At 38.0% G+C, this 57,671-nt stretch carries 45 protein-coding genes (1 of these 45 running past the window's edge); 28 read left to right on the top strand and 17 right to left on the bottom strand.

All coding sequences use genetic code 11. The features are described from left to right. From LPB89_RS19550 to LPB89_RS19500, 11 genes are all read left to right on the top strand, one after another. Positions 1-515: the 3' end of a hypothetical protein gene (locus LPB89_RS19550; RefSeq protein ID WP_230703332.1), read on the top strand. 2,188 nt of this gene lie to the left of the window's left edge; 515 of the gene's 2,703 nt are visible here — the last part of the coding sequence; the start codon falls outside the window, past its left edge; the stop codon is at positions 513-515. A gap of 12 nt (positions 516-527) precedes the next feature. Further along, on the top strand, positions 528-3,977 hold the full coding sequence (locus LPB89_RS19545) for a hypothetical protein (RefSeq protein WP_230703331.1): 3,450 nt from the start codon (positions 528-530) through the stop codon (positions 3,975-3,977). Next, positions 3,978-5,546, top strand: a complete 1,569-nt coding sequence (locus tag LPB89_RS19540) for a contractile injection system tape measure protein (protein ID WP_230703330.1) — start codon at positions 3,978-3,980, stop codon at positions 5,544-5,546. A gap of 11 nt (positions 5,547-5,557) precedes the next feature. After that, the gene (locus tag LPB89_RS19535) at positions 5,558-6,127 is read left to right on the top strand and encodes a hypothetical protein (protein ID WP_230703329.1); all 570 of its coding nucleotides are present in this window, start codon (positions 5,558-5,560) and stop codon (positions 6,125-6,127) included. A 4-nt stretch (positions 6,128-6,131) separates the two neighbouring features. Further along, positions 6,132-7,007, top strand: coding sequence for a DUF6734 family protein (locus LPB89_RS19530; protein WP_230703328.1), 876 nt, complete (start codon positions 6,132-6,134; stop codon positions 7,005-7,007). A gap of 71 nt (positions 7,008-7,078) precedes the next feature. Next, positions 7,079-9,328 carry a DUF4157 domain-containing protein gene (locus LPB89_RS19525; RefSeq protein WP_230703327.1) on the top strand — a complete coding sequence of 750 codons (2,250 nt, stop codon included), beginning with the start codon at positions 7,079-7,081 and terminating at the stop codon, positions 9,326-9,328. Positions 9,329-9,338: 10 nt separating this feature from the next. After that, positions 9,339-9,983 carry a hypothetical protein gene (locus LPB89_RS19520; protein ID WP_230703326.1) on the top strand — a complete coding sequence of 215 codons (645 nt, stop codon included), beginning with the start codon at positions 9,339-9,341 and terminating at the stop codon, positions 9,981-9,983. A gap of 12 nt (positions 9,984-9,995) precedes the next feature. Further along, positions 9,996-14,213 (top strand): DUF4157 domain-containing protein, encoded by a 4,218-nt coding sequence (locus LPB89_RS19515; protein WP_230703325.1) that lies wholly within the window; start codon positions 9,996-9,998, stop codon positions 14,211-14,213. Continuing rightward, a complete protein-coding gene (locus tag LPB89_RS19510) occupies positions 14,213-14,911 on the top strand; it encodes a hypothetical protein (protein ID WP_230703324.1) in 699 nt (232 codons plus the stop codon). Before LPB89_RS19515 ends, LPB89_RS19510 begins: the two co-directional genes overlap by 1 nt. A gap of 56 nt (positions 14,912-14,967) precedes the next feature. Then, on the top strand, positions 14,968-15,789 hold the full coding sequence (locus LPB89_RS19505) for a peptidoglycan-binding protein (protein WP_230703323.1): 822 nt from the start codon (positions 14,968-14,970) through the stop codon (positions 15,787-15,789). A 1-nt stretch (position 15,790) separates the two neighbouring features. Next, positions 15,791-17,095 carry an ATP-binding protein gene (locus LPB89_RS19500; RefSeq protein WP_230703322.1) on the top strand — a complete coding sequence of 435 codons (1,305 nt, stop codon included), beginning with the start codon at positions 15,791-15,793 and terminating at the stop codon, positions 17,093-17,095. 195 nt (positions 17,096-17,290) lie between these two features. On the opposite strand, the gene LPB89_RS19495 is transcribed toward LPB89_RS19500, so the two are convergent. Both LPB89_RS19495 and LPB89_RS19490 read right to left on the bottom strand, forming a co-directional pair. Then, entirely contained in the window at positions 17,291-18,619 is a 1,329-nt protein-coding gene (locus tag LPB89_RS19495; protein ID WP_230703321.1) for a PAS domain-containing sensor histidine kinase, read from the bottom strand. A 1-nt stretch (position 18,620) separates the two neighbouring features. Further along, the gene (locus tag LPB89_RS19490; protein ID WP_230703320.1) at positions 18,621-19,970 is read right to left on the bottom strand and encodes a sigma-54 dependent transcriptional regulator; all 1,350 of its coding nucleotides are present in this window, start codon (positions 19,968-19,970) and stop codon (positions 18,621-18,623) included. Positions 19,971-20,247: 277 nt separating this feature from the next. On the opposite strand from LPB89_RS19490, the gene LPB89_RS19485 reads away from it, so the two are divergent. Both LPB89_RS19485 and LPB89_RS19480 read left to right on the top strand, forming a co-directional pair. Then, complete coding sequence (locus tag LPB89_RS19485) at positions 20,248-20,961, top strand: ABC transporter ATP-binding protein (protein WP_230703319.1); 714 nt, start codon at positions 20,248-20,250, stop codon at positions 20,959-20,961. Positions 20,962-20,965: 4 nt separating this feature from the next. Next, positions 20,966-23,398, top strand: coding sequence for an ABC transporter permease (locus tag LPB89_RS19480; RefSeq protein WP_230703318.1), 2,433 nt, complete (start codon positions 20,966-20,968; stop codon positions 23,396-23,398). Positions 23,399-23,643: 245 nt separating this feature from the next. Here the strand turns inward: LPB89_RS19480 and LPB89_RS19475 are convergent, their stop codons facing one another. Next, positions 23,644-23,949: a hypothetical protein gene (locus tag LPB89_RS19475; RefSeq protein WP_230703317.1), complete on the bottom strand. Its 306-nt coding sequence runs from the start codon at positions 23,947-23,949 to the stop codon at positions 23,644-23,646. 304 nt (positions 23,950-24,253) lie between these two features. After that, positions 24,254-25,111: a Two component regulator three Y domain protein gene (locus LPB89_RS19470; RefSeq protein WP_230703316.1), complete on the bottom strand. Its 858-nt coding sequence runs from the start codon at positions 25,109-25,111 to the stop codon at positions 24,254-24,256. Positions 25,112-25,291: 180 nt separating this feature from the next. Between LPB89_RS19470 and LPB89_RS19465 the strand changes: the two genes are divergently transcribed. Together LPB89_RS19465 and LPB89_RS19460 are read left to right on the top strand one after the other, a co-directional pair. Beyond that, complete coding sequence (locus LPB89_RS19465) at positions 25,292-25,780, top strand: DUF1761 domain-containing protein (protein WP_230703315.1); 489 nt, start codon at positions 25,292-25,294, stop codon at positions 25,778-25,780. Positions 25,781-25,900: 120 nt separating this feature from the next. Next, positions 25,901-27,049, top strand: a complete 1,149-nt coding sequence (locus LPB89_RS19460; protein ID WP_230703314.1) for a GNAT family N-acetyltransferase — start codon at positions 25,901-25,903, stop codon at positions 27,047-27,049. A gap of 85 nt (positions 27,050-27,134) precedes the next feature. Here the strand turns inward: LPB89_RS19460 and LPB89_RS19455 are convergent, their stop codons facing one another. Next, positions 27,135-28,004 carry a diacylglycerol kinase family protein gene (locus LPB89_RS19455; protein ID WP_230703313.1) on the bottom strand — a complete coding sequence of 290 codons (870 nt, stop codon included), beginning with the start codon at positions 28,002-28,004 and terminating at the stop codon, positions 27,135-27,137. A 62-nt stretch (positions 28,005-28,066) separates the two neighbouring features. Here LPB89_RS19455 and LPB89_RS19450 point away from each other — a divergent pair, with 62 nt between their 5' ends. Then, the gene (locus tag LPB89_RS19450; protein ID WP_230703312.1) at positions 28,067-29,029 is read left to right on the top strand and encodes an App1 family protein; all 963 of its coding nucleotides are present in this window, start codon (positions 28,067-28,069) and stop codon (positions 29,027-29,029) included. Positions 29,030-29,165: 136 nt separating this feature from the next. Here LPB89_RS19450 and LPB89_RS19445 read toward each other — a convergent pair whose 3' ends face one another. Continuing rightward, entirely contained in the window at positions 29,166-31,079 is a 1,914-nt protein-coding gene (locus tag LPB89_RS19445) for an ABC-F family ATP-binding cassette domain-containing protein (RefSeq protein ID WP_230703311.1), read from the bottom strand. Positions 31,080-31,153: 74 nt separating this feature from the next. On the opposite strand from LPB89_RS19445, the gene LPB89_RS19440 reads away from it, so the two are divergent. Continuing rightward, positions 31,154-31,537: a DUF983 domain-containing protein gene (locus LPB89_RS19440; protein ID WP_230703310.1), complete on the top strand. Its 384-nt coding sequence runs from the start codon at positions 31,154-31,156 to the stop codon at positions 31,535-31,537. On the opposite strand, the gene LPB89_RS19435 is transcribed toward LPB89_RS19440, so the two are convergent. The 7 genes from LPB89_RS19435 to topA form a co-directional block, all read right to left on the bottom strand. After that, a complete protein-coding gene (locus LPB89_RS19435) occupies positions 31,518-32,591 on the bottom strand; it encodes an FAD-binding oxidoreductase (protein WP_230703309.1) in 1,074 nt (357 codons plus the stop codon). The two genes, LPB89_RS19440 and LPB89_RS19435, sit on opposite strands and share 20 nt — an antisense overlap. 77 nt (positions 32,592-32,668) lie before the next feature. After that, complete coding sequence (gene gldN, locus LPB89_RS19430) at positions 32,669-33,658, bottom strand: gliding motility protein GldN (protein ID WP_230703384.1); 990 nt, start codon at positions 33,656-33,658, stop codon at positions 32,669-32,671. A gap of 44 nt (positions 33,659-33,702) precedes the next feature. Next, positions 33,703-35,244: a gliding motility protein GldM gene (gene gldM / locus LPB89_RS19425; RefSeq protein WP_230703308.1), complete on the bottom strand. Its 1,542-nt coding sequence runs from the start codon at positions 35,242-35,244 to the stop codon at positions 33,703-33,705. A 52-nt stretch (positions 35,245-35,296) separates the two neighbouring features. Then, a complete protein-coding gene (gene gldL, locus LPB89_RS19420; protein WP_132037660.1) occupies positions 35,297-35,944 on the bottom strand; it encodes a gliding motility protein GldL in 648 nt (215 codons plus the stop codon). Positions 35,945-36,007: 63 nt separating this feature from the next. Continuing rightward, positions 36,008-37,405 (bottom strand): gliding motility lipoprotein GldK, encoded by a 1,398-nt coding sequence (gldK, locus tag LPB89_RS19415; protein ID WP_127339416.1) that lies wholly within the window; start codon positions 37,403-37,405, stop codon positions 36,008-36,010. 263 nt (positions 37,406-37,668) lie between these two features. After that, complete coding sequence (locus LPB89_RS19410; RefSeq protein ID WP_230703307.1) at positions 37,669-38,820, bottom strand: formimidoylglutamase; 1,152 nt, start codon at positions 38,818-38,820, stop codon at positions 37,669-37,671. A 3-nt stretch (positions 38,821-38,823) separates the two neighbouring features. Beyond that, a complete protein-coding gene (gene topA, locus LPB89_RS19405) occupies positions 38,824-41,340 on the bottom strand; it encodes a type I DNA topoisomerase (protein ID WP_230703306.1) in 2,517 nt (838 codons plus the stop codon). 401 nt (positions 41,341-41,741) lie between these two features. Here topA and miaB point away from each other — a divergent pair, with 401 nt between their 5' ends. From miaB to LPB89_RS19360, 9 genes are all read left to right on the top strand, one after another. Further along, on the top strand, positions 41,742-43,187 hold the full coding sequence (gene miaB / locus LPB89_RS19400) for a tRNA (N6-isopentenyl adenosine(37)-C2)-methylthiotransferase MiaB (protein WP_230703305.1): 1,446 nt from the start codon (positions 41,742-41,744) through the stop codon (positions 43,185-43,187). A gap of 87 nt (positions 43,188-43,274) precedes the next feature. After that, entirely contained in the window at positions 43,275-43,646 is a 372-nt protein-coding gene (locus tag LPB89_RS19395; protein ID WP_230703304.1) for a GxxExxY protein, read from the top strand. Between the two features lie 58 nt (positions 43,647-43,704). Beyond that, positions 43,705-44,967: a sigma-54-dependent Fis family transcriptional regulator gene (locus LPB89_RS19390; protein ID WP_230703303.1), complete on the top strand. Its 1,263-nt coding sequence runs from the start codon at positions 43,705-43,707 to the stop codon at positions 44,965-44,967. A gap of 212 nt (positions 44,968-45,179) precedes the next feature. Continuing rightward, positions 45,180-45,683, top strand: a complete 504-nt coding sequence (locus LPB89_RS19385) for an LptE family protein (protein WP_230703302.1) — start codon at positions 45,180-45,182, stop codon at positions 45,681-45,683. A gap of 86 nt (positions 45,684-45,769) precedes the next feature. Beyond that, the gene (locus LPB89_RS19380) at positions 45,770-47,392 is read left to right on the top strand and encodes a tetratricopeptide repeat protein (RefSeq protein ID WP_230703301.1); all 1,623 of its coding nucleotides are present in this window, start codon (positions 45,770-45,772) and stop codon (positions 47,390-47,392) included. Positions 47,393-47,395: 3 nt separating this feature from the next. Beyond that, positions 47,396-47,734: a preprotein translocase subunit SecG gene (gene secG, locus LPB89_RS19375; RefSeq protein WP_230703300.1), complete on the top strand. Its 339-nt coding sequence runs from the start codon at positions 47,396-47,398 to the stop codon at positions 47,732-47,734. 141 nt (positions 47,735-47,875) lie between these two features. Continuing rightward, the gene (gene groES / locus LPB89_RS19370; RefSeq protein WP_012023920.1) at positions 47,876-48,151 is read left to right on the top strand and encodes a co-chaperone GroES; all 276 of its coding nucleotides are present in this window, start codon (positions 47,876-47,878) and stop codon (positions 48,149-48,151) included. 84 nt (positions 48,152-48,235) lie between these two features. After that, a complete protein-coding gene (gene groL / locus LPB89_RS19365; RefSeq protein WP_230703299.1) occupies positions 48,236-49,864 on the top strand; it encodes a chaperonin GroEL in 1,629 nt (542 codons plus the stop codon). Between the two features lie 231 nt (positions 49,865-50,095). Then, a complete protein-coding gene (locus tag LPB89_RS19360) occupies positions 50,096-51,295 on the top strand; it encodes an ectonucleotide pyrophosphatase/phosphodiesterase (RefSeq protein ID WP_230703298.1) in 1,200 nt (399 codons plus the stop codon). A gap of 61 nt (positions 51,296-51,356) precedes the next feature. Here the strand turns inward: LPB89_RS19360 and LPB89_RS19355 are convergent, their stop codons facing one another. From LPB89_RS19355 to LPB89_RS19345, 3 genes are all read right to left on the bottom strand, one after another. Continuing rightward, a complete protein-coding gene (locus tag LPB89_RS19355) occupies positions 51,357-52,886 on the bottom strand; it encodes a SulP family inorganic anion transporter (protein WP_230703297.1) in 1,530 nt (509 codons plus the stop codon). Between the two features lie 299 nt (positions 52,887-53,185). Continuing rightward, the gene (locus tag LPB89_RS19350) at positions 53,186-53,398 is read right to left on the bottom strand and encodes a hypothetical protein (protein ID WP_230703296.1); all 213 of its coding nucleotides are present in this window, start codon (positions 53,396-53,398) and stop codon (positions 53,186-53,188) included. A gap of 43 nt (positions 53,399-53,441) precedes the next feature. Beyond that, a complete protein-coding gene (locus tag LPB89_RS19345) occupies positions 53,442-54,422 on the bottom strand; it encodes a DUF6268 family outer membrane beta-barrel protein (RefSeq protein ID WP_230703295.1) in 981 nt (326 codons plus the stop codon). Positions 54,423-54,605: 183 nt separating this feature from the next. On the opposite strand from LPB89_RS19345, the gene LPB89_RS19340 reads away from it, so the two are divergent. Together LPB89_RS19340 and LPB89_RS19335 are read left to right on the top strand one after the other, a co-directional pair. Continuing rightward, positions 54,606-55,604: a sensor histidine kinase gene (locus tag LPB89_RS19340; RefSeq protein WP_230703294.1), complete on the top strand. Its 999-nt coding sequence runs from the start codon at positions 54,606-54,608 to the stop codon at positions 55,602-55,604. Continuing rightward, positions 55,577-56,287: a LytTR family DNA-binding domain-containing protein gene (locus LPB89_RS19335; protein WP_230703293.1), complete on the top strand. Its 711-nt coding sequence runs from the start codon at positions 55,577-55,579 to the stop codon at positions 56,285-56,287. Before LPB89_RS19340 ends, LPB89_RS19335 begins: the two co-directional genes overlap by 28 nt. A 239-nt stretch (positions 56,288-56,526) precedes the next feature. Here the strand turns inward: LPB89_RS19335 and LPB89_RS19330 are convergent, their stop codons facing one another. After that, positions 56,527-56,808, bottom strand: a complete 282-nt coding sequence (locus LPB89_RS19330; RefSeq protein WP_230703292.1) for a hypothetical protein — start codon at positions 56,806-56,808, stop codon at positions 56,527-56,529. Positions 56,809-57,671 lie beyond the last annotated feature (863 nt).

Genomic DNA, 57,671 nt, shown 5'->3' with positions numbered 1-57,671 from the left:
CAGAGGAAGGAATGTTTATAGTCGAACACATGATGCTTCGCCCCGATGTGAATCTGACTGCGGTAAATCCGGAAACGTTTCTGCCGATTTGTACCGATGAGTGCAAAAACTGCGAACCTCTCGATCCCTACTCCTATCGTGTGAGCATTGTATTGCCCGGATATACCCTGCGTTTTGCCAATACCGATTTCAGGAATTATATGGAAAAAGTAATCAAGGAAGAATTACCGGCACACGTACTGGCAAAAATCTGCTGGATCGGACATCGGAAAAATGAAATCGAAAACCCGGCAGAAAATGAACTTTTGCAGCTTGAAAACACTTACAAAGCCTATTTGTTTGCTAAAACGGGACTGAACCAGGAACAACCGGAAACAGAACTTATACCTTTTATTAAGTCCCTATCCAACCTCAGCAATTTATATCCTACGGGAAGACTATTTGATTGCAGCGACGAAAATGAAAATCAATTCGAAAAAATAATACTAGGAAAAACAAATTTAGGATCACTATAAATACCATTCAACATGTTAGCAAAACTTTCAACCATAACAACGCTGTACCGAAAATTTACAAAAAACCAGGTACTTACAGAAGGACATCTTAACGAGATTGTAGATTATTTTGATGATCAGGACCGTATTTCCAGAATTGGTCTTAGTGGCGTGGGAATCATTTGCGGTTTCCAGGTTTCTTACGATCCGGCTGCAAAACTCATCTCCATAACACAAGGCAGCGGAATAACTACTGATGGTGATCTTTTTCACCTCTATAATACGATTCCGAATGGTGGAAAAATTATTGATTTTGAAAGCAAACAATACACGCATTATAAAATACACGACAATAAAAAGGCAGCCTACAAACCGTATTTTTACAATGGCAGTGAGCAGCTTGAAATCTTCGAACTCCTGACTTATGAACAGCAGGTGCTTGATAATGCCAATACTTTCCCGATACAATACCTGAAAGACAATACAGGGCTGGACGTCAATGATGCTGTAGTACTATTGTATCTGGAATCGTATGAAAAAGACCTGGATCTCTGCGTCAGTCTTTCGTGTGATAACCAGGGATTGGAAATTATTGGAAATCATAAAGCACTATTGGTGAGTAAAGCTGTGGCCGCACAAATAAACAGCAATGATACAATTATTACGGCCACCAATTTTGCTAACCTGTACCATAAACTACCCGACATTCTTTCCAACCGCATCGTACTGCAGCCGGAAAACTTTATCAATTATTATGAAGTAAAAAAGAAATTCACCAATGGTATCTTTAAAAACAATGTGGTGAATAAACTGCGTGATGGTTTTGAAATCCTGCTGAACGGTTTACAGATGCCGGTTATGCTGGCCTCCATTAAAAAAAACCTGAACGAATTATACAGTTTCAACGAAAATAATGTCCCTCCGGATTTTCAGTACCGATATGATCTGCTCAACGATTTAATGGATACGTACCAGGAGATAAAGCTCCTGCTAGCCAATATGGATGGTGAATTTTGCTGTCCGGACATAAAGTCTTTTCCCAAACACTTAATGCTTGGAGAAGTACTAAAAACCGGGCCTTGCTTTGAATACCGACACGCTTTTTACAAATCGCCTTTGCTTACGGGTCAAAACCTGAGTACGTGCAAAGATTGCCTGCCACTGGATCCGCTTACCGACTCTGGTACAGAAGAAACGATAGCCGAATTTGTCATCGATCTGGAAGGCAAGGAAATCAAAATCTGCTACGGAAAAAATACAGACGTACAGCAACTGTACAGCCTTATCAAACGCTGTGTGCAACTATTGGCTAATTATAATGTTAATTACAATGCCATAAAAATTACACCAAGTTTCGAATTAGGCGTTTTGGGTAAAAAAGCGATTCCGTTTTATAATAATGTGGGGAATCACCTTATTGAACTTTGGGACTACGAAAAAACAGCCTTAGGAAAACAACGCAGCAACAGGAGTTATCACGACAACCTTTTAAATACAAAACGTCCGCTGGAAATCAGGGCAGACCATGATTTTTATAGAATTGAAGGGCATCACGGCAAGAATTACAAAGAGGCCCTAAAAACCATTCAGGACATCAGACGCCAGAATGGTCTGGGATTTAATGTGGCTGTACTGGCCATAAATGCCTACGAAGCACAGGAAGTAATGGAAAATTTCACTTCTTACTACCTCAACAAAAACCATGGATACGAGCATAAAGCCGGTGTAGCACCCGGAGGCACCTTTGTCATGATCTATATCGAAGGAGAATACAGCCAGTATCCGTACTATTATGGGTATGGATATCCGTATGAATTTCCACGCGGAAACTCCCTGGCCGGTGATTTTGAAAAAGAGGGTGATAATGGCGAATCGATTGTACTGAATCCAATAGTAGCCGACTTTACGTTGCCTTATTTATGCTGCGACGATAACTTCATCACGCTGTCTTTACCCGTCAACAAACTCTGTTTTGATGAAACAAGCCCGTATTATTTATTTCATGTCACCCCAACCGGTGGTTTTGTAAAAGCGGATATTGACGAAGATTTAAATGGAGGCGTTACCACCAATGAATACGGCGAATTTGTCTTTGATCCAAAACTGGTCAGCGAAGAACTGATAGGGAAACCCATCTCTTTTACGGTTAATAATTTTGAAACAAAATGTGAAGTAACCATCTTCAGAAAACCAAAATTTGATTTTACAATTGAAATCACAAAATCAGATAAAACAAATGAAGTCACGGCTGATTTTACCATTACCGGAGAAAATCAGGAAGGTATGAAGTACAGCTGGGATTTTGGCGACGGAAGTGAAAGAGTCATTACCAACGAAACAAAAATGCAGCGTATTTATAAATATGAATTGCCGGCTAAAGAGAGTTTCACTTTCCCTGTAACTGTTGTGGGCGAAAATGGAAATTGCAGTTATACTGTAAAACATTCCGTAGTTTTTGAAATCACGGGCATAAAGGTGAGCACCGACAGCACCTCTATCTGCAGAAACGATAAAAATCCGCACATTTTGGTCGTTGAATCCAAAACCAAAAAAATAATCCTGGCTGGAGATGGTGTTTCTCAGGATGCTGCAGGACAATATATTTTCATCGGCAACAACGTGCCTAAAGGAGTAGACAAAGTCGTGATACTGGCAAATGGCAAACCTACAGATCTTGTCATTACCCTTCAGAATCCGCCGTTTGCGCTCTTCAATTATGCGATAAAAGGAGATGATCTTATACTTACCAATAATTCTACCGATGCAGAAAGTTACAGATGGGACATTTCGGGAGAAGTAATAGAAACAGAATCCAAAGACCCAATCATACGCTCTGTCTCCAAATACGACAGCGGATCTATCACAGTATCACTTACGGCAATGAATAAAAGATGTGGTGAAGGGACAGATGCCAAAGAAATTATTCTTAAGGAACAAGTTGAAACAAATCCGTGTCTTGAAAGCGTAAAAGAGTTTACTCAAAAAACAATAGAAGAAATAGCAAGAATAAAACTGCTTCGTGAATTTAAAAATTTTAGTCCTGAAACTATTGATCTGACAGACCAGATTGAAAAACAGCTGATGACCGTTGACAAAAGAGCGGATGGTTTTGTAGAAGGCAAATTCAATAATCAATTAGCAGAAATGTTTACGGCCCTTATTTACGATAGTTTATTATTAGCGGTAAGAAATGCTAAAACTGCCAGCGAGAAAAATGTGCTGAGTTTCCTTGTTGAAAACCATATTTCACTGTTTTATTATATTCTAAAATGTCAGAAACCAGACAGCCTAAATGAATTTGAAAAACAGATAACGACAATTTCAACCCGTTTTGAAGCACTGCTAAAAGGCTTTGTAGAAATAAAATACAATACGGATCCTAAAGGAACACTAAAAAAATTCCTTGAAGATATGGCCCTGTCTTTTAAAGGATTGAAATTTATTTTAAATGGAATCAAATTACAATTAGAAAATTTAGCCTAAATGCAGGTTTCCGAAAGACATAGTATCAATAAGCTATTTGTTGAGGTGAATACGCCTTCCAAAGAAAATGCGTATTTCCTCAAAGACCATCTGGACACGTTTCTGAAAGAAGAATTATTTCCGCTTTTAGAAACGTATTTTGATACGCTCGATAAAAAAATGCCCTTGCATAGTATCCAGATCGAAAAATTAAACATGGATCTTGCGGTAGCGCATGATCTTGATTTTAATAGCCTGAAGATTGAAATTATGGATCAGTTCCGGAAACAAATCGGGAAACAAATGGAACAGGGTTTTCCTGATACGGAACAGTATAAACTCGTTAAGAATAAGGAAAAAGACCTGAATGCGTTCTTCAGTTTTTTAGAAACCGGAACCCATTCATGGTCTGATTCAGGAAGCAGACCTTACGCAACCGCAGAAGATTCATTTGAAAAAATGATCGAAGACAAAGCTTTTGGCTTTAAATTACGAAATGCATTAGAGAGCCGTGCCATCAGAATCCGCTTTATCAAACAATTATCAGATGATCAGATTTACACTATTCTAAAAAATACTTTCCTTTCAGAATTAGCTGCTGAAGAAACGACATCGAAAAATATCGAAAGGATTAAAGCCAATATGACGGCTGTTCTTTCACAATCTACGACAGGATTGCATCAGCGAAATCTAATTTGGGATATTGTCCTGTCAATACTATTAAAGCACCACGAAAGTATCGTAAAAGAGAAATTCGTTTTCCTGATGGCTTCTTTTGATGCGGTTCGAAAATTCGACGCAAAATTAGTTGTAGAACAGCTCAATAAGCAAATCACAGACAGATCCGTTTTGGAGGTACTGAGTAATCTTGCTCCTGAAGTCCTGACACTTATCACGATGCTGGAACAAAAAAATCTGGAGCTACTGCAAAAAAACAGCAATACCACAGCGGTACCGTCCGGCTCTAAAACGGTTGACACACCGGCCTCCGAAAATAAGGTTGCAGTAGTGAACCCTGTTTTAAATCGTGACGAAACCAAAGAGGCTGAAATTCTCGAATCGTCTTTATTTCTAAAGGAAGAAATTGCTGAGGTTCCGGCCAATCATTACGCAAACAATGCCGGACTGATACTGATACATCCTTTCCTGAAACAGCTTTTCCTGAATTGCGGATTACTGAATAAAGACAATACGATAAAAGATCCGGAAGTTGCGGCACACCTTTTACACTATACCGCCACAGCAAAAGAGCAGGATTATGAAAATGAAATGCTGTTCGAAAAATTACTGTGCAACATTCCGCTTAACCAAACCATTAACCGAAACATCATACTGTCAGAAGAATTCAAAAAACACAGCACTGAAATGCTTCGGGCAGCTTTGGACCACTGGCCGGTTATGAAGAACTCTTCTGTCGCCTTGCTGCAAAATGAATATTTACAAAGACCCGGAAAAATAATCCTGACCGGAGATCATCCGAAAGTCCTTGTAGAACGCAAAACACAGGACATCTTGCTGGATAAGATTACCTGGAATATAGGAATCGTAAAACTGGCCTGGAAAAACAAAGTAATTTTTGTCGACTGGTAATTTAAAAAAATATGGAAACTGAAGAAAAAACATTCCTGAAGGAAGATGAAAAAAACATTTTCTATGAGCAGCAGCAAGCGCTTCAAAATATTTTTGACAAACTCGATTTGTCAAAAATTGCGTTTGTAGGCGGAATTGCAGATTATATCAATCTCCGCAGTTATTATGATATGCCCGTAAATGATATTGATATTATTTATGAAAATGAAGAAGACCTGTTGCCGATTGAAGAACAGGATGGAATAACGCGGTATTTCAGCCGGTTTTACAATATAAATGTCGGGGAAGTTTTGGTCTCGGAATTCTTTGTCAATAATAAAAATGTGCACACGGATTATTACAAAAGAATTTTCTCCAAAATACAACTCACCCAGTCCCCCTTGCTTGGCAGAATGGTCTGGCATGCCACTTTTAATGAGATGAAAGAATTTCATAACACCCAGTTACCGGAAGTAACCTCAGCGGCAATGGGTCATAAGTATGAGTGGAAAAGACTTTACAAACACAGTAAAAAGGCATCATTATACAACAATGTATGCTACTTAGAAGAAAGACAACTGCTTCAAACACTTAAAAAATAATGGTATGACTGAAGAACCAAGAATTATATACAGCCTGGATGCTTTTCCGCTAATCAATAACCGTTGGCAGATGGGCAATAAACTCAAGGAAACGATCTATATGACTGCCCTGAGTATTTTATACAGTCACCTTTGGTACAAAGACATTGAACTTTATGCAGATGAAACGGCTTATAAATTTTTATACATGCTGCCCTGCAGGGTTACAAAAGTGACTAATGAAAAAAACAAGGAACTCTGGATGAAGTCCAAAATTCATGCGATTGAAAAACAAACAAAACCATTTGTTCATCTGGATACTGATGTGTTTATAAAAAGAAAAATCAATTTTAGCTTCGACAGCATTATTCTCGAACGAAAAGAATGCGGCTATGAAATGCATTATAAGAAACAAATTGATTTTTTCAACCAGTATACTGCCCATTTGCCGTATTGGCATTCCAATCTCGGGCATTCGTACAGTTGTGGGATACTGGGGTTTAATGATCTTACGCTTTGCAGGAAATTTGTAAGCGCCTACTACGATATGGAGAAAATTTATACGGCACACCGGGAAGAATTTGCCCCGTTAAAACAACAGGGATTCGAACCCTGCATTGTCATCGAACAATACAACCTGGCCTCAATATTAGATTATAATAACATTACACCAACACTGCTGCTGAAAGGAAAAAATATAGCAGAACAAAGCATCTATGCCACTGAAATGGGCTACAGTCATCTCTTCGGTATTAAAAAATACAAAAAAGACATTACCGACGAAATCGAACACAGACTGTTTAAAATATTTCCGTACTGGTATGCGCAAATAAAGATCGAATTAGAAAAACATCAGATCATACCGAAAGAAGAGGCTAACGCTAAAACCCTGGTAGCTTAGTGTTTCACGAAAATAAATCCAGTTGGGATTTAAAAATAAGTATTTGTTTCAAATAGTAAAACCATAAAGTGATGAGAACTTTAGAAAATAAAAAACCGGACAATCACTCCTCTTCTCCTTTTTTTGGACCAAAAATCCAAAAAAAAATAACGACCGGTACCGTGGGGGACAAATACGAAGTAGAAGCAGATACTGTTGCCGATAAAGTAGTGAACAAACAAAAAGGCGGCGGATTACTGCAGTCCAAAGCAGAAGAAAACGTGCAGAGAAAACCAATTTCCGAAACCATATCCACCGTTCAGAAACAGGATTTAGAACAAGAGAAACCAGTACAGAAAAAAGGCAAGGAAAAAGAAGAAGACAAAAAGAAAATCCAAAAAAAGACAGCTAAAGAAAAGGACAAAAAAATTCAAAAAAAGGGCAAGGAAAAAGAGGACGATAAAAAGAAAATTCAAAAAAAGGCCGATAAGGACGAAGATAAAAAAGTACAAAAAAAAGGGAAGGAAAAAGAAGACGATAAAAAGAAAATACAAAAAAAAGCAGACAAAGACGAAGATAAAAAGATACAGAAAAAAGGCAAAGAAAAAGAAGACGATAAAAAGAAGCCCGTTCAGAAAAAATCAAACAATAACGAGTCGACTGCAAACGATGCTAAATTAGAAAGCAATCTAAAAAGCAGTAAAGGCGGTGGATCACCTCTTTCTAAAGGAGTGAAAAGCGAAATGGAATCCGGTTTCGGAACCGACTTCAGTCAGGTTCGCATTCATACCGACAGCAATGCCATGCAAATGAGTCAGGATCTCGGCGCTCAGGCCTTTACGAACGGGAATGATATTTATTTTAATTCCGGAAAATATGATGCCGACAGCAAGCAAGGCAAACATTTACTCGCCCATGAGCTTACCCATACCGTACAACAGGGTTCTAATGTTCAAAAGAAAGAAAACACTCCGGTACAAAGAAGCTGGCTTGGCGATGCCTGGGACAGTGCAACAGATACGGTAAGTGACGGATGGGATGCGGCAACGGGGGCAGTCTCTGATGTGGCTTCCGGTTTTGCCGATACCGTAAGTGAGGGCTGGAATTCCGCAACCGGAGCCGTTACCGAGGCGGTCTCTGGTTTTGCCAGTGACGTAAGCGCGGCCTGGGATACAGCTACTACTTACCTCGGAGATCAGGCGACTGCTGTCTGGGATGGCATGAAATCATTAGGAAGCGATGCTCTCAATTGGTTATCCGGTGCCGCCTCATATGTCTGGGACGGTATTAAGTGGTTTGGAAATAAAGCCTGGGACATCATTAAAGTGATTGGTACCGTTTTATGGGAAAAACTATGTCTTTTGGGCAACAATATATGGTCCTTCATTTCTAATATTCCATCCCGATTATGGAGATTAATTGTACACGGCTGGGACGCAATTACCGGCATCTTGGGCTGGGCCTGGGACGGACTGAGTGCCGCCGCAGGGCATTTATGGGAAGGCGTAAAAGGGGTCTTTAGCTGGTTGGGAAGCGGGATCTCCGGAGCCGCAAACTGGATCTTGGAAGGCGTCGTTGCCGGCTACGACTGGGCAGTGGATTTTGTTACGGCACCAAGCCTTTCGAAACTTTGGAATGCCCTGACTGGAACGCTGAGCTGGCTCGGGAAAGGTATTTCCGGCTTTGCACAATGGGGATGGAACGGTATCGTTGGTGCAGCAGTCTGGGCATGGCAGGGCATAAAAGGTTTTGCCTCCTGGATATGGGACGGCATTTTAGGCGGACTTACCTGGGCAGGAAAACTGTTATTATACCTTATCGATTTACTTGGAATCTTTGAAATATTACAGCTGATATGGGGCCTTATTTTTAGAATGCGAAAACTAACCGATGTCGAAAGAAACGCCTCGCTGCAGGTACACCCCGCAGGAATGATTCCGTATGATCAGGTATATGTTGATGAAGGTTCCTTAGTCGCTTTCATTTCCGGTTATTTTTCTCCCGGAGGAGGTTACAGAGCCGTAACCACAGCACACATCATTCATGCCGCACCCGGAGAAGACACCGCAACCATGGTTCACGAATTGTCACATGTGGCACAATACGAGCACGCAGGATCGGTATACATGGCGCAGGCGATACATGCACAGGCTTTCGGTGAAGGATACAATTACATCAATAGCGACGGAACTTTTAAACATGCCCATTTTAATGAATTCAACAGAGAACAACAGGCTTCAATCTGCGAAGATTATTACAAAGCACTAAATGGCGGAGGCGGACATGCTTCTGCGGCTGCACTGCTGCCTTTTGTTAATGAAATGAGGGCAGGTAAATTTTAAAATACAACATATGAAATTAGTAATTCGAAATTCCAATAAGAATAAATTCCAAGTTCCAATTTTAAAACAAGCCGATCAGTTGGAATCTGAAAATTTGGAGTTTCTGTTTTTCAACCAGCTCATTCATTGGAATTTGAAATTTAAAATTTTGGAATTTGCAATAGTTTTTTGCTTGCTGTGTTGCTGCTTTGCAGGATGTGACACTATTTATACAAACAAGTCCAACCCGTTAGCATTAACAGCAGATTCGTCCGTATCAAAATGTTTGAGAGTGGAAGGTGTACTGGCAGTTTTTCCGAGTTTAAGAAAAGTCTCTATCAATCGTAAAAGTAACAAACTTTTAAAAGAGAAAATTCTGGTCCTTATTTTTCATGATAAAAAAGAGGTACTGGACTTTAAACGTAAAACAGACCGGGATAGTAACAAATCGATTTCAAATATCAAACAAAAGATTGACACACAAAAAGACGATTATGCCGTAGTTCAGGTCAATAACACCGTTCCGTATGTTTTGTCTTTAAGTAATACAACCGTTTTTAAAGAAGGTTTATGGATTGTTTTCTATTCGGAGACCAGTCAGGACATCCAAACTTTTTTAGAATTTAAAAGGATGGGGATTAATGAAATTCCAAAAACAAGTATAATTCCAATTTAAAATTGATATCGAATGCCAGCCTTTACATCAAAAACAAAAGCAAGTCCTTCGCACTCCTCGTCCCATCAGGACAAGGGGCAGGAATCTTTTTTTGGGGTACAGGCAAAATTGAATATCGGAAAATCCAATGATAAACATGAGGCCGAGGCCGACAGGGTAGCTGACCATGTAGTCGCTGCCAAAAAAACCACAAATACGGAAACCTTCTTCTCGCCTTCATCCGTAGTGCAGAAGAAACTGGCTGAAGACGTACAAAAGCAAGAAGACCAGAATCAGGAAATCCAGCAAAAAACAGTTGCCGAAACCATCACTCCGGTTACGCAGTTAAAAGAGAATCCAATCCAGAACAAACTGGATGCTAAAAAACCGGAAAAGCGTGAAATCAATAAAGACTTTTCCAAGCCAAAAACAGTAATTCAGAATAAAACTGAAAATAAGGTTCAGCAAAAAGAAGCACCGCTGCCAAACAAAAAAGAAGTAAAAAAAACAGAAACGGTTCCGGTAAAAAAAGTGGAACTGAAACCTGAAATCCAAAATAAAACCGAAGAAGAGGTTCAGAAAAAAGACGAAAAGCCCAAAGAGGAAAAAAAGGCAGAAATACAAAAAAAACCTTTAGTCGAGCCTGTAACTCCGCCGGCAGCACAGCCAAAAGCAGAAAACAGCCCTGCTACTGTAGCGGCTAAAACAGTTATTCAGCCAAAAACGGAGAAAGAAATCCAGGCCAAAGAAGAAGAGGAAATCCAGGCCAAAGACGACGAAAAAGAACTGCAGATGAGTGCCGGTGCAGATGCGAACCCTTCTGACAGCTCTACTCTTGAAAGCACTTTAAACAGTAGTAAAGGCGGCGGTTCTCCCCTGTCCGGAAAAGTAAAAACCGAAATGGAATCCGGTATTGGGGCGGATTTCAGCAATGTCCGCATACACAATGATTCAGCCGCTGTCCAGATGAATAAACAATTGGGCGCTCAGGCTTTTGCCACCGGAAACAATATTTATTTTAACGAAGGAAAATACAATCCAAACTCGCAGTCGGGCAAACACCTGCTCGCACACGAATTAACCCATACGGTTCAGCAAGGGGCAGCCATCAGAAAAAAACCGGAGCCAATCTCCCCTGCTCCCGAAATGATTCAGGGTTCGTTCCTGGATTTAGTTCCCGACTGGATCATCAATGAAGCGCGCCACATTCCCGGCTATACGCTTTTTACCGTTATTATCGGTTATGATCCTTTAAGGGAGGTGGATGTAGAGCGAACCCCTATTAACCTGGTAGAAGGATTAATGGGACTTGTGCCTTTTGGAACAGCCATATTCGATAAACTTCAGGAATACGGAATACTGCAAAAAGTTTTCGACTGGGTAGAAGGAAAACTGGGCGAACTCGGATTAACAATCGACAGTATTATGGATATGGTGGAAGATGTTTGGGATAAAGTATCCTTCCCATATACCGATATCATTGATCTGGTTACTGAAAAATTCAACGAATTAGTACACAGAATAACTTCTTTTGTAAGTGCTACGGTAGATCAGGTCATCACCTGGATCAAAGAAGCCCTGATTGATGTGGCAGAACCAATACTGGCGGAAAACAAGGCCTGGTCCTTAATCAAAAAAATAATCAAATACGATCCGTTAAGAGACGAGGCAGTAAATGCGACCACTGTCGAAATATTAGAAGATTTCTTAATTCTGATCGACAAGCAAACCGAGCTGGAACAAATGCGTGAAAAAGGCACGCTACAAAAAACGGCCGACTGGCTGGACACTCAGGTAGGAACTTTCACTTCGTTGTTAGGCGAACTCCGCGGACTCATTACTTCAGCGTGGGATGCCATTCAGCCTTCGAATCTGGCCAACATTGCCGATAATCTTTCGGCACTGGCAGATCAGGCCGGAGGATTTCTGCAGAGAGTCTGGGATTTTGCCTCAGGCGTAGCACTCAAAGTATTGGAACTGGTTAAGGAGTCACTATTAGGCTGGCTTTCTTCACAGGCGGCTACCGTACGGGGTTATTCTCTAATCAAAGTAATTATAGGACGGGATCCTTTCACCAACGAAACTGTTGAACGCTCCGTTCCAAATCTAATCAGAGGTTTTATGAGCCTGATGGACGGCGGTGAAGAACAGTACGCTCAAATGGTGGAAACGGGTGCCATAGCCCGAATTACAGGAGAAATTGAAGCGGCTGTTGCTACTTTAAACATGACACCAGCGGCTATTATCCAGCTCTTTACCGATCTGTGGAACTCGTTTACAATCGATGATCTAATTCATCCTCTTGATGCCTTTGTCCGTATTATTGAAAAATTCGGAGAACCTATCGGACGACTTATCGCGTTTGTGGCAGAAATCGTCCGAATTGTCATTGTGGCCATACTCGAGATCATGAATTTCCCATTCGATCTCATCGGAAACATTATAACCCGAGCCATGCAGGCCATCGACGACATCAAAAAAGATCCGATCGGTTTCCTTAAAAATATATTGCGTGCCATCAAACAGGGATTTGTTCAGTTCTTTGATAACATTGTGACCCATTTAATTAACGGTGTAACCGGCTGGCTGATGAGTGAACTGAAAGATGCCAATATTCCTGTGCTTACCGATTTTACTTTAAAAGGAGTAATCTCATGGGTACTTGAAGTCCTTGACATATCAATGGAAAAAATATGGGAGAAACTGGCTGCCCATCCTAGAATTGGCCCGGCAAGAGTCGCTAAAATCCGCAGCATGATCAACACACTCGAAGGCATCTGGACTTTTATCAAAGATGTTCAGGAGCGCGGTATGGCAGCGATTTGGGATAAAATTCAGGAACAGCTGAGTAATTTATGGAATACCGTTCTTGATGCCGTCAAAAACTTTATCATGGAACGCATCGTAAACCGTATCACCGCCCGACTGCTAAGTATGCTGGATCCAACCGGAATTATGGCGGTGATCAATGGGGCAATAGCTTTATACAGTGCGATTCAAAGTTTTATAAAATACCTGCGCGAAATGCTCGAAGTGGTCAATTCGTTTGTCAACGGTGTGGCCGATATCGCCCAAGGAAATGTAACTACCGCTGCCAATTATCTCGAAAGAACCATGGGTCAGGCCATGCCAATTGTCATTGGGTTCCTGGCCAATCAGGTCGGACTTTCCGGAATTGGTGCCAGGGTTGGCGAAATGATTGTTTCGGTTCGCCTAATGGTAGATGAGGCCCTTACGTGGCTGGTGAATAAAGCGGTAGATACCGGAATGGCCATGTTAGACCGCCTTATGGGAAGAAGTGAACCGCAAGCCGCTACACCGGCAGGTCCTGTTGCCGGAGCTTTAGCGGAGATTGATACCGAAACTGAAAAAGAAAATGATGAGGGAGTCGTTACCCCTGATGAAGCACAGGCTATTAAAAATAAGGTTAACAGTGATCAGGCATCCGTTATAAACATTTCCTCAGTAACAGATGGCGGAAGTACCTGGGATTATCATTATGTACAATTAACAGCAGGCACACATAGTACCCCTAAAGCCAAGATACCCCGAACAGTTATTAAGTATAACGCCGGAAATGTCTTAGCCGACCCGCTTACCAGTGACAGAGATGCGGGAAGCGGCCCGGGTGCATTACCGGGATGGGGCCATGCTCAGGCTTTAAACCTCGTTCATGATTCCTGGGTAAGAGGTCATATGTTAAGTGAAGAACTGGGCGGAACAGGAGCTGCACAGAATTTATCCATAATCTCTAAATCCATTAATGGGCTAATGGAAACCGGGCCCGAAAGATTCGCAAAGACAGCCACTGCCGCAGGTAAAAAATTATATTATGAAACCACCTGGGAAAATCACCCTGCAAATGGTGCCGCAGAAAATTTTGCTAAAACCATAACAGTAAGTGTAGCCGAATATACCGGAGACACCAAAGGCCCTGTTACGAACTATCCTTTTACGCAGTCTGCCCCTCCGCTCACGGCAGCCGGGGCTACTTTCAACTTAAATGAGTTAGGGCGACCAACTATCGTAGAACAATTTAAGGTCTCTTCAGATTTTGCTGAAGATATTATAGCAGCGAGAAGACTACATGGCCGATTTGGCAGTGTCGCGGATCTGGTTAGTAAAATCGAATTGTTATATTCCTCAAAAGGATTTGTTCAGGGATCAAGAAAATGGAATTCGATTCGAAACAATGTAAGCTTAATAAACAGTAATATGAGTACTAATTCAACCCTTCAAATACAACCATAATGGAAAAACTAATGCAAAATATCAAAAAATTTCGTGACGGTTTAAAGACAAATCCCAATATCGAAATTAACGAAGCAGACTGGAAAGATTTTCTGGAACTATCCAGCTCAAGTATGCAATGGGCTATTGAAGATTTAGCCACAATTGGCAAAATCACTCTGGAATCGAAAGATGCTGCTGTTATTAAATTTTCAAGTCTCTCCGTTAAATGGAAAAGTAAAAGCCAAAACTATTTTTTATACGGAGGGTTTCTTTTCAATGGAATTTTTGAAGCGCTTTCAAATCCATCCACTTTCTGGAAAATTGATTTTTCGCTGGCCCCCGATGCTGTCGTTCCTGATGATCTTAAACATTTTGAAAAACTGAACTGGTTTGAAAAACAAGCATGGGGAGACGACTGGAGATATGGATGCTTTGTAAGAGGCGCTAAAAAGTTTCCGCCACAAATTGCATTTTTTGACCGGAACTGGTACACTTTACTTGATATGTCCTTTGAGGAGTATGGCAACGCTATGATCGAATCTTGTGCGGTAAAAGGCTGGCAATATTTTTATATCAACTGGAACCAGGAAATACCACATAAAAAAATTGCTCTGGAAGATATGGAACTGGCCGTAAGAGCACTTCCTGAATTATTTCCGGAACAAGACTTTACCTATCATATCAACAAACTGAATGAAGTGAAGGGAATAAAATAAAACTGTTAAAGAAAGTAACTAAAAACCAATTTTTAAAACCTTAAAAAACTTTTGTCATGCAAAAAACATTCTACCAAAAAGAGCTCCTTATTAAAGCAGCACAACAAAGAAAAGGACTAAATAATAATAAAAAAGACATTGAAAAAATTCAGTCCTGGCTTAACTTATTTGCTATGCAAAATCCAAACGCGGGAACGGCAACGGGCATCGATGGTGATTTTGGACCGGCAACAGAAAAAGCAGTGCTGAATTTTCAAAAATTCAACGGCTTATCCCAAACAGGAACTGTAGATCAAAAGGTGTTCGATGCGCTGACAGCTCCTCTTAAGAAAGCTTTCGAAGATCCTGTACCCGGTAATAATCTGAGAGAATTAATTTTGAGTACAGCGAAAAACCATCTTAAAAATCATCCTTTCGAACTCGTCATCAACAACCAAAGCAATACCGGACCCTGGGTGCGAAGCTATATGGACGGTCATGAAGGAACCGACTGGTTTTGGTGTATGGGCTTTGTTCAGGCGATAATTGACCAGGCAGCCGCTGTTCAGGGGAAAAACTTCAAAACACTCATGCCTTTAACATATAGCTGTGATACGGTTGGCGTAACCGGTATCCAGAAAAAAATCCTGACGCGTTATCAGGCGGCTAGAGCGAATCCGGCTCTCATAAAACCCGGAGATATATTTCTGATTCAGAAAACAACAAACGACTGGTTTCATACCGGAATTGTAACTGCAGTTCACGGAGATCTGATTGAGACCATTGAAGGCAATACCAATTCTGATGGTTCTCATAACGGAAACGCCGTCATGAACAGAATCAGGAATTATAAACAATCCAAAATAGATTTTTTTTCAATTGAATCCTTAGTAGCATAAAATGGAAAATGTATTCACTTATTTAAAAAACCAATTCGTATTTCAGCTTGACACCCTTTTTCAGGTCGAAAACGCTATGGAAAAACCAGTTCTCAATCAAATGGATTCCACGGGGTTTATCCACGAATTTATTATCGAAAATGAGTTGTCGGAAATCGATATTCTTTTAGTGGCACTGGCTTTGGCTCCGCATGTCAAACCTGATTTCCTGAGTTCGATTATTGCCGAATATTTACCCAATGGCGGCGAATTACCCGAGTTTGGCGGCATTAAAACGAAGAACCACCGCGGCATTTTGCCAACCGGTGAAACAGCTCAGTTTCTAGTGGGCGGAAATGATCTCGACAACCGGATTTTGTTCTATAATTACCTGCACAATCAGTCTTTTCTTTACCGAAAAGGGATCATCAAAATAGATTCCGTTCCCAATGGAGAACCGAAACTGAGTGGTTTACTGATTTTGGAAGACGAATACATCGAGAAATTCATTACGGGAAAAATTCTAAAACCGCAGCTCAGCAGTGTTTTTCCGGCACAACTCATAGAAACCTCACTCGAATGGGACGATTTGGTGCTCAATACGACCACGTTAAATTACATCAAAGAAATAGAAACCTGGCTGAAATTCAACGAGATTCTGCTTCACGAATGGGACATGAAAGCCAAGATCAAACCGGGCTTCAGGGTCATGTTTTACGGCGCACCCGGAACCGGAAAAACACTTACGGCTTCCCTGCTGGGGAAATATACCAAAAGAGATGTATACCGAATTGATTTGTCTATGGTGATTTCGAAATACATTGGGGAAACCGAAAAAAACCTTTCTTCCCTTTTTGACAAAGCGGCCGACAAAGACTGGATTCTCTTTTTTGATGAAGCCGATGCCGTTTTCGGAAAAAGAACCAATGTCAGGGATGCACACGATAAATACGCCAATCAGGAAGTTTCGTATTTGCTGCAGCGTATCGAAAACCATCCGGGACTGGTTATTCTGGCCTCGAATTTTAAAACGAATATTGATACAGCTTTCACCAGAAGATTTCAGTCTATCATTGAGTTTGAAGTGCCTTCGTATGGTGAACGTTTACAGCTTTGGGAAAATAACCTGCCCAAAGGAATCAAAATTGCCGAAGATGTCAATCTTAATGAGCTCTCCAAAAAATACGACATAACCGGCGCCAATATCGTCAACATCATTCAGTATGCCTGCCTGAGAACACTGGAAGACGAAAACAAAAGTATTCACCTGCACCACCTTGTTCAGGGCATTAAAAAAGAATATGCGAAAGAAGGGAAGATGATGTAAATGAAGACTATTGTGTTTTGGTTTGGCGAGATTGTCATTTTGACGTAAGGAGACCCGGGCGCTAGCGAACAGACGAAGTAAATTGCATTCGTAATTCGACAAAGACTGGCGAATTTAGGTGCGGAGTTTCTAGTGTGATTTCTCCTTCGCCGAGATGAAAGACGGTATTGTTAGATTTTGGGTTACCCGACAAAATCAGCCCTCAATCAGACAAATCACAAAAGTGGTTTTATCCTCCTGATTCCTAAAATCCAGATAACCGCCATGCGCTTCAATAATACTTTTAGACAGTGTTAAGCCAATCCCTGCTCCTTCTTTTCGCGTCGTAAAAAACGGAAGGAATATTTTGTTTTCGATCTCACGGTCAATCCCGTTTCCGTTGTCGGTAATTTTTATGAATAACCTGTTTTCTTTGACTTCACCAGCAATTACAATCTGTTTGTTTTCCCGGTCTTCCAAAGCATGCATGGAATTGGTTAAAAGATTAATCAGCACCTGCTCGATTTGCTGATGGTCCACCAGAAGTATATAATCAAATGAAATGGTAGTAAGGACCTCTATCTGTTTATTTTTAAATAAGGGATTCATTACCTGAAAACAGTTTTCAATGAGTTTCCTGAGCTGTATTTCTTCTTTTTTTGGAGAAGGCAGCATGGCTAATTTTCGGTACCCTTCTACAAATTTCTGCAAGAGATCACTTCGTCTCAGCATTGTTCCGACACCTTCTTTGATGTCTTCGAGATCATCAGATGAAATGGAATCCTGCTCTACAAGTTCCTGCAGGTTTTGGGAAATAGAACGGATCGGTGTGATGGAATTTAAAAGCTCATGTGAGATTACCTTCATCAGATTGACCCAGGCTCCTTTTTCTTTTTTCTCTACCACATTCTGAATGGAATCGAGCAAAACAATAAAATAATCCAATTCGCAGATTTCTGTTCTTGAAGTCTGCATGACAAATGTCTGCGCATTGCCCTCATTGACACGGATTTCTAGTGATGTTTTAATTTCCTGAAATTCCTGTTCTTCGATAACTTTACACAAGGACGGAAGCTGGCTTTTAAGCAACTTCCACTTCGAAACTTTTGGGACATCAAAATGCTTCGAGAAATAATCGTTCATTAAAAAAACATTCCATTCATCATCTTCCTTTTTCAGGATAACAATTCCGGTTTCGATATTGTTTAAAATCGAAGTATAAATAATATCTCTCGAAACCTGTTCGTTCTGTTTGCTCTTTAAGATGTCATAGAGCTTAAACAGATCATTCTGATTGGATTGGTATTTAGAAAAATCTGAAGAAAAATCATTTTGTATGATCGAAGAAATAGTTTTGTCATAAACCAAAATGACACTTTTGATGTAAAAATACAATTCAACAACCAGAAAGAATACAATCAGAAAACCGAAAACTGGTGCAAAAACAAACTTGATTTTGTGCAGGTAAATAGAAAATTCAATCCCGGCCAGAATCAGAAGCAGTCTCAGAAAAATAAGGTTGTATGTTTTTAATGATTTAAGCATATTAGTTTGTGCTGATGTTATATTTCTCTAAACGACGGTACAAAGCCCCCCTTGACAGCCCCAGCTCTTCGGCCGTTTTGCTGATATTATTGTTGTTTTTTAATAGCGCTCTTTCGACGGTTGCTTTTTCGACAGTCGAAAGCTGAATGTCATCGGGATTTTCTTCATATTCCGTTATCAGATCCAAATCCAGGTCAGAAACGGTAATGATATTGTTTTCACAAAGAATAACCGCCCGTTCTATTTTGTTTTCCATTTCACGGATGTTTCCGTTCCAGGCGTGCTTTTCAATTTGTTCGCGTACTTTATTCGCAAAAGTAATTTCGTGCCTTCCGTATTTTTCGATCATTTTTTCAAGAAGATATTCCGCTAATGGGATTTTATCTTCGTGTCGCTCGCGCAACGGAGGCAGGACAATTTCCATCGTATTGATGCGGTAATACAAATCTTCCCTGAAATTTTTATCCGCCACTTCCAGTTTCAGGTTTAAATTTGTTGCGGTAATGATTCGGACATTCAAAGACCTTGGTTTTGATTCGCCCAGTCTGGTCACTGTTTTACTTTGAATTACCTGCAGCAGTTTGGATTGCAGATGTAGCGGAACATTCCCGATTTCATCCAAAAAAATAGTGCCGTTCTGCGCCATTTCAAAACGTCCCGGCGTATCGGTTTTGGCATCTGTAAAAGCACCTTTCGCATAACCGAACAATTCGCTTTCGAAAATATTGGCATTTAAAGATCCCAAATCAACGGCAATAAAGGGCTGGCCTTTTCGCTCTGACTGACTGTAAATATGGTGCGCCAGTACAAATTTTCCGGTTCCGTTTTCGCCCAGTATTAAAACGTTGGCATCTGTTTTGGCTACTTTGTCCGCCAGGGAATAAGCTTTTTTTATAACGGGAGAATTACCAATAAAAAACTCGTCCTTAATTTCTACATTCCTGTTTTTCTTCTGCTCCCTCCAGCTCTTATCAACAGCTTGTTTTACCGATTCCAGTAATTTTATATTCTCCCAGGGTTTTAAAATATAATCAAAGGCACCATTTTTCAGGCCTTCAACGGCAGTTTCGACTTTGCCGAAAGCAGTCATTAAAATAACAACTGTTTTTGGCGAGAGTGTTTTTATTTCCTTCAGCAAATACAAACCTTCTTTTCCGTCTTCAAAACCGATCCTGTAATTCATATCGAGCAATATCACATCAATTGTATTTTTAGCCAGTAATTCGACTATATTTTTGGGATTATTAAGGGTATAAATGGTGTCAAAATACTTTTTCAGATACAATTTCGATGCAAAAAGGATGTCTTCCTGATCGTCTATGATTAATATTGATGCGCTGGTCTTTTTCATTATTGTTCGGTTTTGGACGAAAGGTGTTCAATTATGGACAGTGGCTCTTTTTTTTAAATGATAAAATATTAAAAATAAAGCAGTTACGATATTTAAATTTGTGGCACGAAAATCACATCAGAGCTGGTAAATCATTACTTATTAACCGCTTTCGAAAGTAAAAATAACAAAATAAATAGCTTAAAAACAGGGTTAATTATCTTAATTTTCAGCTATGGTTCTTTTACTTCGAAAACTAAAATTATTATGAAATCAATCCAGTCAAAAAACAGCAATTATGATCACTATTAAAAAACTTTCAAAAATTTTCAGAACGGAAGAAATCGAAACCAACGCATTAGCAGAAATTTCATTAACGATTAATCAGGGCGATTTTGTCTCGATTATGGGTCCGTCCGGAAGTGGAAAATCTACTTTACTAAATATTATCGGATTACTTGACAGTGCCTCGGGCGGCAGTTATCTCTTGCTTGGAGAGGAAATGATCGGACTAAAAGAAAAATTGAAATCAAAAGCCAGAAAAGAGAACATTGGGTTTATTTTTCAGAATTTCAATCTGATTGATGAATTATCGGTGTATGACAATATCGAATTGCCGCTGATTTACAATAATGTTCCTTCTTCTGCGAGAAAAACAAAAGTGCACGAAATTGCCGCCAAACTAAATATTGCACACCGTCTGAAACACTATCCGCAGCAACTTTCGGGAGGACAGCAACAGCGTGTCGCAGTGGCAAGAGCCCTGATCAACGACCCAAAAATAATTCTTGCCGATGAGCCTACCGGAAACCTGGACAGTAAAAACGGAAACGAGGTAATGGAATTGCTAACGAACCTGCATGCCAACGGGGCTACAATCCTCATGGTGACTCATTCTGATTATGATGCTTCGTTTTCGCAAAAAACAATTTTGATGAAAGACGGAATTATCCTTTCTGAAAAACTGAACCATAGAAATGTAGATGTTTTAGTAACCAATTCTAACCACTAGAGCCATGTTGAAAAATTGGATAAACATCTTTATTTACCAGATAAAGAACAACAAGCTGTTTACAGCTTTGAATGTTTTGGGCCTGAGTATTGGTATTGCCGGGCTTATTTTCGCCACACTTTACTGGAATGACGAGCAGAGTTATGATCAATGGAACCCCAATAAAAACAATGTTTTTATGGTGGTGAACCAAATGGATGCAACCACTTTCTGGTCTTCCAGTTCCTCTCCATTGGGAGGTGCAGTAACAGCCATGACACCGGAAATAGAGTCGTATTGTTATTTCAGCTCGGATTATGAGAATGATATCATTCGTTTTAGCAACAAAAAAGTTTCGTCCGGTAAAATTCTGATTGCCCAAAAAAAGTTCTTTGAGTTTTTTCCTTACGAATTTACAGAAGGCAGCCCAAAAACAGCATTGCCGGATCAAAATAGTATTTGCCTGTCGCAGGACCTGGCTTTTCAGCTTTTCGGAAACGAAAGTGCCTTAGGGAAAAAATTGGTTTTGCAGGATCAGAATGTATTGGTTACCGGTGTTTATAAGCTGAACGGAAAATCCGCCTACAGTCCTTCCTGTGTGGTCAATTTTATGGATTCGAGATTAAAAGGGTCTATTGAAAACTGGGGTAACTTTCAATTTGTTTTAATGCTTAAATTAAAAGACCCGAATGATACCCAAAAAGTGACTGCGAATCTCCGAAAACTATATTTTGATAATTTATTCACGCGTTTAGCAAAGCTTAAAGGAATTACGCCCCAACAATATGTGGCTAAGTATGGTGGGGTGAAACCGCTTTTAGAATCACTTTCTTCCAATCGTCTGCACACCAGGGCCGGCGGGCTGGCCGAGGGAAAAGGCAATTTCCAGTTTTTAATGATTATGGTCGGGTTATCGATCTTAATTCTGATCCTTTCTATCGTGAATTATATAAATTCCGCTACCGCAAATGCTATAAAAAGAGCCAAAGAAGTGGGCGTACGAAAAATTATCGGAGCTTCAAAATCAGCAATTATTCAGCAATTTATTTTTGAAACAGCCATCATCTCTTTGTTGTCCATTCTGATAGCACTGGTTATTACGGAGCTTTCTTTACCGTATTACAATGATTTTCTGGAAAAAACGATTGTGCTGCAAGGCAGTCAGTTTTACCTCCAGCTTGTCGTAATCTTTATTGCAACCGTTACAACAGCAGGAATATTTCCGGCAATTTATGTTTCGAATTTTGAGGCGCTGAAAGTATTAAAAGGAAATTTTGGACGAAGCAAAAGCGGTGTCTGGCTGCGCAACGGCATGCTGATCTTTCAATTTTCCGTTGCAGCTTTCTTTATTATCGGATCTTATATTGTCTACCAGCAGATCGAGTATATGAATGAAAAAGAGCTGGGTTTTAACGGGAAACAAATCCTGAATATCTCCTACAGAAATGTCTATGGTGACGAAAAAGGAATCGACAATCAATACCGATTAAACCGATATGCCGGTATTAAAAACGAATTGCTGCACATAAAAGGAATCAAACAGGTGGCAGGTGGTGCTTTTGTGTTCGGGCAGGGTGCGAAATTGGTAACCGCCTATTCTTATAAAGACGTAACAATTGACGGAAATAATGTTCCGGTAGATTTTGGCTTGTTGGAAATGATGAAAATAAAAATCGTAAAAGGGCGCTCTTTTAGCCCTGCCTATTCACAGGATACCATCAACACGATGTTGATAAACGAAACCGCTGCAAAATTACTAAACGAAAAAAATCCGATCGGCAAAAAAGTACTTTGGGCACTTGATAAAGAAGTCATTATTGTTGGGGTTGTCAAAGATTTTAGCTTAGGAAATCCTGGTGAACCGATACCGCCGATGTCTTTTCTCCATTTTAAAACCATTCCGTGGTTTACTACAGCCCTGAATAATATTTATATCTCCGCAGATTCAAAAACCATGAACGAGACCCTTGCCGGCATCGAAAAAATGTGGACCACAAAAGTTGATCCGGAATATCCTTTTGTATATGATTTTGTCGATAAGGAATACAAAAGATCGTACAGCAGTTATGTAAAGCAAAAAAACCTTTTCTCTTTGTTGAATGTGATTGTCATTATCATTGCCCTTTTTGGATTATTCGCTTTGGCTTCCTACTCCATAGAAAGGCGTATGAAGGAAATTGCTATTCGAAAAACACTCGGTGCAGAAACTAATGTGTTACTAAAAGAACTTTGTAAGCAATATATTCTCTTCAGTGTAATCGGTTTCCTGATCGCATTATTCCCTGTGTATTACCTGCTTAATCAATGGTTAGGAAATTTTGCTTACCGAATTACTATTTCGATCTACCCGTTTTTAATTGGTTTTACCGCTCTTTTATGCTTAACGCTTTTAGTGGTGCTGTCAAGAGCGTACCAGGCAACCAAAGTCGATGTTTTACACTATTTAAAATACGAATAAGACCAACATAGAACCAACAATTATTTTTAAAACCTTGCTTGAGGTAGTTCACAGATTGTACTTTCAGTATTAGTAATTAAAGCTTCAGAGCAATCTGGGGCTTTTTTTAATGTTTATTCCGTTCTGTAATCAGGGGCTGTTCCTGCCGGCCGTTTCAGCAGAGAATGGATCCCGTTCCTAAAAATCAGGCATAAAAAAAGACCGTTTTTACAAACAGTCTTTTTTTTATGATTGATTTATAAGCTTTAAGCCATAAATAAAGCGTATTTATTATAGTTGTATAAAACCTTATCGTATGGCACCAGTTTAGGAGCTATTTTTTCTGAAGAAGCGTCAAATTTGATTCCGTTGTACTTTCTGAACAAATAGATTTCTTTCAGGCAATTGGATAGACTTTGGTGAATTGCTGTTGTAAAAGTAGGGATTTGCTTCTCCCCGATTAATAAATCTATCTGGTAATTAGAACTGCTCTTTGAAAGATTATTTCCAATAATTCGTATCGTAAATGTTGTAGACTTTCCGTATTGTTCTCCTTTATACTGTACTACCATAATTTTAGGATTAAAAAGTTAAAATTAATTATTTCGTCATATCAACACTCTACTGCTGAATTCGATATTAAAGTTATGAAAAAAAATCAAATCGCTGTTAAACTGCCGTATAATTATTAAATCGGCACAAATTTACTTCAAATAGTATTTAAAAAGGGAATTTCAAGGAACAACTTTCTGTATAATAGAAATCTTTTCAAAAAAGAGCATAAAAAAACCGTAATGGGGATTACGGTTTTCAACAATTAACTAAATATATTTAATGAACTTTGTTAACGAGAGTAATTTTCAATCCTAAGCGCGATTAATTTTGGCTAACATCCGTCGTTTCTTTTTCGGTAGTAATTGGTAATAAAACCGGATTTCCGTTTTCATCAAACATAGTCATATTCAGCGCATCTAACAATGCCAGATTTTTAGAAACGGCTCCTTTAAATTTATTATAAGAAATATTCATTTCAGCTAAATGATGTAACTTCTCCAGCCCAGCAGGGATTGCACCTTCAAAACCGTTATCAAATAAACTTAGATTTTCAAGGTCAGAAAAATTCAATACCTCACTGCTTAGCGTTCCTGACATCTTATTATTATTCAGAAGCAATACCTTCAAAGTACGGATTTTATATAAAGACCCTGGTAATGGGCCTTGTAGTTCATTATCAAACAGCGATAATGTTTCTAAGCTGCCTAGTTTTCCAATCTCCAACGGTAATTCTCCTGAAATTTTATTTTCAAAAAGCGCTAAATTCTTAAGCTTTTTCAATTCACAGATAGAAGCCGGTATTGTTCCTGATAATTCATTAATAGAAACATCAAAAACTTCCAGTTCTTTCAGGTTATGAATGGTGGCGGAAAGCTGACCTTTCAGATTATTTTTGTGCAAATCGACTGCCACTAAATTTACCAGATCATAAAATTCACCGGGTAATTCTCCCTGCAAATTATTGTTGGCTAAATGAAGCCCGACTACTTTTCCGTTTTCAGCTGTTACTCCATACCATGTTGATACTGACAGTGATAAATCCCACTTTACTTTCCATTGTGATCCATTTGTAGCATGGTACAATTTAATAAGGGCATCTTTTTCTTTATCAGAAACAGTATCTGCAAAAATAGTATGAGAGAAAACAAGTGCTAAAAAAAGAGTGATATAACTTTTCATAACAGATTTGGGGATTTGTTTTCATAGCAAAATTATACATTTTTACAGTTATAATACATAGAATGTCGATAAACTGTTGATAAATAAATGTTTAGTCGTATTTATACTACTTAAATTGAAAAGCAGAAATTTGTATTTTTTTGATTAAATTTGAACAACTAATCCTAAAAACCTCATATTATGGAATTTAACCCTGTTGCATTGTTTTTATCCGCTTTGATTACACTTGTTGTCGGTTTTGTCTGGTACCATCCCAAAGTCTTCGGAACGATCTGGATGAGAGAAAATAACCTTACTGAGGACCAGCTCCGTACGGGTAATATGCTTAAAATTTTCGGTCTGACGTATGTTTTTTCTTTAATGATCACGATGACCCTCATGTCGTTAACGATTCATCAGTCCGGCGCAGTCGGAATGGTTGGCGGGCCGCCTTTAGTCGAAAGTGCAAAACCTTCCTTTGCCGCTTTTATGGCAGATTACGGAACAGCGTATCGTACTTTTAAACATGGTGCCCTGCATGGCTTTATATCGGGCTTATTTTTTGCTTTACCTGTAATCGGCGTTAATGCCTTGTTTGAAAGAAAGTCCTGGAAATACATTTTAATTCATGCCGGATTCTGGACGGTGTCACTCACTTTAATGGGCGGCATTATTTGCGGATTCGCCTAACATGATCCCTATGGAACCCGTTTGCGTTTTTTATTCGCAAACGAGTTTTTCTTAATAATAACTTAAACCCCATTAGTTATTACAAATATTATCTAATTTTGAAGAAACTAGCTTTCACACTTGAGTACAACCTATTCCTTCCAAATTTACAATAGCGTTTCCTTACTTCCTTTAGAATGGAATTCGTTTGCCGCAAAAAATATTTTCCTGACCAGGGAATATCTCGAAGTACTCGAAAACTCTTCTCCGGTCAATATGATTTGTCATTTTATCGGTATTTTTAAGGAAGAGAAACTGGCAGGTATTGTCGTGACTCAATTTTTATTTGCAGAAAAACTCGATTCCTTTGGAGAGCGCGATCAGTGTTTAAAAACTTCCGTCCGTAATTTTGCTTTTAAAAATTTTGCTTCACATGTATTATTCGTTGGCAACAATATGCTTACGGGCCAAAATGCCTTTGCTTTTGATCCGGCTGTAAAGCAGTCTAAGGCAATTCAGACCCTTCATAAAGCAATTAACCAGCTTAAGAGAGACCTGAAAGAAAGCGGAAAAAAAGTACACATTACCAGTATTAAAGATTTTACGGAATCGGAAATTGAGCCTTTACAAGCTGAATTTAAAAATAATTACACCTTTTCGACTCAGCCCAATATGATTTTCGAAATCAATAAAAACTGGAAGTCGGAACAGGATTACATTGATGCCTTGTCAAAAAAATACCGCGATCAGTACAAGCGTGCCCGAAAAAAAGCCGAAGCAATTGAAAAGCAAAAAATGTCTCTGAATGATATCCGAAAGTACGAAGATGTTATTTACGATTTGTATTTTCATGTGGCCAGAAACGCTCCTTTTAATACTTTTTTCCTGGCCCGGAATCACTTTAGCTTTTTTAAAGAAATAATGAAAGAAAACTTCCTGTTCTACGGTTATTTTCTGGATGGAAAACTTATTGGTTTCAATACGCTGATCAAAAACGGAACCGTAATGGATACTTACTTTTTAGGTTATGATGAAACGATCCAGCGCGAAAAAATGTTATACCTCAATATGCTGTACGACATGATTGCCTATTCGATCAATCAGGGATTTTCTGAAATCGTCTTTGCGCGAACTGCCCTGGAAATTAAAAGTTCAGTAGGTGCAAAACCTCAAAAAATGTACGGGTTGATTACGCACAGCAATGCCCTGATCAATCATAATATCGCCAAACTCTTCAATTATCTCGAACCGAAAACAGAATGGAAAGAGAGAAATCCGTTTAAAGAATAAAGAATAAAGAGCAAAGAATAAAGACTGAGACCGAAAACTGAGACTGAGACTGAGACTGAAAACTAAAAACTGCGACTCCCTTCAATTAAGGAACCGCAATCTTCATTTGCTTGTGCAGAATATGAATTTCCAAAAGGCGTTGCGCCCCGCAATACTCGCCGTCAATCTGAAAGTTAACCGCATAATCGGTTTCAATAGTAGCTTTATCTGTGGAAATAATCACAATATCATCGGAATCAATTGGCATATTACCGGTAATGATTTTTCCCAGCAATAATAAATCCAGACTTTTTAAGATAACCAGTTCAAATTTCCCGTCGTTCATCGCACCATTCGGATTGATCGTAACACCGGTTCCATATTTCTGAGAGTTTGCAATTACAATCATTCTCGCCGTATGCCTGATGGTTTCTTTATTGGCCGTAATTGTTGCTACAAAAGGTTCGTTAGAATCTACCAGCGTTGTATACGCCTGAAGTGCGTAGCCCCAAAATCCTCTCAGGCTACTTTCTTCATAATTTTTAACAAGATCAGCATTGATACCGATATCACTCAGGTGGATACTTTTTTTGCCGTTAATGCAAATCATATCCATTTCTATATAAGAATTTAAAAAGGCGATTTTCAGGTTTTCTTCTAGGGTGCCGGGCAAGTTTAAATCTACAGACAGGCCATTAGCAGACCCGGCTGGCAGAATACCAATAACAATATCATGCTCTTCCATTGCTTCGGCTACCATTTTTATAGTTCCGTCACCACCTGCCACAATGATTCTCTCCGGCTTAAATTCATTGTAAAGTGAATGTATGGCTTTAATGTCCTGATTGCCGGTTGTCTCATGAACAATCAGATTAAAATTATGGGTAATCGAAAACTCATGCACAGCATCTATTAAATCCGATTTATCTAAGTCTCCGGAAATAGGATTTACAACAAAAATGATATTCTTTTTCAAAATTTAATTTTTAAAACCGATTAAAATAATTAATTTACAACATATATAAAAATACACAATTAATGAAACCAATCCTACAATTATATCGCGGTTATGCTAATGAACAAGAATTAATTGTAATGGGCCATGTTTTTAAAAGAATGTATGATTATGATTTTCAGAAGAAAAACTTTAAAAACGCTACTTCCATTATTAATCAGTTCCGAATAAAAACCATTCAGAATTTTGATATTTATCTTACAAACGGCGATCAGGAAATCCACACCAAGACATTGGACGATGGTTATTTTAAGTTTTGTATTCCGCTTGAAAAAGAATTTAATTTTGGATGGATGGAATATGAGGTCAGTTTGAAATATGAAGCTGAAATTATCACTTCCAAAGGAAGCTTTATCAGACCCCACAAGGGAAATCTCGGAATTATCTCCGATATTGATGACACTTTTCTGATTTCTCACACGCATAATTTCTTTAAAAAAATATACATTCTTTTGTTTAAAAATGTCAACGACAGAAAGGTTTTTAAAGATGTTGTCCCACATTATCAGGCCCTGAGTTCTGCCGGAAGAAATAATAAGGAAGAGGAAAACGCCTTTTTTTATATCTCAAGCAGTGAATGGAATTTGTACAATTTTATTATAAAATTCACTAAAATCCATCAACTGCCAAGAGCAGTAATCTTATTGAAAGACATTAAGAGAGGAATTACGGACTTCTTTATGAGCGGAAGAGGAAATCACGATCATAAGTTTGATAAGATAAAGCATGTTTTAGAGTTTTATCCTAACCTAAAGTATGTGTTATTGGGAGATGACTCACAGCACGATCCTATTTTGTACGAACGAATCTGCAAAATATTTCCGGTCACCGTAACAGCCGTTTATATTAGACAAACCGGCAAAAGTCAGAAGGAAACCACTAAAACTATCCTGAAAAATCTGGAGTCGCTGGATGTTGCTGTTTGTTATTTTAAAGACAGCAGCGAAGCAATCATGCACTCCAAATCGATTGGAATTATCAAGTAGTTAGTTACTTTGTGAGAGACAGACGCAGCAACTAAGAGCTAAAAAAACCTTTGTCGAAGTTTTACACTTTGACAAAGGTCTGTATAATGAATCTTATTTTCAAAAAGTGAAACTGAGACTGCGACTGAAAACTACATTAAGCACTAAAATTATCGATCTCTTCCTGAACAATTTCCCAATCCAGTAACAATTGCTCCAGATCTGCTTTTTTCTTGTTGTAAGCGGTAAAGAAAGAAGCGTCTTCGATATGTTTGTCATAATTGGAAGCCAGCATTTTATCATCGTGCTGAATGTCTCTTTCTAATTGTTTGATCTGGCTTTCCACTTTGCTTAATTTGTTTTGCAGTGCTTTACCTTTCTTCTGATCCTCGTACGAAGCTTTGTTCGTTTCTTTTGGAGCAGCTGCTTTGGCAACATCTTTTTTCTCGACTTCACGCATGTTTTCAAGATTGCGCTGTTCCAGGAAATAATTGATGTCCCCTAAATATTCTTTTATTTTCTGATCCTTAAATTCGTAAACGATATTAGACATCCCCTGAAGAAAATCCCTGTCGTGTGATACCAATAGTAATGTTCCGCCGAATTTTTGAAGTGCGGCCTTTAAAACGTTCTTAGATTTAATGTCAAGGTGGTTGGTAGGCTCATCCATCAGCAAAACGTTAATCGGCTGCAGCAATAGTTTACAAAGTGCCAGACGGTTGCGTTCCCCTCCGGAGAGTACTTTCACCTTTTTCTCCACATCATCGCCACGGAATAAGAAAGAACCTAACATGTCACGAACCTTAGAACGGTTCGTATCCATAGCAGCATCTTCCATAGTCTGAAGCAGTGTAATTTCGCCATCCAGATATTCCGCCTGATTTTGCGCAAAATATCCTAACTGAACGTTGTGTCCCAATTTGATATTTCCCTGGTATTCAAACTCGTTTACAATAGCTTTAATGAAAGTTGACTTTCCCTGGCCATTTTGTCCCACAAAGGCAATTTTGCTTCCGCGTTCTACCAGTAAATCAATATCTTTTAAAATAACTTTATCGCCATAAGCTTTTGTTACATGTTCCGCTTCAACTACGACTCTTCCGGGTTCTTTTGAAACCGGGAAAGAGATATTCATTACGGAATTGTCGTCTTCATCAACTTCAATTCGTTCTACTTTATCTAATTTTTTAATCAGCGACTGCGCCATCGAAGCTTTGGAAGCTTTCGCACGGAATTTCTCGATTAATTTTTCTGTCTCTTCAATTTTCTTTGCCTGGTTTTTCTGGGTCGCTAATTGCTTCTCACGAATCTCATGGCGCAATTCTAAATATTGAGAATAAGGTTTATTAAAATCGTATGCTTTTCCTAATGAAATTTCGATCGTACGGTTGGTTACGTTATCTAAAAACATTTTATCGTGCGATACAATTACGACAACTCCCGGATAATTGCGAAGAAAACCTTCCAGCCAAATGATACTTTCGATGTCCAGGTGATTCGTTGGCTCATCCAGAAGTAATACATCGTTTGACTGCAATAATAATTTAGCCAATTCGATACGCATTCTCCAGCCTCCTGAAAATGTTTCCGTCTGATTATTGAAAACTTCTCTTTTAAAACCTAATCCTAAAAGAATTTTCTCTGTATCTCCTACATAGTTGTAACCTCCAAGAAGTTCAAAACGATGTGTGTAATCAGATAAATCTTCAATGATCTGGCTGTATTCTTCACTTTCATAATCGGTTCTGGTTACCAATTGATGATTGATATGCTCTAACTTTTTTTCAACAATTTTAATATCAGTAAAAGCTTCATATGCTTCCTCCAAAACAGTTCTTCCCTGTTCAAAATCGATATCCTGACGTAAAAACCCCATTCGGATATCCTTCTCCTGAGAAATAACTCCGGAGTCAGGGGCAAAATCTCCTGCCAGCATTTTAAGCATCGTAGATTTACCTGCTCCGTTTTTCCCGACAAGTCCAACACGGTCTCCCGCACCCAAACGAAAAGTAACTTCTTCGAATAAATATGTACCCCCAAAAGAAACCGATAAATTATGTATATTAAGCATGTAATGTTATTTTATAACTAATTGATTGTGTAAATTTACACTCCCAACTCAATGGGTAATTTAATTTTTTGCAAATGTTAAAAAAAGGATCCAAACTAAATAGTATTTTAACAGGAAGTTGTCCAAAATGTCAAAATGAAAGTATGTATTCGGACAAAAATCCGCTTCATTTGACTAAAGTTCTCAAAATGAACGATCATTGCAGTCACTGTGGATTAAAATATCAAATTGAGCCTTCTTTTTTTTACGGAGCAATGTATGTGAGTTATGGCTTAAATGTAGCCGTTGGAATCGCAGCTTTTATTATTTCGTTTGTATTCTTTCAGACCACAATCGAAAAATCTTTTATAGCTATAGTAATCAGCCTGATTGTATTATTTCCTTTTGTTTTAAGGCTTTCAAGAAATCTATACATTAATATGTTTGTTTCTTACGATCCTAAGGCCGGTCAAAAATAAGGGTTTTGAGATATCTTTTATGAAAACGCTTAATGTCGATTTCAGCATCTAGTGGAATTTCATTTTCAATCTTGTCAAATAAAGCCTTTGCCATTGCAGGTCCCAGCATTACGCCGCGTGTTCCCAATCCGTTAAGAATATGAATTGATTTACGTTCGTGATGTGTTCCTATTAAAGGTCTTCTGTCTTTAACCGTCGGGCGTACTCCGCCAAAATGCTTTACAATTTCGAAATCACAGGTGATAATTTCTTTAATGCGATCTACCAACTCCTGTTTCCCTTCTTCTGTTGGCACATCAGTTTTATCCTGCCAGTTGTAGGTAGCACCAACTTTAAAGAGATCATTACCCATAGGCAAGATAAAGACGCTTGTATTGACAATGACATCTAAATTCAAGTCCGGAGCTTTTATGACAAATAATTCTCCCTTCGTACCATCTAATGGCAAATAATTAAAAAAAGGATTTTTGTGCAGGCCGAAGCCTTCCGCAAAAATAATATGGCGCGCCTGAATATTTTTATACTGGATTCCATTATCCAAAAATTCGATATACACACTATCGAAAAATTCTTCCAGCAACAGGTTGTTCTGTTTGAGGTACTCTTTATAACGATCTAACAGTAAAGCCGTGTCCACATAGCCTGTATGAAGCACTTCCCCGTAATCGTAAGGAGAATCTATGCTATTGTATTTTCGGTTAATGAGTTTGGTGGATAAAAAGGGGGCAAGGTTTTTCTTGTCTGAGGCGGCAAACCAATTATTCTGCTCTTCGATAGAAAAGAATTTTCTAAGGATCGGTAATTTAAAATTAAACTTCGTTTGCAGTTTATCTTCAATCTGATTGTAAAAATCATTCATTAAAACCAATTGTTCCTGTGCTTTCCAAACTTCGCTGAAGCGTTTTAAAATAACAGGATTATACAAACCTCCTGCTACTCTCGATGAATTTTGAGAATTATTATCCAGAACTAAAATCGTTTTATTGTTTTTCAGGGCAACTTCTGCAAAAGAAATTCCGGCCAGTCCGGATCCGATAATGAGATAATCAATCATATTAAGTAATAGGTAAAATAAAAAAACTCTTACTACAAAGGTAGTAAGAGTTTTTGTTATAATTTAATTTTAGAAACTTAGTAGTTCCACATATCCTGTTCGAAGTTACGAATCTTCTCTTTTACTCTTTCTGATTCTAACAACTGATTCTGTGCATTGTCTTTCATGTATTCTTTGATCTCACGATCTCCGTACAAGTTTTCTTCTTTATACACAACAGCGTTAAAACGTCTTGAATTTAAGATTTGATCGAAAGAAATCGGTAATGCCGAATTGCTGTCATTAAAAGCTTTTGCTTCATGCAATGCTTCTCTTGAGTTTGGATAGAAAATCCAGAACAACTCGATATAATCCTTTTCGTCACTGTTCATAGTATAAACGTCAGGAGTTACAGGGCAAATTCCAAGTAAACGATATTTTAATTCACTTTGACGTTTGTCAAAATACCAGTATCCTTTTATTTTGTATTGTGTAACATCTGCAGAAGTAAGATCTTGCTTAAGAATATACTCAGCAGGAACTGTTCTTGTCGCTCCAACTGTTTCATCAACATAAGTTACAACCTTCTTTTTACCGGTACCAGTAACTACTTTTTTCTTTACAACGTGTGTTTTGTAGTCATCAGGATATTGATTGATTAACTCTCTACCAGCATCTGTTGTATCAATACGAGATAATGAACCCTGAATGTCTTTTAAAGATTTTTTAGTATTGAAATAACTATCAGAATACACTTCAGTTATTTTGCCATTCTTCATAGCCTTCGTCAAAACATCATACAAAGAGCGTCTATCAGCACCAATATTAGCTGTATCTACCGGAAAGTACAGTGGAAAGTTGATTTTTTCATTCAAATCAATAATTTCCCAAGTAGTTTTCCCCATCAATACATCTCTATCATCCACATAACCATAAGCAAGAGGCTTGTCATTATCGGAGATAAGCTGTGCAGGAGTCTTAAGTCCTATCTGAGCGGGTGTTTTTGCATTAAGCAAATTAGATTGCGCATTAGAAGCGAAACCTCCGGCGATAGAAACAATAGCTATTAAAAAATTTCTTACTTTCATCATGATATCATTATAAGATATTGAACGTAGTTTTACCTACTTTATTATTGTATTTCGTAAATTACCGGAGCAGTTCTTGGTAATAAGTAACTACCAGCTCCAACAAGTTTAGTTTTAATTTCAGAAATAGTAACCTGATCTCCTTTACCTGCTCTTGAAAGTATTTGTTTGCATTGTGCATTTAATCTGTTACCAGTAACTACAACTGTAGGTTGTCCTGTTACTTTAAGGTTAAATCCAACAACATCTAAACCAACTTCAAAGTCAAAATCAAGTAATTTAGCACCAATTGTAGCAATTTCTAAGTTAGATTTTGGTCCTTTAACAACACCCATCTCACCTCTAATTGTTCCTGTTGGCCCAGGAATACCTTTAATTCTGAACGTTTTCTTATCTGTAACTTTATCTCCGTTTGGCAATGTACCAGTAACAGAAATGGTAGCCTCAGTACCCTGACCAGGGCTCATGTTATATTTACCTGGTTTACCAGCAGAAGCTAATCCGGGAGCACTAGCAACAATTTTGTTTGCATCAACACCAGCGAATGAAACAGAGATTGGGTTAACAACTCCTCTGTAAACAACATTCATTTTATCAGCAGAGATTGTAGCAGAGTTTGGTCTTGGTACAACAACATATTTTCCAGCGAATTTAAGTGGAATGTTTTTTCCATCTTCAAGGAATGTAAATTGACCATTAATATCCTGCTCTCCAACACCACCTGCAGTTAATGAGATAACAGCTTGTCCGTTAACGATTTGCCCAGGACCCTGGAATGAAGTTGGCTTTGTGTTTTCGTCATAACGACCTAAAACAACTTTACCAGTTACTTTTTCTCCCTGGAAATAAGCATTTTTATCTAAAACAACGATCGCCTGATAGTTACTATAAGATGCAGCAGCAACTGCCGCTTTTCCTAAAGCACTGTTGTAAACGTCAGCCTCAGTTTTCTTAACGTCATTTTGCCAAGCTGAAAGTTTAGCAGCTGATGCAATTGCAGGAAAACCTTTAAAGTGATATTCTAAATATCTTTCTTTAATACCTTCTTTGTTTTTTACATCTGAAACATCAAACTTTTTCTCAACCTCAGAAATAATAGAAGCATATTTTTTATCTGTCCCTAAGGCAGCTTTAATATCTGACTTATATTTCTCGATTTTAGCGATAATTTCCTTTCCTTTTTTAGTGTAACCGTCTCCTGTAAACCAGTCGTCGATATTATCACCTCTGTCCATCGCTTCGTATGGAAGTTTTCCGGTTTCTTTTTCTACTTCAAATCCTTTAATAGACTGAGCTTTTAGAGTAGCTATATAATCATAAAATTCTTTTGAGATTGTTTCAACTTTGTGAGCAGTAACTGCAGCAATAGCGAATTCTCCTTTTGCTTCAGCAGCTTTTTGATCTAAAGACATCAATAAACTTGCATTGGTTTCAGTTGAATTAGTATTTGCACTTTCAAATTTTTCATTCATCAGACCAAAAGCAGAAATTACTTCTTTTGATACGTTCATTGCTAACATTGCGATGAAAACCAGATACATCAGGTTAATCATCTTCTGTCTAGGGGTTAATTTTCCTCCTGCCATTTTTTTCTAATTAGTTCTTATTAATAAATTTAATATAATAGTTAAAAACTAATTATCCTTTGTTACTCATTGCAGAAAGCATACCACCATAAACATTGTTCAAAGAAGCAATGTTTGCAGTCATTGATTGCATTTGTTCTTTTAATTTAGATGCATTATCAGCGATTTCTTTGTTAGCGTCAGCATTTCTTGCAGCGCTTTCCAATTGTACTTTGTACAAACTGTTTAATGATTCCATCTGAGCAGCAGCCATTGACAATTCTTCGCTGTATTTTTTAGTAGAAGCGATAGAATCTACAGTAGGAGCAATTCCTTTAGCAGCTGATTCGAAATTTTTAATACTGTTTCCTAAACTTGACATTAATTCTCCGTCAATTTTAGCTTCTTTTAACATTACGTCTAACTTTTGAGACAATAATCCTTGAGCATCAGAAGGGGTTTCTTTTTTGTCAGCCTTTGTTCTGGCCTGACCATTAGCTAATTCAGGGTACACAAGAGTCCAGTCTAACTCTTCGTCAACAGGCTCGAAAGCAGAAAGAGCAAAAATTAATGCCTCAGTTAATAATCCCACTGAAAGCATAACTGTACCAGTTAAAGGTCCAAGTTCAAAGTGCGTAATTTTGAATAACGCTCCAACGATTACCACTGCCGCTCCCATACCATAAGCGAAATTCATTGCTTTTTTACTTAATAATGCCATAATACTTTTTTTTTAGGTTTTAATTTGAAATAGATTGATTTGGTTATTGAAATTTATTATAATTTACTTTTTTCTATTACCCGTTACTTGAGTTCCCATGTAATCCTGTACAGTTCTGAAACCAATATAACTTCTTGCTGAATCCGCATATTCGTGATCACGAGTACTTACCTGTAGGAAGTAAGCAACATCTTTCCACGATCCTCCACGAACCACTTTTCTTTGGTTGTTTCCGTCAATTACGTTTGGATTCATTGTTGAAACATATTCGTAAGCATTTGGATTGTAAGCTGAATCCGTCCACTCTGAAACGTTACCAGCCATGTTGTATAGGCCATAACCGTTTACATCGTAAGATTTAGCCTCAACTGTATACAAAGCCTCATCAGCAGCATAATCTCCTCTGCTTGGTTTGAAGTTTGCAAGGAAACAACCTCTGTCACTTTTCGTGTAAGGTCCTCCCCAAGGGTAAGTAGCTGATTCCAGACCTCCTCTTGCAGCGTACTCCCATTCTGCCTCTGTTGGCAATCTGAAAGCATTCACTAAGTCACGTCCTTTTTTCTTAGATTTGATATAACTGTTTTTGTTCAAAGTTCTCCAGGCACAAAATGCTTTTGCCTGTTTCCATGTAACACCAACTACAGGATAATCTCCGTAAGCTTTGTGCCAGAAATAGTCATTGTGCATTGGCTCATTATAAGAATAAGCGAAATCTTTAATCCAAACTGTTGTGTCAGGATAAACACTAACCTGCTCTGTCTTAACGAAATCTTTTCTTTTTCCAACTTTAGCTTTTGCAGCAGCCTGAATATCCATCCAGGAGTAACGGAATTTCAATTTATTCACATCAATGGTTCTTAAACCATTGTATGATTCTTCAATTGGCAAATACATAGAATCCATTACCTCAGTATAATACTCATCCGGATAAGCCTTTGTATCTTTGATTAACTTTACTTTTTTGTTTAATTTTCTTCCTGCATAAGGATCATCAGCAGTACCTACACTATAGTAGTTATCATACATGTATTTGTCGTACGCAGTCATTTTTTCAGGATCTGAATCATTAAATGCATAATCAGCAATACTACCTGCTTTTTTACCTTTAGCGTCACCAGCACCTTTTTGTCCGGTCTCATCAGCTAAAATAGCCAGACGAACTCTCATTGTAGAATCTTTTACCCATTCCACAAATTGACGATACTCGCTATTTGTAATTTCAGTTTCGTCCATATAAAAGGAACGTACCGTTACTGTTTTAGTTGGAGCATCTTCTACATTAGCCAAATCAGCATCTGATTTACCCATAATAAAAGATCCACCTGGAACCAATGTCATTCCATAAGGTTTTTCAGGATGCCATTTTCCTCCTGTAACACCAACTAACTCTCCTTTATCACCTGATTTTCCACAGCCAATAACTAGGGTTAACATTGCTGCAAATGCAATAAACTTCTTCATATAAATTTGGGATTATCTATTCATTATTATAAGTCCGTAAACGTATTTATTATTTAGCTAAAAAACAATACTACTCACGTAATTTATTTCACCGTTCAAAAATAATGTTAAATAAAATAAAAAAAAAATATTTTGTCGATAAACTAACCTGAAAAATCGACGTAAAACGTTAAATTTTATAATATATACTTCTTTTCTTACTAATATTTTTTAACTTTTTTTTAATAATTTTAAAAAATTCTGATTTCTGTTAAAATTTCCTTCTACAAAGCATTTTTTCGCTGCGCTTTCCACCATCTTTCCGGCAGCTCTTGGTTACAAGCGAGCAAATATTCGTCGTAAGAGCATGGTAATAACGTATTTCTTTTCAATTTATTATGTCCGTTAGATTCGTAAGGAATTTCTATCCACCAACGATCTGTTTTGTCACTTTTATAAAAAATCAATTCCTCCTCTTCCAAAGGAACAATATATTTTAAATAGTTGGCCCTGCTCCCAAACGGATATTCTTTTGAACGATAATGATAGCCTTCTATAAAGTACCACATGATCTGAGCAATAATCCCCGATTCCTGTACAGTACTGTTATGATTAAATATCCCAAAAGAGGAAACTTTATCACTGATACCGGCATATCTGGCCAGCGAACAAATCTCTTTTCCGTTAAAACCATTAGGTTCAAAAGAAATCGTATTACCTGAATCTGAAGACTTTACCGAATTTAAATCGATACTTACCAAATCCGCATCTCTGAAAACAGGTTCTGCTAATGCTATTTTATTTGAAATCTCCCCTAAACGGTAAGCATCAAAAAACAATTTTTCAATTAAATCGATCTCTTCCTGAGAATTATAATAGGTCTGATACCCAATATTACAATAATTAAAGAGATTATTCGGTTCGTCAATTATGATTTTTGTCAGATAGGAATTAGCCGAAACCACTTCATTTTCTTTGCCAAAATCAAATTTATTATCTACCGAAACCATGTTTACCATCTGTTCCAGATCATCATACGCACGGTACACAGCGTAGGTCAGATCCTGCGAACCTCCCAGAACTATCGGAATCACTTTGTTCTTAATCAAAGCAGCTGTTACTTTCTTAAGTGCAAAATAAGTATCCTCTACTGAATCTCCCGCAAGTATATCTCCTAAATCTGCAATTGACGCATCCCAGTTACCCGGAAACATACTATAAAATTTCTTTCTTACAGCATTTAGGTTTACTTCATTAAAACCTTCTGTGTTTCGTCGATCTTCTAAAACCCCAACAATTGCAATCGTGATTTTGCTAATATCAGGAAACTGGTCCTGCGTGTGAAAAGCCACTTTACTGCCCAATTCCTGAGAAGACAACGAACTAATGAATTTTAAAATTCCGTCATTTACTGGTTCTAGAAAATCAAATTCCATTTTTTATTTCTTTTTAGCAGCTGTTTTTTTAGCTGGGGCTTTTTTAGTTGTTGTTGCTTTTTTTGCCGGTGTTTTCTTTGCCGGTGTTTTTTTGGCGATCATTTCCTGAACTTCTTCCAGTGTCAGCTTGGTAGCATCAACATCTTTACTCAATTCAATTTTGATCTTACCTTTTGTAATCACCGAACGTCCCCAACGAGCTTTTTCAACCAAAATCCCTTCGTCCTCCCAATTATGGAGTACTTTATCTATATTTTTCTGCAACTTATCTTCAATCAGTTCTTCAACTTCCTGTTGTGATAAATTATCGAAATTATATTTTTTACTTACATTGATAAAAATACCGTTCCATTTGATGAAAGGACCAAAACGTCCCACACCTTTCTGAACCGATTCTCCTTTATAAACAGCAATTGGCGCATCTGCAAGTGCTTTTTCGTCAATCAGTTCCTGTGCTCTTTCTTTAGACAAACTTAAAGGATCTTCTCCTCTTGGCAAAGAAATAAAAACACTTCCGTGACGTACGTAAGGACCATAACGTCCATTACTTACCTCTACTTCTTCTCCTTTATATTCGCCTAAACTCTTTGGCAATAAAAATAGATTAAGGGCATCTTCCAGTGTAATATTACCGATATTCTGATCCGACATCAGGCTGGCGAATTTTTTATCTTCGTCATCTGCTTCTCCAATCTGAGCCATTGGTCCAAATTTTCCCAAACGAACAGAAACCTGTCTTCCGTCAGCATCTTTTCCTAAGATTCTTTCACCGCTTTCACGCTCCGCATTTGCTTCCACTTCTTTTACATTCGGGTGGAATTTATCGTAGAACTCCTGCATCATGGTGGCCCAGTCAATATTTCCTTCTGCAATTTCATCAAAATCCTGCTCTACTTTTGCTGTAAAATTATAATCAAGGATGTTTCCGAAATTCTTAACCAGGAAGTCTGTTACAATAGTACCGATATCTGTCGGAACCAATTTCCCTTTATCAGAACCTGTATTTTCTTTTAACAGCTTTTCTCCAACTTTACTGTTTTGCAAAGTAAGTTGTGTATAATTGCGTTCCTGACCTTCAAGGGTTCCTTTTTCAACATAATTTCTGTTGATGATCGTCGAAATAGTTGGTGCATACGTAGACGGGCGTCCAATTCCTAATTCTTCTAATTTTTTTACCAGGGAAGCTTCTGTATAACGTGCCGGTGGTCTTGAATATCTTTCGGTAGCCGTAATATAATTATTGGCTAATTTTTCATTTACTTTTAATGCCGGAAGCATACCTTCCTGCTCTTCCTCGTCATCATCATGCCCTTCTAAGTATACTTTTAAGAAACCTTCAAAAAGTAAAACTTCTCCGGAAGCAGTAAAAATTTCACCGTGATTATTTGCTTCAATTTTTACATTTGTTCTTTCCAGTTGTGCATCGCTCATTTGAGACGCCAGTGTTCTTTTCCAGATCAAATCGTACAAACGTGCCTGGTCACGATCAATATTAACCGTGTGACGTGACATATCTGTGGGACGAATAGCCTCGTGAGCTTCTTGCGCTCCCTTACTTTTAGTTGTAAAAGTTCGGGGTTTCGAAAACTCTTTTCCGTATGATTTTATAATTTCAGCTTCTGCAGCATCCATAGCATCTTTAGAAAGGTTTACACTATCCGTTCTCATATACGTAATAAGTCCGGCTTCGTACAAACGCTGCGCTAACTGCATGGTGATTCCAACCGGCAAATACAATTTTCTGGCCGCTTCCTGTTGTAAAGTCGACGTTGTAAAAGGTGCTGTTGGAGATTTTTTGGTAGGTTTGGTTTCTAAATCAGATACCTTATATAGAGAACCGATATTTTGTTTTAAGAAATCTTCGGCTTCTTTTTTTGTATTAAAGTTTTTAGGCAATTTTGCTTTGAATGCTTTTCCGGCCTCATTAACAAATTCCGCAACAACCGAATAACTCGCAACGGCGTTGAAATTCTGAATTTCGCGTTCTCTTTCCACAATTAAACGAACGGAAACAGACTGCACACGACCGGCAGACAAACCGCCTTTAATTTTTCTCCATAAAACCGGAGATAATTCATAACCCACTAAACGGTCTAAAACACGACGCGCCTGCTGGGCATTTACTAAATTATAATCGATTTCTCTTGGATTATCAATTGCTTTAAGAATGGCACTTTTAGTAATTTCGTGAAAAACAATTCTTTTGGTTTTTTTAGTATCCAGTTTTAATTCTTCCGCCAGGTGCCATGAAATAGCTTCCCCCTCGCGGTCCTCATCACTCGCCAGCCAAACCATTTCGGCATTTTTAGATAGTGTTTTTAGTTTACTTACTAAGGCTTTTTTATCCGGGGAAACTTCATATTTAGGTTTAAATCCATTTTCAACATCTACTCCTATTTCTTTTGACGGTAAATCGGCTATGTGCCCGTAACTCGACTCTACCTGAAAATCACTTCCTAGAAATTTCTCTATCGTTTTCGCCTTTGCAGGTGATTCCACTATTACTAAATTCTTTGCCATTGCTCTATTTTTCTGCAACAAAAGTATCTATTTTTTTTAAATATCAACCTTCTCTGTTCATTTTTGAAGTATTTTAATAATATGTTTCTAAAAATTACAGATTTATCTGTAAACGTATCGATTATATATATAGGTATAACTTTTAAAGGTTTACACCCCGGAAATATGCTTTTTTTTAATACTTAAAATCGTATAAGTACAAAATACTCCTCTACTTTAGAACTGCATAAGGACCAAAAAATAGTTCGTAAAAAAGAAAAGTGCTTTACAAATCGGAAGTCCGGACACTACAATTCGAACTTAAAAATCTATCAACATTTCTGAAAACATTGTTAATTCTTTATCTGACATCTTGTCATCTTTATCGGTTTTGCGTTATCTTTGCACTTTGAAATTACGCAATGGAAAAGATTATTGAAGAAAGTAAGCAGGGCGAAAATCTTGTTTTAGAAAATAAACCTGAGAATACTAAAAAGCTTTTTATAGAAAGTTACGGCTGTGCGATGAATTTTTCGGACAGTGAAGTGGTAGCTTCCATTTTATATGAAGGCGGGTACAATACGACTTCGGTTTTGGAAGAAGCCGATCTGGTTCTGGTAAATACCTGTTCCATCCGCGACAAGGCCGAACAAACCATTCGTAAGCGTCTGGAAAAATATAATGCCGTAAAGCGCATTAACCCGAAAATGAAAGTGGGCGTTTTGGGCTGTATGGCCGAACGTTTGAAAAGTCAGTTTCTGGAAGAAGAAAAAATAGTTGATCTTGTGGTAGGCCCCGATGCCTACAAAGATTTACCTAATCTGTTGGCGGAAGTGGAAGAAGGCCGTGACGCCATTAATGTAATTTTATCGAAGGAGGAAACGTACGGAGATATTTCGCCTGTTCGTTTAATGAGCAACGGAATTACTGCTTTGGTTTCCATCACCCGTGGCTGTGATAATATGTGCACGTTCTGCGTTGTGCCTTTTACACGGGGTCGTGAACGTAGCCGTGAGCCACAAAGTATCATGAAGGAAATTCAGGATTTATGGGACAAAGGTTTTAAAGAAATTACCTTATTAGGGCAAAACGTTGACAGTTACCTTTGGTATGGAGGCGGACTGAAAAAAGATTTTGTCAATGCTTCCGACATTCAAAAAGCAACGGCTGTTGATTTTGATCAGTTGCTTGAAATGGTTGCGGTTGGTTTTCCTAAAATGCGTATCCGGTTTTCGACTTCTAATCCGCAGGATATGCACGAGAGCATCTTGCATGTTATTGCGAAATATCCGAATATCTGTAAACATATCCACTTGCCTGTTCAGTCCGGAAGTGACCGCATTTTAAAAGAAATGAATCGTCTGCACACGCGTGAAGAATACATGACGCTGATTGATAAAATCAGGTCTATTATTCCGAATGCATCGATTTCACAAGATATGATTGCCGGTTTCCCTACAGAAACAGAACAGGATCACCAGGATACCATGAGTCTGATGGAATATGTAAAATATAATTTCGGTTATATGTACTCGTATTCAGAACGTCCGGGAACTCTGGCCGGAAGAAAAATGGAAGATGATGTTCCGGAAGAAACCAAAGCCAGAAGATTGCAGGAAATCGTAGACTTACAACAAAAACACGCCTGGTTCAGAAGCGAAGAGTTTGTAGGCCAAACGGTTGAAGTTTTAGTCGAAAAAGTATCTAAAAAATCAACCGAAGAATTCTCCGGAAGAAATTCCCAAAGTATTACGGTAGTCTTCCCAAAGGAAAATTATAAAATTGGAGATTTCGTAAATGTAAAAATCACAAGCTGCACCAGCGGCACTTTAAAAGGAGAAGCGATTGGATATTCTGAGATGAATTAAAAAAGAGGTCTGCCACGAATTACACTAATTTGCACTAATTTTCTTTCAATAATTATTAATTCAATAAGTTTGCGTAAAAAACAGATTATGGAATTATATAGAAAAGAGGAGTATTTTAAAATAGTTGGCATCTGTATGGAAGTTCATAGAATACTGGGAGGAGGCCTTCTTGAAATTGTTTATAAGGATGCTTTAGAATATGAATTCAAAAAGCATAATATTCCTTTTCAACGTGAAAAAGAATATGACATTAGATATAAAGATATTGTTTTAGCACATAAATTTTATGCAGATTTTGTAGTTTACGATGAAATTATTTTAGAAGTAAAAGCATCAAGAGAGATCGTAGATGAACATACCGCTCAAACTATTAATTATTTAAGACTTGCAGATAGTGACTTAGGAATTATTGTTAACTTTAATAAAAAGTCATTACAACATAAAAGAGTTATTCATTAACCTGATTTCAAAAATTCGTGGAATTCGTGAAATTCGTGGCAAAAGATAAAAAACATACATGGAAACAGTTCAGGCAATAAAACAACGTTTTGAGATTATCGGGAATGATCCGAAATTAAACCGCGCCATAGAAAAAGCCATTCAGGTTGCTCCTACTGATATTTCGGTAATGGTAACCGGGGAAAGTGGTGTGGGTAAAGAAAATATTCCGAGGATCATCCATTCCCTTTCACACCGAAAGCATGGTAAATATATTGCCGTAAACTGCGGAGCCATTCCGGAAGGAACAATTGACAGTGAGCTTTTTGGTCATGAAAAAGGCGCTTTTACCGGTGCAACAAGTACCCGTGAAGGTTATTTTGAAGTGGCTGACGGCGGAACTATTTTCCTGGATGAAGTGGGTGAATTGCCTTTAACCACTCAGGTTCGTTTACTCCGTGTTCTTGAAAACGGAGAATTTATAAAAGTAGGTTCGTCTCAGGTTCAGAAAACAAATGTGAGAATCGTAGCCGCAACCAATGTCAATTTATTCAATGCCATCGAAAAAGGAAAATTCCGTGAGGATTTATACTATCGTCTGACTACCGTAGAAATTACATTACCACCGTTACGCGAAAGAAACGAAGACATTCATTTGTTGTTTCGCAAGTTTGTGGCCGATTTTGCACACAAATATAAAATGCCGCCTTTAAGACTGGACGACAATGCAGTGCAGCTTCTGCAAAAATTCAGATGGAACGGTAATATTCGTCAGCTGCGAAATGTAGCTGAACAAATTTCGGTTTTAGAAACCAACCGTGATATTTCCCTGGCAACCTTACAATCTTATTTACCAACTGAAGGGAGCAGTTTGCCTTCTGTTATTAGTGATAAGAAAAAAGAAAGTGATTTCAGTACCGAAAGAGACATCTTGTATAAAGTGCTTTTTGACATGAAAAGCGACCTGAACGATTTGAAAAAACTCACTTTGGAACTAATGAAAAACGGATCTGCAAAAGTGCAGGATATCAATCCTAACCTGATTCAGAAAATATACGGTTCACAGGAAAATGACAGCGAAATAGATTTTGAAGAAGAACCAAGAACAGCTGTCATGACCCCGGCGACACGCGAAGACAATTATCACATACAGCAGGATGACAATAATTATCTGGACGCCGAAACAATCGAGGAAGAAGAAATTTTACGTCTGGAACAAAAAGAAATCGAAATGATCAAAAAATCATTAGAAAAAAACAAAGGAAAACGTAAAGCAGCTGCCGATGAGCTAGGGATTTCAGAACGAACTTTATATCGAAAAATTAAACAATTTGATCTGTAAATAGAAAATTCCAATTTTTTAAATTCCAAATTCCAACTGTGTGGAAATAAATTCCAAATTGCTCTCCCAGTTCGCTAACGCTCCGGGTTCAAATTAGTATATTTGAAAAAAAAAAAAAAAATGTACCTAAGTCCAACACCAGAGAATTGCAACGCAATTCTTAAAATTGGAATTTGGAATTTAAAAAATTGGAATTTTCACCAAAACATCTTATGAAAAAAATATATTCTTTACTAGCCTTAATAAGCCTCTTTATGTTAAGCGGCTGTTCTGTTTATAATTTTACCGGAACAGGGAAAATTGATGCAAAAACGTTTCAGGTCAACTTTTTCCAGAACAATGCGGATTTGATTGAACCGGGAATTGACAGGGATTTTACGTTGGCTTTGCAGGATTTAATTCAGAATCAGACGAATCTAAACTTAGTCAGCAATGGCGGGGATTTGGTGTATGAAGGAGAAATTGTAGACTACAGAACAACTCCAATGACAGCAACTGCAGATCAGCAGGCGGCTCAGAACCGTTTAACGATCCGTATTAATGTGAGATTTACCAATAAGAAAAAGGAATCTGATGATTTCGAAAAAACATTTGAATTCTACAAAGATTATCCGGGAACACAACAACTTGTAGGCTCTTCCCTGAATGCTGCCATTAAAGAAATTTATGACAGAATCACCCAGGATATTTTTAACGACTCATTAGCTAAATGGTAAAAATGTTGATTTGTTGAATCGGTTAATCGTTAAATCGGTTCGCTAACGATTTAACAATGAATGAATAAACGATTAAACAAACAAAAATGAATGTAACTGATTATACACACCTAATAAACAAACCCGATGCTATTACGGAAAAGCAAACGGAAGCATTAGGCAATGTTCTGAATGAATTTCCCTATTTTCAAAGTGCAAGGGCATTGCGATTGAAAGGGCTTTACAATCAGAACAGTTTTAAGTATAATTATGCTTTAAAAGTTACTGCAGCGCATACTACAGATCGTTCTGTATTGTTTGACTTTATTACTTCCGAGACTTTTGTTTCTATTCAGAACGAATATTACGATCAGAAACTCAAAGATCTTTTGAATATTACGGTTTTTGAAAGTGAAATCGTTTTACCGGAAATCCGGAAAGTTCCCGAAATAAGAATTGATCCGATTGAACAATCGATTTTGTCATCTATAAGGGAAGCCACAACAGTAGTTTTTGAAGAACCTAAAAAAGCGGAAGAAAAACCGGTTGATATTGTTGTTGAACAGCCTGTTCTGACTCCGGTAAAAGAAGAAGCTCCAGTTGTAATTGAAAAAACAATCGCAATCGAAGAAATCACTTTAGATTCTTTTGTCGAAAATTTCACTCCGGCTGTCAAAGAAGAAACTCCAATTGTTACTGAAGAGCCAATAGTAGTAAAAGAAGTTACCATTGATTCTTTTGTGGAGCCTGTTTCCGCTTCTGCAGAAGAAACTCCAATCAATACAGAAGAACCGGTTATAGCTGAAGAAATCACGATTACTTCTTTGATTGAACAGCCTGTTTCAACTTCTGAAGAAGAAGAAACTCCAATTGTTACTGAAGAACCAATTATAGTTGAAGAGATCACCATTGATTCTTTCGTGGAACAGCCTGTATCTAATTTTGCTACGGAAGAAACTCCAACTGGTACCGAAGCACCAATTATAGTTGTTGAAGAGATCACTATTGATTCTTTTGTTGAGCAGCCTGCTTCCACTTCTGAAAAAGAAGAAGAAATTCTAATTAGTACTGAGGAACCGATTACCGTTCAGGAAACAGAAAAAATTCCTGAAATCCGTGTTGAACCTATTGAAGAATCAGTCTATAATGCTGTAAAAGAAGCTACAACAGTTGTTTTTGAAGATTTAAAAGAAACTGAGGTTGCTGAAACGGTAAAAAATGCCGAAGAAAATCTGGAAATCGGAAAACCTCTGGATTTTTCTGCCAATGAAAAACATTCTTTTCAGGAATGGCTGCAATTAGCCCGAACAGAACCAATTGACAGAACAAAAGAAGGTCCGGCAGAACAAACAGCAACACTAAAAGAAGCCGAAAAAACTCCGGAGCCTATAACTGAACCTGTTGCTGAAAGACAAGAAACAGAGTCAATTGAAGAAGAGAAAAAGAAAAAAGCGGAGATTATCAATAAATTTATTGAAACGAATCCAAAAATTCCGCCTATAAAACCCACTGCAATTGTTCCAACGGTGATGCTTGACCCCAATAAAAACGAGGACAATTCGTATTTAATGACCGAAACTCTGGCCAGGGTATATCTGGAGCAAAAAAAATATACAAAAGCGATACAAGCTTATGAAATATTAATTTTGAAATATCCAGAAAAAATTAGTTTCTTTGCAGACCGTATTTCGGATATAAAGATTTTACAACAAAATAACAATAATAATTAAACAATGAGCACATTTTCAATTTTTTTAGTTTTAATCACAATAGTTTGCTTTCTATTGATCGTAGTAATCATGGTTCAAAACCCTAAAGGAGGCGGATTGTCTTCTACTATCAGCGGAACTCAAATGTTAGGTGGAGTACAAAAAACAACAGACTTTTTAGATAAAAGTACCTGGACGTTGGCCACTATCCTTATTGCATTAATCTTACTTTCAAGCTTAAGCTTTACGGGATCGTTAAGTGATACTGAATCTAAACTTATTGAAAAAACCGAAGCACCTGCTACAACACCTGCCGCTCCGGCACAAGGAACTCCTGCTCCGGCAGCTCCAGCAGCAAAATAATATTTCTGATATAAAATTAAGATGCCAGCCTGTCAAAGCTGGCATTTTTTTTAAGAAAAAATGTCAGTTTTTTGAGCATGGCACAATTTCTGAAAGCTTACTGAACATTAAAAAAAATATAACCTAATATAAAATAAAATTATGGCTTTAAATATTAAACCGCTTTCAGACCGCGTACTTATTGAGCCTGTAGCAGCTGAAACCAAAACTGCTTCAGGAATTTTCATTCCGGACACTGCCAAAGAGAAACCACAAAAAGGAACTGTAGTAGCTGTAGGAAATGGATCTAAAGATCACACCATGACCGTTAAAGTTGGTGATACTGTTCTATACGGTAAATATGCAGGAACAGAATTGAAACTGGAAGGAACTGATTATTTGATCATGCGTGAAGATGATATCTTAGCGATAATCTAAAAATAATAAGTATTAAGTTTCTAAGTACTAAGAATTAAGACTTGGAACTTGAAACAAACCAAACATTAAACAAAAATTAAAAAAATGGCAAAAGATATAAAATTTGATATTGAAGCACGTGACGGATTAAAACGTGGTGTTGATGCATTGGCAAATGCTGTAAAAGTAACTCTTGGACCAAAAGGTCGTAACGTAATTATCGGAAAATCATTTGGTGGACCAACAGTTACTAAAGATGGAGTTTCGGTTGCAAAAGAAATCGAATTAAAAGACCCGTTAGAAAACATGGGCGCGCAAATGGTTAAGGAAGTTGCTTCTAAAACCAATGATTTAGCAGGAGACGGAACTACAACTGCTACAGTTTTAGCTCAGGCGATTGTAAAAGAAGGTTTGAAAAACGTTGCTGCAGGGGCAAATCCGATGGATTTGAAACGTGGTATTGATAAAGCCGTTGAAGCTATCGTTGCCGATTTGGCAAAACAAGCTAAAGTAGTGGGAAGCGATTCTGATAAAATCAAACAAATTGCTTCTATTTCTGCAAACAATGACGAAGTTATTGGTGATTTGATCGCTACAGCTTTTGCTAAAGTGGGTAAAGAAGGGGTAATTACTGTTGAAGAGGCTAAAGGAACAGATACTTACGTTGATGTTGTTGAAGGAATGCAGTTTGACAGAGGATACCTTTCTCCTTATTTCGTTACAAATCCAGAAAAAATGGAAGTTGAATTAGACTCTCCATACATCTTATTATACGACAAAAAAGTATCTTCTTTAAAAGAATTATTACCTGTTTTAGAGCCGGTTGCACAATCAGGAAAACCGTTATTGATTATTGCTGAAGATGTTGACGGAGAAGCGCTGTCTACTCTTGTAGTAAATAAATTAAGAGGTGCTCTTAAAATTGCTGCTGTAAAAGCTCCTGGTTTTGGAGACAGAAGAAAAGCAATGCTGGAAGATATCGCTATTTTAACTGGTGGAACCGTAATTTCTGAAGAAAGAGGTTATACACTTGAAAACACTACTATCGAGATGTTAGGAACTGCAAAAAGAGTTTCTATCGATAAAGACAACACTACAATTGTAAGTGGTGCTGGTGAAGCTGATATCATCAAAAACAGAGTGAACCAAATTAAAGGTCAGATGGAAACTACTACCTCTGATTATGATAAAGAAAAATTGCAGGAGCGTTTGGCTAAATTAGCCGGTGGTGTTGCTGTTCTTTATGTTGGTGCTGCTTCTGAAGTGGAAATGAAAGAGAAAAAAGACAGAGTTGACGATGCTTTACACGCAACCCGTGCTGCTGTTGAAGAAGGAATCGTTGCTGGTGGTGGTGTAGCCTTATTAAGAGCTAAAGGTGCTTTAGCAGACCTTAAAGCTGACAACGCTGACGAGGCTACAGGTATTCAGATTGTATCCCGTGCTGTTGAATCTCCATTAAGAACTATCGTTGAAAATGCAGGTCTTGAAGGTTCTGTAGTCGTAGCGAAAGTTTCTGAAGGTTCAGGTGATTTTGGATACAATGCTAAAACTGACGAATATGTAGACATGCTAAAAGCAGGAATTATCGATCCTAAGAAAGTAACCCGTGTAGCGTTAGAAAATGCTGCCTCTGTTGCAGGAATGATCTTAACTACAGAGTGTGCCTTAATTGATATCAAAGAAGAAAACGGAGGCGGAATGCCAATGGGTGGCGGTATGCCGGGAATGATGTAATCGTTCTTCACTTCTTACTTTATAAAACGCCAAGCGGAGATTTCTGTTTGGCGTTTTTTCATTAGTTGCAGTCTCGGTCTCAGTCTCAGTCTCGGTCTCGGTCTCGGTCTCGGTCTCAGTCGCAGTCGCAGTCGCAGTAATTATTTACAAAAACTTAATGATTGTAAACTGCGACTGGGACTATAAACTGCGACTATTTAAATATCTTTGTAGTTCTATTAAAATTACAAAATGAGACAATTCACTACTCACCTGTTCCTTTTTACATTCTTACTTCTTACTACTTTTTCACATGCCCAGACCAATAAAGATACTTACGTAGTCTTAGTTTCTATGGACGGGTTTCGCTGGGATTATGGGAAGCAATTTAATCTTCCGAATTTAAAACAAATAGCCAAAGAAGGCGTTCATGCAAAGTCAATGCGGCCTTCTTACCCCACTAAAACATTCCCCAATCATTATTCTATTGTAACAGGACTTTATCCGGATCATCATGGCATCATTAATAATGCTTTTTATGATGCTCAGCTAAATGAGTCTTTCTCCTTATCATCGAATGCCAAAAATGATTCCCGTTTTTATGGTGGGAATTCAATATGGAATGTGGCCGAAGAACAAGGCGTCAAAACGGCTTCTTTTTTCTGGCCGGGATCAGATACCGATCAAAAAAGGCCGGGTCTTTACAAGAAGTACGACGATAAAGTATCTTACGAAACCAGAATCGATACCGTACTAAAATGGCTGGAGCTTCCCGAAAAACAGCGTCCCCATCTGATTACTTTATACTTTGATGAACCCGATCACACCGGACACAATTTTGGCCCGCTTTCTCCGGAAAATAAAAAGATGGCTATTAAAATGGATTCTATCATGGGACAATTGTCTGCCAAGCTGGATCGATTGCCTATCGGGAAACAAATCAATTTAATCATCGTTTCCGATCACGGAATGGCAGCTATCAGCAATGACAAAAAAGTGGTCCTTTTAGAGTATCTAAAACCCGAATGGTTGGGATACAAAACCGTTATTAATCCGATTATGAGTTTACAGGCCAAACCGGGCTATCAGGATTCCATTGCAGCAGCTTTAAAGAAAATACCGCACATTAAATTCTGGAGAGCCGGAAAATTGCCCAAAAGATTACACTATGGTACGAATCCGCGGGTGCATGATTTTGTTATTGAAGCCGAAAAAGGATATAGTTTAGTAAATGATAAAGACCAAAAGATAAAAGGAGGAACGCACGGTTACGACAATAAAAACAAAGACATGCAGGCTATTTTTTACGCAAAAGGCCCGGCTTTTAAAGTGAATAAGCAAGTCAGATCCTTTCAGAACGTTTCGGTTTATCCTTTAATAGCCCATATCTTAGGATTAAAAATCGATGAAGTGGACGGAAAGTTCAGCGAAGTGGAGGGGTTAATAAGATAATTGGTCAATTAGATAATGAGATAATGTTTAAAATTTTCTAATTGACTCATTATCTAATTCTTTAATTGACTACTTTATACGTCGGATCCTCAATAACATTTACTTTAATAACTGCTTCGGCATTTTTGAGTAACAGGATACAGTCAGGACTTAAATGCGTCAGTTCGACCGTTTTGTTTAACTGACTGTATTTTTTGGTCAGATTATTCAAGGCTTCAATCGCGGACATATCGGCGATACGGCTTTCTTTAAAATCAATAATCACATGATTGGGATCATTCCCGATATCGAATTTTTCCATAAAGGCAGCTATAGAACCAAAAAATAGAGGACCATAAATTTCATAGTGTTTTACTCCTTCTTCGTCTGTAAAATGTTTTGCCCGGATTCTTTTGGCACTTTCCCAGGCAAAAACCAATGCCGAAATAATAACTCCAATTAAAACCGCCAAAGCCAGATTGTGCAGCAGAATGGTGATCAAGGCAACCAATATTCCAACAAAAATATCGTGTTTGGGCATTTTGTTTATAATCCTGAAACTGGCCCATTCGAAAGTCGTTATTGCCACCATCATCATCACTCCAACCAAAGCCGCCATGGGTAACTTTCCGATTACCGGAGCTCCAAAAAGTATGATTATCAAAATGGTCAGTGCCGCGATTATTCCCGAAAGCCGGGCTCTCGAACCTGCCGAAAGATTGACCAGGGTCTGTGCAATCATCGGGCAGCCTCCCATGCCGAAGAAAAAACCGTTTAAGATATTCGAACTTCCCTGAGCAATACATTCGCGATTGCTGTTTCCGCGGGTTCCGGTAATTTCATCCACCAGGTTTAAGGTCAGCAAACCCTCTGTTAAACCAACAGCTGCAACGATTACCGAATAGGGAAATATTATTTTAAGCGTATCAAAAGAAAAAGGAATATTGGGAATATGAAAAGGAGGAAACCCACCCTGAACAGAAGCAATATCTTCTACTGTTTTGGTATCGATATGAAACAAAAGCACAATAGCGAAAACCACCATTATGGCCACCAGAGAAGCCGGAACTGTCTTAGTGATTTTAGGAAAAAGAAGAACAATGCTCACCGTTAAAGCGACCAAACCAAGCATAATGTACAGCGGTGTTCCCTGCAACCAGGAAACCTGTCCGTTTACAACTGTTTTGAATTGCTCCAATTGCGACATAAAAATAACCACCGCAAGTCCGTTTACAAAACCAAACATGACGGGCTGCGGTACCAGTCTGATAAATTTTCCGAGTTTAAAAAGCCCGATACAGATTTGTACCACACCACCGAGTGCGACGGCTGCAAAAACATATTCGATACCGTGCGATTTCATCAGGGCGATCAGAACAATTACTGTTGCTCCTGCCCCGCCTGAAATCATTCCGGGCCTGCCGCCAAAAATAGCTGTAACCAACCCTGCAATAAATGCAGCGTACAAACCAACCAGAGGAGGAAAACCAGCCAGAATGGCGAACGACAATGATTCGGGAATCATCGTCATGGCTACAGTTAGCCCCGCTAAAATTTCATTTTTATAATTAACCTTTTGCGAAAAGTCAAAGAGGGAGTATGCTTTTTTCATAAGAGCACAAATTTAAAAAATTATGTGCATAAACAGAAGAAACCTTTCCAATACTGAAAAAAGCCTGAAAAATTATTATCATGAAGGAATAGTTTTTTTTAAAACTGATTCAGTAACAACACTACAACGGAAAGAATAAAACTAAACATAGAACCTTTTATTAAAAGCCTTTTTGGGCTTGGATGTAACTTATTGTGAAGAAATTATAGCCTCAAAAATAGCATTAATCTTTTAAATAAAAAACGGGTATTTTCCCCTGATTTTCATAAGGAAAAACAGCCCCGAAATACCGAAAATATTTATTCTAAAGGCACACAGATATAACCCAGGCAATTGACATAATCGATTATATTTTCGGGTTCTAATGCAACGCCCTCAACTCTCAGGATTTTGTCGCAATCCTCCAGGTCAAAATTTACTTTATAATCGGGAAACTGAGTCTGGATAACTGCAATAATGTAATTTTTGTCCAGCTCTCTCTGAACATTTGTTTTAAAAACCTCAACTACCATAATGATTTATTTTAAGTAATAAAAAAACAGGAATTCTAATTTTCTAAAAAGGATTATAGGATATTCCGAATCTGAAATACCCCTGGGTGTCTTCTTTATGATCGTAAACATATCTATTGGTTCGTTCTCCTTTTTCGGTAATTCTTGTGCTTAAAACATTATTCACGCCGCCTTTTATCATACCGATTACCTTTGGTGAAATGTGATATTCATAGGTAATACCGGATTTTAATTCGAGTTGGTTTAACTCATAAATCCCTTGTAAGTTAGAGGTGTTTAAATTTAAGTAGATATTTTCCGAGTTTAATTCCGTTCCTAAGGAGATTCTTCCATTTTCCAAAAGTTCCCTTCTGAACAGCAAACGCTGCGGAAGAATAAAGTCAACATCCCATTTCGAATTTTCGAACTTATGGTTATACGTAAAAAGCGGTGTAACCGGAATAATCGCAGAAGGATCTAACATGGCCAGAGCCCCGATTGTTATTGTCGTACTGGCCGTTCTTTTAAGCACTACAGTGGCCGTTACAAAACCTTTTAGACGCTGCACATTTTCCTGGTTTCCGTCTACCGTAGCGGTTGCGTTATAAATAACGGGTTTCTTAAAAAGTGTTGACATATAAGTTGCACTCACTGCCGCTGCCAGATAATGAAAATCCTCCTGATTTCGGGTATAAGATGTAGCTGTATTATAATTGTAAATAGTTCCGAAATTGTAAGTTTCATATTTATAACGCAGTGAAGCCGTTAAAATAAACCGCTTCGAATCAGACACGTAAAACGGCATATTGAATGCGGCTTTTAACCGGCTATGGTTTTCAATTCTGCCTCTTTCCAAATCATTTCCAAAAAGCTCCGAATCATAATTCGTTGGGCCTAACTGGTCGTATTGCACATCAAAAGTCCGGGTTGTCGGAAATTTATCCGTTATCGCCTTGCCGAAGGTTTTCATGCCTGGTTCTTTTTCCTGGGCCATAGTTTGCAACGCTGTACAGACGAATAGTACCGAAATGATTTTTGCTTTCATAAATTGGCGTAAATTAAATTATTACCGGAATTGATACCTGAAATCCGGAATCAAAAGTAATGGAGATACTCTTGTTATAATAACATAATTATACCAGTGGCGTATTATTTATACCAATGGCGTTCGTATAATTTTTACCAGACAAACACCTATAAACTATAATATTACCCTAATTTTGCCGTTATGACAATGCTTAAAATTTATCAGAACTTTTTCCTCCGGAACCTTATCATTAATACCATTATATTCGGGGTTATTTTAGCTTGTGTGTATGATGAAGTAAAATTTGACGGACACGACTGGACTTATATGTGCTGCAAAATTGCCATAGGCTATTTTCCGTGCATGATCTGGATTACTTGTTTTAATCTTTTTATTATAAAGCCCTTTTTGTTCGAAAAAAGAACTAAAATATTCTTTGTTCTTTTCATCCTCTACTGGGTGACTTTTTACTATTTTATGAGTTGGTACTTTCCGCTCGTGTTTTTAGGAAAATTCAAAACCCTGCCTATTATATCGCTTGTAATAAACGGAATTGCTTTTTACTTACTTCATGTGGGAATCATGAAAAAAATTTCGCAGACCGACAAGGACATTATGAATTTCAAATCCGAACTTTCGTTTTTGAAACAACAGCTCAATCCGCATTTTCTGCTGAACGCCATGAACAATCTCTACGGAGAATCACTTTCTGATCCTGATAAGGTGCCGGACAGGATACTAAACCTCTCGGACATGCTTCGCTACCAGATTGAAGCCACAAAAAAAGATTATGTTTTCCTAAACGAGGAAATTGCTTTTATTAAAAAATATATTGAATATTATACTTTTAGGAATGAAAGGCTGGTAATTACCCAAAATTTTGAAGGTGCTGTCGAAACTATTGATATTCCGCCTTTGTTCTTTTTACCTTTGGTAGAAAATGCCGTGAAATTTTCTGCAGAAATGCCGGAACCTTTTATCCATATTGATTTAAAAGTAAAATGCCAGAATTTATCTTTTACCATAAAAAACAATTACCTGGATTCCGGTACGCGACTTTCAGGCACCGGAATTGGAATTGAAAACCTGAAAAGACGCCTCGAAGTCTACGGCCTAAAACACGAACTGACCTGTAAAAAAGAAAAAAATGCTTTTAGCGTAACACTAAACATATGGCACTTACCTACCGCTGTCTTATAATAGATGACGAATCGCCGGCACACAAGGCACTCGCATCCCATATTTCGAAGTTTGACGAACTGGAACATTCCGGAAGTGCCTTCAGCGGAATGGAAGCGGTAAAAATGCTTAATGAAAACAGCTACGATATTATCTTTCTGGATATTAATATGCCCGTAATTTCGGGTGTTGAATTAATGGAGCTACAACCGAATCGCCCGCTTACGATTGTCACAACAGCTTATTCCGACTACGCCCTTTCGGCCTACCAAAATGATGCGATAGATTACCTGCTCAAACCCATTTCGCTTGATAAGTTTACCAAAGCCATCGAAAAAGCCAAAATTTACTTCTCCGGAAATACCCTTAAAAAAGAAAACACGCCAAATGAAAAAGTCCTTTCACAACGTGTAAACGGCCAAATGACCGATATTCTCCTGAGCGATATTCTTTATATCGAAAGCCTCGGCAATTATATGAAACTCTATAGTGCTAAGATCAGTCTGCCGCTAATTATTTACGGTTCACTCTCAAGCATTGCAGCAGAAATAGACAGCACTAATTTTCTTCAGGTACATCGCTCCTATATTGTAAATATCAATAAAGTTAAGGCTACGACCTTCAAAACGTTGACGATGTCTAATAATGAAATCATTCCGGTAGGAAGAAAATACCAGATTTTACTGGATAGTTTTTTTAAATAATCAACCTGGTCGATATCGTTTGGGCCTCCATTCGGAGATGACAGATTCTTATCCGCAAAATTTGTCATTTCGACGAAGGAGAAATAACACTCGTAATTCTACAAAGATTGGCGACGTTTAGGTACGGAGCTTCTCGTGTGATTTCTCCTTCGTCGAAATGACATACTATATCGAAATGACATTACAAAAAAAGCCCTGCAAATGCAGGGCTTAAAGTGTGGTATTTAGGTGCTAAAAATTTAATTCGCTTTTAAGGCTGACGCAGTACAGGCTTTCTGAATGTCCTCGTCTGAAAACGGAGATAAGGTTTCGGCTAAGGATCTGCTGGTTCTTAAACAGCTCAGCATCTTTTGCCTTAACTCGAGATTGTTGCCGTACTCTGTATCAAGCAGTAACTCGAAAATTTCCTGTAAATACAGGGGTTGTTCTTTAAAATCGCCTTCAAAACATACGTCTGAAACGAAATTGGCCACGGATGGCATTACATCATGGTGTGATGCTTTTTGATTTTCTTTTGTCATAATCGAAAATATTAAACGCACGAAACCCCCGCTTTAGATGTGACAAAATACCTAAACAGGTAGATTTAGCAGCCTTTCGGTTTAAACTACAGCATCATGGCGAGGGTTCGCTTATGTTAACTTATAAAAAGTTTCAGGATAAATCCTGTAAGGTATTTTGTCAAGGCAAACGTACAACTATAATTTTAATGAACCAAAAAAAAGATTAATACTACAAATCCTGAGCGTAAGAACCATTCTTAACCACAATATTTGTCATTTCGGCGAAGGAGAAATCTTCGTTAGAAGCTCGACAAAGTTTTTCCCACTGAAATGGAATTACTTGCGAAGATTCCTCTTTCCTCGAAATGACAGAACTGCACGACAAACAAAACTTATCCGCAATATTTGTCATTTCGACGAAGGAGAAATCTCCGTTAGAAGCTCGACAAAGTTTTATGCCCTATGAAATGGAGTTACTTGCGAAGATTTCTCGTTCCTCTAAATGACAGAACTGCACGACAAACAATACTTATCCGCAATATTTGTCATTTCGACGAAGGAGAAATCTCCGTTAGAAGCTCGACAAAGTTTTATGCCCTATGAAAATGGAGTTACTTGCGAAGATTTCTCGTTCCTCGAAATGACAGAACTGCACGACAAACAATACTTATCGGCAATATTTGTCATTTCGACGAAGGAGAAATCTCAGTTAGAAGCTCGACAAAGTTTTATACCCACTGAAATAGAATTACTTGCGAAGATTTCTCGTTCCTCGAAATGACAGAACTGCACGACAAACAATACTTATCCGCAATATTTGTCATTTCGACGAAGGAGAAATCTCCAATAGAAGCTCGACAAAGTTTTATACCCACTGAAAT

It is taken from the genome of Flavobacterium sp. ENC (genome assembly GCF_020991415.1).
Lineage (GTDB): Bacteria > Bacteroidota > Bacteroidia > Flavobacteriales > Flavobacteriaceae > Flavobacterium.
The sequence above is the reverse complement of the archived record's forward strand: the minus strand, read 5'-3'. Positions and strand labels throughout refer to the sequence as shown.

Excerpts from the sequence above, each read along its gene's own strand:
- LPB89_RS19545 (WP_230703331.1), top strand. The coding sequence starts at position 528 with ATGTTAGCAAAACTTTCAACCATAACAACGCTGTACCGAAAATTTACA.
- LPB89_RS19540 (WP_230703330.1), top strand. The coding sequence starts at position 3,978 with ATGCAGGTTTCCGAAAGACATAGTATCAATAAGCTATTTGTTGAGGTG.
- LPB89_RS19535 (WP_230703329.1), top strand. The coding sequence starts at position 5,558 with ATGGAAACTGAAGAAAAAACATTCCTGAAGGAAGATGAAAAAAACATT.
- LPB89_RS19530 (WP_230703328.1), top strand. The coding sequence starts at position 6,132 with ATGACTGAAGAACCAAGAATTATATACAGCCTGGATGCTTTTCCGCTA.
- LPB89_RS19525 (WP_230703327.1), top strand. The coding sequence starts at position 7,079 with ATGAGAACTTTAGAAAATAAAAAACCGGACAATCACTCCTCTTCTCCT.
- LPB89_RS19520 (WP_230703326.1), top strand. The coding sequence starts at position 9,339 with ATGAAATTAGTAATTCGAAATTCCAATAAGAATAAATTCCAAGTTCCA.
- LPB89_RS19515 (WP_230703325.1), top strand. The coding sequence starts at position 9,996 with ATGCCAGCCTTTACATCAAAAACAAAAGCAAGTCCTTCGCACTCCTCG.
- LPB89_RS19510 (WP_230703324.1), top strand. The coding sequence starts at position 14,213 with ATGGAAAAACTAATGCAAAATATCAAAAAATTTCGTGACGGTTTAAAG.
- LPB89_RS19505 (WP_230703323.1), top strand. The coding sequence starts at position 14,968 with ATGCAAAAAACATTCTACCAAAAAGAGCTCCTTATTAAAGCAGCACAA.
- LPB89_RS19500 (WP_230703322.1), top strand. The coding sequence starts at position 15,791 with ATGGAAAATGTATTCACTTATTTAAAAAACCAATTCGTATTTCAGCTT.
- LPB89_RS19495 (WP_230703321.1), bottom strand. The coding sequence starts at position 18,619 with ATGCTTAAATCATTAAAAACATACAACCTTATTTTTCTGAGACTGCTT.
- LPB89_RS19490 (WP_230703320.1), bottom strand. The coding sequence starts at position 19,970 with ATGAAAAAGACCAGCGCATCAATATTAATCATAGACGATCAGGAAGAC.
- LPB89_RS19485 (WP_230703319.1), top strand. The coding sequence starts at position 20,248 with ATGATCACTATTAAAAAACTTTCAAAAATTTTCAGAACGGAAGAAATC.
- LPB89_RS19480 (WP_230703318.1), top strand. The coding sequence starts at position 20,966 with ATGTTGAAAAATTGGATAAACATCTTTATTTACCAGATAAAGAACAAC.
- LPB89_RS19475 (WP_230703317.1), bottom strand. The coding sequence starts at position 23,949 with ATGGTAGTACAGTATAAAGGAGAACAATACGGAAAGTCTACAACATTT.
- LPB89_RS19470 (WP_230703316.1), bottom strand. The coding sequence starts at position 25,111 with ATGAAAAGTTATATCACTCTTTTTTTAGCACTTGTTTTCTCTCATACT.
- LPB89_RS19465 (WP_230703315.1), top strand. The coding sequence starts at position 25,292 with ATGGAATTTAACCCTGTTGCATTGTTTTTATCCGCTTTGATTACACTT.
- LPB89_RS19450 (WP_230703312.1), top strand. The coding sequence starts at position 28,067 with ATGAAACCAATCCTACAATTATATCGCGGTTATGCTAATGAACAAGAA.
- LPB89_RS19445 (WP_230703311.1), bottom strand. The coding sequence starts at position 31,079 with ATGCTTAATATACATAATTTATCGGTTTCTTTTGGGGGTACATATTTA.
- LPB89_RS19440 (WP_230703310.1), top strand. The coding sequence starts at position 31,154 with ATGTTAAAAAAAGGATCCAAACTAAATAGTATTTTAACAGGAAGTTGT.
- LPB89_RS19435 (WP_230703309.1), bottom strand. The coding sequence starts at position 32,591 with ATGATTGATTATCTCATTATCGGATCCGGACTGGCCGGAATTTCTTTT.
- gldN (WP_230703384.1), bottom strand. The coding sequence starts at position 33,658 with ATGAAAGTAAGAAATTTTTTAATAGCTATTGTTTCTATCGCCGGAGGT.
- gldM (WP_230703308.1), bottom strand. The coding sequence starts at position 35,244 with ATGGCAGGAGGAAAATTAACCCCTAGACAGAAGATGATTAACCTGATG.
- gldL (WP_132037660.1), bottom strand. The coding sequence starts at position 35,944 with ATGGCATTATTAAGTAAAAAAGCAATGAATTTCGCTTATGGTATGGGA.
- gldK (WP_127339416.1), bottom strand. The coding sequence starts at position 37,405 with ATGAAGAAGTTTATTGCATTTGCAGCAATGTTAACCCTAGTTATTGGC.
- LPB89_RS19410 (WP_230703307.1), bottom strand. The coding sequence starts at position 38,820 with ATGGAATTTGATTTTCTAGAACCAGTAAATGACGGAATTTTAAAATTC.
- topA (WP_230703306.1), bottom strand. The coding sequence starts at position 41,340 with ATGGCAAAGAATTTAGTAATAGTGGAATCACCTGCAAAGGCGAAAACG.
- miaB (WP_230703305.1), top strand. The coding sequence starts at position 41,742 with ATGGAAAAGATTATTGAAGAAAGTAAGCAGGGCGAAAATCTTGTTTTA.
- LPB89_RS19395 (WP_230703304.1), top strand. The coding sequence starts at position 43,275 with ATGGAATTATATAGAAAAGAGGAGTATTTTAAAATAGTTGGCATCTGT.
- LPB89_RS19390 (WP_230703303.1), top strand. The coding sequence starts at position 43,705 with ATGGAAACAGTTCAGGCAATAAAACAACGTTTTGAGATTATCGGGAAT.
- LPB89_RS19385 (WP_230703302.1), top strand. The coding sequence starts at position 45,180 with ATGAAAAAAATATATTCTTTACTAGCCTTAATAAGCCTCTTTATGTTA.
- LPB89_RS19380 (WP_230703301.1), top strand. The coding sequence starts at position 45,770 with ATGAATGTAACTGATTATACACACCTAATAAACAAACCCGATGCTATT.
- secG (WP_230703300.1), top strand. The coding sequence starts at position 47,396 with ATGAGCACATTTTCAATTTTTTTAGTTTTAATCACAATAGTTTGCTTT.
- groES (WP_012023920.1), top strand. The coding sequence starts at position 47,876 with ATGGCTTTAAATATTAAACCGCTTTCAGACCGCGTACTTATTGAGCCT.
- groL (WP_230703299.1), top strand. The coding sequence starts at position 48,236 with ATGGCAAAAGATATAAAATTTGATATTGAAGCACGTGACGGATTAAAA.
- LPB89_RS19360 (WP_230703298.1), top strand. The coding sequence starts at position 50,096 with ATGAGACAATTCACTACTCACCTGTTCCTTTTTACATTCTTACTTCTT.
- LPB89_RS19355 (WP_230703297.1), bottom strand. The coding sequence starts at position 52,886 with ATGAAAAAAGCATACTCCCTCTTTGACTTTTCGCAAAAGGTTAATTAT.
- LPB89_RS19350 (WP_230703296.1), bottom strand. The coding sequence starts at position 53,398 with ATGGTAGTTGAGGTTTTTAAAACAAATGTTCAGAGAGAGCTGGACAAA.
- LPB89_RS19345 (WP_230703295.1), bottom strand. The coding sequence starts at position 54,422 with ATGAAAGCAAAAATCATTTCGGTACTATTCGTCTGTACAGCGTTGCAA.
- LPB89_RS19340 (WP_230703294.1), top strand. The coding sequence starts at position 54,606 with ATGACAATGCTTAAAATTTATCAGAACTTTTTCCTCCGGAACCTTATC.
- LPB89_RS19335 (WP_230703293.1), top strand. The coding sequence starts at position 55,577 with ATGGCACTTACCTACCGCTGTCTTATAATAGATGACGAATCGCCGGCA.
- LPB89_RS19330 (WP_230703292.1), bottom strand. The coding sequence starts at position 56,808 with ATGACAAAAGAAAATCAAAAAGCATCACACCATGATGTAATGCCATCC.